55 protein-coding genes and 4 pseudogenes (2 of these 59 running past the window's edge) are annotated in these 56,280 nt (G+C 56.0%); 40 read left to right on the top strand and 19 right to left on the bottom strand.

All coding sequences use genetic code 11. From position 1 onward, the window contains the following. On the bottom strand, nt 1-625 hold the 5' portion of the coding sequence (locus MXM41_RS09600; RefSeq protein WP_325931558.1) for a Cof-type HAD-IIB family hydrolase. The gene continues 188 nt to the left of window position 1, outside the view; the window shows 625 of its 813 coding nt (coding positions 1-625); it begins with the start codon at nt 623-625; its stop codon lies beyond the left edge, outside the window. Beyond that, nucleotides 615-1,832 carry an MFS transporter gene (locus tag MXM41_RS09595; RefSeq protein ID WP_325931557.1) on the bottom strand — a complete coding sequence of 406 codons (1,218 nt, stop codon included), beginning with the start codon at nt 1,830-1,832 and terminating at the stop codon, nt 615-617. Before MXM41_RS09595 ends, MXM41_RS09600 begins: the two co-directional genes overlap by 11 nt. 81 nt (nt 1,833-1,913) lie before the next feature. Here MXM41_RS09595 and MXM41_RS09590 point away from each other — a divergent pair, with 81 nt between their 5' ends. Beyond that, the gene (locus MXM41_RS09590) at nt 1,914-2,462 is read left to right on the top strand and encodes a TetR/AcrR family transcriptional regulator (protein WP_325931555.1); all 549 of its coding nucleotides are present in this window, start codon (nt 1,914-1,916) and stop codon (nt 2,460-2,462) included. A gap of 39 nt (nt 2,463-2,501) precedes the next feature. On the opposite strand, the gene MXM41_RS09585 is transcribed toward MXM41_RS09590, so the two are convergent. The 3 genes from MXM41_RS09585 to MXM41_RS09575 all read right to left on the bottom strand — a co-directional run bounded on the left by MXM41_RS09585 (nt 2,502) and on the right by MXM41_RS09575 (nt 5,378). Further along, on the bottom strand, nt 2,502-2,879 hold the full coding sequence (locus tag MXM41_RS09585; protein ID WP_325931553.1) for a hypothetical protein: 378 nt from the start codon (nt 2,877-2,879) through the stop codon (nt 2,502-2,504). A gap of 85 nt (nt 2,880-2,964) precedes the next feature. Continuing rightward, nucleotides 2,965-4,641: a hypothetical protein gene (locus MXM41_RS09580; RefSeq protein WP_325931552.1), complete on the bottom strand. Its 1,677-nt coding sequence runs from the start codon at nt 4,639-4,641 to the stop codon at nt 2,965-2,967. Then, entirely contained in the window at nt 4,638-5,378 is a 741-nt protein-coding gene (locus tag MXM41_RS09575) for a hypothetical protein (protein ID WP_325931551.1), read from the bottom strand. The genes MXM41_RS09580 and MXM41_RS09575 overlap by 4 nt, the downstream gene beginning before the upstream one ends. 775 nt (nt 5,379-6,153) lie before the next feature. On the opposite strand from MXM41_RS09575, the gene MXM41_RS09570 reads away from it, so the two are divergent. The 5 genes from MXM41_RS09570 to crtB are packed head-to-tail and all read left to right on the top strand — an operon-like array spanning nt 6,154 to nt 11,668. After that, on the top strand, nt 6,154-7,074 hold the full coding sequence (locus MXM41_RS09570) for a polyprenyl synthetase family protein (RefSeq protein ID WP_325931549.1): 921 nt from the start codon (nt 6,154-6,156) through the stop codon (nt 7,072-7,074). After that, on the top strand, nt 7,071-8,099 hold the full coding sequence (gene fni, locus MXM41_RS09565) for a type 2 isopentenyl-diphosphate Delta-isomerase (RefSeq protein ID WP_325931547.1): 1,029 nt from the start codon (nt 7,071-7,073) through the stop codon (nt 8,097-8,099). Before MXM41_RS09570 ends, fni begins: the two co-directional genes overlap by 4 nt. Further along, the gene (gene crtY / locus MXM41_RS09560) at nt 8,099-9,274 is read left to right on the top strand and encodes a lycopene beta-cyclase CrtY (RefSeq protein WP_325931545.1); all 1,176 of its coding nucleotides are present in this window, start codon (nt 8,099-8,101) and stop codon (nt 9,272-9,274) included. Before fni ends, crtY begins: the two co-directional genes overlap by 1 nt. Next, complete coding sequence (locus tag MXM41_RS09555) at nt 9,267-10,745, top strand: phytoene desaturase (RefSeq protein ID WP_325931543.1); 1,479 nt, start codon at nt 9,267-9,269, stop codon at nt 10,743-10,745. The genes crtY and MXM41_RS09555 overlap by 8 nt, the downstream gene beginning before the upstream one ends. After that, nucleotides 10,742-11,668, top strand: coding sequence for a 15-cis-phytoene synthase CrtB (crtB, locus tag MXM41_RS09550; RefSeq protein WP_325931541.1), 927 nt, complete (start codon nt 10,742-10,744; stop codon nt 11,666-11,668). Before MXM41_RS09555 ends, crtB begins: the two co-directional genes overlap by 4 nt. Here crtB and MXM41_RS09545 read toward each other — a convergent pair. Together MXM41_RS09545 and MXM41_RS09540 are read right to left on the bottom strand one after the other, a co-directional pair. Next, a complete protein-coding gene (locus MXM41_RS09545) occupies nt 11,607-12,143 on the bottom strand; it encodes a sterol desaturase family protein (RefSeq protein ID WP_325931539.1) in 537 nt (178 codons plus the stop codon). The genes crtB and MXM41_RS09545 overlap by 62 nt on opposite strands. Before the next feature lie 232 nt (nt 12,144-12,375). Then, on the bottom strand, nt 12,376-12,993 hold the full coding sequence (locus tag MXM41_RS09540; protein WP_325931538.1) for a hypothetical protein: 618 nt from the start codon (nt 12,991-12,993) through the stop codon (nt 12,376-12,378). Nucleotides 12,994-13,355: 362 nt separating this feature from the next. Here MXM41_RS09540 and MXM41_RS09535 point away from each other — a divergent pair. The 6 genes and pseudogenes from MXM41_RS09535 to MXM41_RS09510 form a co-directional block, all read left to right on the top strand. Beyond that, nucleotides 13,356-14,459 (top strand): annotated as a pseudogene (locus MXM41_RS09535) (replication endonuclease); the annotation flags it as partial. Nucleotides 14,460-14,614: 155 nt separating this feature from the next. Beyond that, nucleotides 14,615-14,803 carry a hypothetical protein gene (locus tag MXM41_RS09530; protein ID WP_325931537.1) on the top strand — a complete coding sequence of 63 codons (189 nt, stop codon included), beginning with the start codon at nt 14,615-14,617 and terminating at the stop codon, nt 14,801-14,803. Nucleotides 14,804-14,812: 9 nt separating this feature from the next. After that, a pseudogene (locus MXM41_RS09525) lies at nt 14,813-15,012 on the top strand (DinI-like family protein). A gap of 276 nt (nt 15,013-15,288) precedes the next feature. Beyond that, complete coding sequence (locus MXM41_RS09520) at nt 15,289-16,470, top strand: AAA family ATPase (protein ID WP_325931535.1); 1,182 nt, start codon at nt 15,289-15,291, stop codon at nt 16,468-16,470. A 1-nt stretch (nt 16,471) separates the two neighbouring features. Then, nucleotides 16,472-17,218 (top strand): hypothetical protein, encoded by a 747-nt coding sequence (locus tag MXM41_RS09515; RefSeq protein ID WP_325931534.1) that lies wholly within the window; start codon nt 16,472-16,474, stop codon nt 17,216-17,218. A 453-nt stretch (nt 17,219-17,671) separates the two neighbouring features. Further along, on the top strand, nt 17,672-18,370 hold the full coding sequence (locus MXM41_RS09510) for a DUF4145 domain-containing protein (RefSeq protein WP_159339231.1): 699 nt from the start codon (nt 17,672-17,674) through the stop codon (nt 18,368-18,370). An 8-nt stretch (nt 18,371-18,378) separates the two neighbouring features. Here the strand turns inward: MXM41_RS09510 and MXM41_RS09505 are convergent. From MXM41_RS09505 to MXM41_RS09490, 3 genes and pseudogenes are all read right to left on the bottom strand, one after another. Further along, nucleotides 18,379-19,408: pseudogene (locus tag MXM41_RS09505) on the bottom strand (phage portal protein). Further along, nucleotides 19,408-20,468, bottom strand: a pseudogene (locus MXM41_RS09500) (terminase large subunit domain-containing protein); the annotation flags it as partial. The pseudogenes MXM41_RS09505 and MXM41_RS09500, both read right to left, overlap by 1 nt. A gap of 411 nt (nt 20,469-20,879) precedes the next feature. After that, nucleotides 20,880-22,565 carry an aspartate:alanine antiporter gene (locus MXM41_RS09490; protein ID WP_325931529.1) on the bottom strand — a complete coding sequence of 562 codons (1,686 nt, stop codon included), beginning with the start codon at nt 22,563-22,565 and terminating at the stop codon, nt 20,880-20,882. A gap of 271 nt (nt 22,566-22,836) precedes the next feature. Here MXM41_RS09490 and MXM41_RS09485 point away from each other — a divergent pair, with 271 nt between their 5' ends. After that, entirely contained in the window at nt 22,837-23,226 is a 390-nt protein-coding gene (locus MXM41_RS09485) for an inner membrane protein YbjM (RefSeq protein ID WP_325931527.1), read from the top strand. 13 nt (nt 23,227-23,239) lie between these two features. Here MXM41_RS09485 and MXM41_RS09480 read toward each other — a convergent pair whose 3' ends face one another. After that, the gene (locus MXM41_RS09480; protein WP_138369484.1) at nt 23,240-23,509 is read right to left on the bottom strand and encodes a GrxA family glutaredoxin; all 270 of its coding nucleotides are present in this window, start codon (nt 23,507-23,509) and stop codon (nt 23,240-23,242) included. 181 nt (nt 23,510-23,690) lie between these two features. Between MXM41_RS09480 and nfsA the strand changes: the two genes are divergently transcribed. The 11 genes from nfsA to MXM41_RS09425 all read left to right on the top strand — a co-directional run bounded on the left by nfsA (nt 23,691) and on the right by MXM41_RS09425 (nt 34,699). Then, a complete protein-coding gene (gene nfsA / locus MXM41_RS09475; RefSeq protein ID WP_325931525.1) occupies nt 23,691-24,413 on the top strand; it encodes an oxygen-insensitive NADPH nitroreductase in 723 nt (240 codons plus the stop codon). A gap of 72 nt (nt 24,414-24,485) precedes the next feature. After that, on the top strand, nt 24,486-25,388 hold the full coding sequence (rimK, locus tag MXM41_RS09470) for a 30S ribosomal protein S6--L-glutamate ligase (RefSeq protein ID WP_325931523.1): 903 nt from the start codon (nt 24,486-24,488) through the stop codon (nt 25,386-25,388). A 61-nt stretch (nt 25,389-25,449) separates the two neighbouring features. After that, on the top strand, nt 25,450-25,926 hold the full coding sequence (locus tag MXM41_RS09465) for a YbjN domain-containing protein (RefSeq protein ID WP_325931522.1): 477 nt from the start codon (nt 25,450-25,452) through the stop codon (nt 25,924-25,926). Nucleotides 25,927-26,275: 349 nt separating this feature from the next. Beyond that, the gene (potF, locus tag MXM41_RS09460) at nt 26,276-27,388 is read left to right on the top strand and encodes a spermidine/putrescine ABC transporter substrate-binding protein PotF (RefSeq protein WP_325931521.1); all 1,113 of its coding nucleotides are present in this window, start codon (nt 26,276-26,278) and stop codon (nt 27,386-27,388) included. 96 nt (nt 27,389-27,484) lie between these two features. Further along, a complete protein-coding gene (gene potG, locus MXM41_RS09455) occupies nt 27,485-28,618 on the top strand; it encodes a putrescine ABC transporter ATP-binding subunit PotG (protein ID WP_325931519.1) in 1,134 nt (377 codons plus the stop codon). Between the two features lie 9 nt (nt 28,619-28,627). Then, nucleotides 28,628-29,578, top strand: coding sequence for a putrescine ABC transporter permease PotH (gene potH / locus MXM41_RS09450; RefSeq protein ID WP_325931518.1), 951 nt, complete (start codon nt 28,628-28,630; stop codon nt 29,576-29,578). Next, a complete protein-coding gene (gene potI / locus MXM41_RS09445) occupies nt 29,575-30,420 on the top strand; it encodes a putrescine ABC transporter permease PotI (RefSeq protein ID WP_312346554.1) in 846 nt (281 codons plus the stop codon). The genes potH and potI overlap by 4 nt, the downstream gene beginning before the upstream one ends. Before the next feature lie 57 nt (nt 30,421-30,477). After that, nucleotides 30,478-30,966, top strand: coding sequence for a YbjO family protein (locus MXM41_RS09440; protein WP_325931516.1), 489 nt, complete (start codon nt 30,478-30,480; stop codon nt 30,964-30,966). Nucleotides 30,967-31,006: 40 nt separating this feature from the next. Continuing rightward, the gene (gene rlmC / locus MXM41_RS09435; protein ID WP_325931513.1) at nt 31,007-32,134 is read left to right on the top strand and encodes a 23S rRNA (uracil(747)-C(5))-methyltransferase RlmC; all 1,128 of its coding nucleotides are present in this window, start codon (nt 31,007-31,009) and stop codon (nt 32,132-32,134) included. Nucleotides 32,135-32,555: 421 nt separating this feature from the next. Next, nucleotides 32,556-33,248 carry a response regulator transcription factor gene (locus MXM41_RS09430; protein ID WP_325931510.1) on the top strand — a complete coding sequence of 231 codons (693 nt, stop codon included), beginning with the start codon at nt 32,556-32,558 and terminating at the stop codon, nt 33,246-33,248. Continuing rightward, nucleotides 33,245-34,699 carry a sensor histidine kinase gene (locus MXM41_RS09425; protein WP_325931508.1) on the top strand — a complete coding sequence of 485 codons (1,455 nt, stop codon included), beginning with the start codon at nt 33,245-33,247 and terminating at the stop codon, nt 34,697-34,699. Before MXM41_RS09430 ends, MXM41_RS09425 begins: the two co-directional genes overlap by 4 nt. A 98-nt stretch (nt 34,700-34,797) precedes the next feature. Here MXM41_RS09425 and artJ read toward each other — a convergent pair whose 3' ends face one another. From artJ to MXM41_RS09395, 6 genes are all read right to left on the bottom strand, one after another. Beyond that, complete coding sequence (gene artJ, locus MXM41_RS09420; protein WP_325931504.1) at nt 34,798-35,529, bottom strand: arginine ABC transporter substrate-binding protein ArtJ; 732 nt, start codon at nt 35,527-35,529, stop codon at nt 34,798-34,800. A gap of 173 nt (nt 35,530-35,702) precedes the next feature. Continuing rightward, nucleotides 35,703-36,371: an arginine ABC transporter permease ArtM gene (gene artM, locus MXM41_RS09415; RefSeq protein ID WP_325931502.1), complete on the bottom strand. Its 669-nt coding sequence runs from the start codon at nt 36,369-36,371 to the stop codon at nt 35,703-35,705. After that, nucleotides 36,371-37,087: an arginine ABC transporter permease ArtQ gene (gene artQ / locus MXM41_RS09410; RefSeq protein WP_325931500.1), complete on the bottom strand. Its 717-nt coding sequence runs from the start codon at nt 37,085-37,087 to the stop codon at nt 36,371-36,373. Before artQ ends, artM begins: the two co-directional genes overlap by 1 nt. 6 nt (nt 37,088-37,093) lie before the next feature. Then, complete coding sequence (artI, locus tag MXM41_RS09405) at nt 37,094-37,825, bottom strand: arginine ABC transporter substrate-binding protein ArtI (RefSeq protein ID WP_325931498.1); 732 nt, start codon at nt 37,823-37,825, stop codon at nt 37,094-37,096. A gap of 19 nt (nt 37,826-37,844) precedes the next feature. Then, complete coding sequence (artP, locus tag MXM41_RS09400) at nt 37,845-38,573, bottom strand: arginine ABC transporter ATP-binding protein ArtP (protein ID WP_039029538.1); 729 nt, start codon at nt 38,571-38,573, stop codon at nt 37,845-37,847. 236 nt (nt 38,574-38,809) lie between these two features. Continuing rightward, nucleotides 38,810-39,328 (bottom strand): lipoprotein, encoded by a 519-nt coding sequence (locus MXM41_RS09395; RefSeq protein ID WP_325931496.1) that lies wholly within the window; start codon nt 39,326-39,328, stop codon nt 38,810-38,812. Between the two features lie 116 nt (nt 39,329-39,444). Between MXM41_RS09395 and MXM41_RS09390 the strand changes: the two genes are divergently transcribed. The 3 genes from MXM41_RS09390 to MXM41_RS09380 all read left to right on the top strand — a co-directional run bounded on the left by MXM41_RS09390 (nt 39,445) and on the right by MXM41_RS09380 (nt 41,488). After that, on the top strand, nt 39,445-39,768 hold the full coding sequence (locus MXM41_RS09390) for a heavy metal-binding domain-containing protein (protein ID WP_325931493.1): 324 nt from the start codon (nt 39,445-39,447) through the stop codon (nt 39,766-39,768). Next, the gene (locus MXM41_RS09385; protein ID WP_325931491.1) at nt 39,765-40,595 is read left to right on the top strand and encodes an N-acetylmuramoyl-L-alanine amidase; all 831 of its coding nucleotides are present in this window, start codon (nt 39,765-39,767) and stop codon (nt 40,593-40,595) included. The genes MXM41_RS09390 and MXM41_RS09385 overlap by 4 nt, the downstream gene beginning before the upstream one ends. Nucleotides 40,596-40,864: 269 nt before the next feature. Further along, the gene (locus MXM41_RS09380; RefSeq protein WP_325931488.1) at nt 40,865-41,488 is read left to right on the top strand and encodes a helix-turn-helix domain-containing protein; all 624 of its coding nucleotides are present in this window, start codon (nt 40,865-40,867) and stop codon (nt 41,486-41,488) included. Here MXM41_RS09380 and MXM41_RS09375 read toward each other — a convergent pair. Both MXM41_RS09375 and MXM41_RS09370 read right to left on the bottom strand, forming a co-directional pair. Then, nucleotides 41,482-42,063 (bottom strand): hypothetical protein, encoded by a 582-nt coding sequence (locus MXM41_RS09375; RefSeq protein WP_325931486.1) that lies wholly within the window; start codon nt 42,061-42,063, stop codon nt 41,482-41,484. The two genes, MXM41_RS09380 and MXM41_RS09375, sit on opposite strands and share 7 nt — an antisense overlap. Next, nucleotides 42,063-43,613 carry a peptidoglycan-binding protein gene (locus tag MXM41_RS09370; RefSeq protein ID WP_325931484.1) on the bottom strand — a complete coding sequence of 517 codons (1,551 nt, stop codon included), beginning with the start codon at nt 43,611-43,613 and terminating at the stop codon, nt 42,063-42,065. The genes MXM41_RS09375 and MXM41_RS09370 overlap by 1 nt, the downstream gene beginning before the upstream one ends. 297 nt (nt 43,614-43,910) lie before the next feature. Here MXM41_RS09370 and gspC point away from each other — a divergent pair, with 297 nt between their 5' ends. From gspC to MXM41_RS09305, 13 genes are all read left to right on the top strand, one after another. Next, complete coding sequence (gene gspC / locus MXM41_RS09365; protein WP_325931912.1) at nt 43,911-44,642, top strand: type II secretion system protein GspC; 732 nt, start codon at nt 43,911-43,913, stop codon at nt 44,640-44,642. A 13-nt stretch (nt 44,643-44,655) separates the two neighbouring features. Then, entirely contained in the window at nt 44,656-46,566 is a 1,911-nt protein-coding gene (gene gspD, locus MXM41_RS09360) for a type II secretion system secretin GspD (RefSeq protein ID WP_325931482.1), read from the top strand. Nucleotides 46,567-46,589: 23 nt separating this feature from the next. Next, the gene (gene gspE, locus MXM41_RS09355; RefSeq protein WP_418936779.1) at nt 46,590-48,065 is read left to right on the top strand and encodes a type II secretion system ATPase GspE; all 1,476 of its coding nucleotides are present in this window, start codon (nt 46,590-46,592) and stop codon (nt 48,063-48,065) included. Next, on the top strand, nt 48,065-49,273 hold the full coding sequence (gene gspF, locus MXM41_RS09350; RefSeq protein ID WP_325931476.1) for a type II secretion system inner membrane protein GspF: 1,209 nt from the start codon (nt 48,065-48,067) through the stop codon (nt 49,271-49,273). The genes gspE and gspF overlap by 1 nt, the downstream gene beginning before the upstream one ends. Before the next feature lie 2 nt (nt 49,274-49,275). Next, entirely contained in the window at nt 49,276-49,719 is a 444-nt protein-coding gene (gene gspG, locus MXM41_RS09345) for a type II secretion system major pseudopilin GspG (protein ID WP_325931474.1), read from the top strand. Next, nucleotides 49,719-50,204 (top strand): type II secretion system minor pseudopilin GspH, encoded by a 486-nt coding sequence (gene gspH / locus MXM41_RS09340; RefSeq protein WP_325931472.1) that lies wholly within the window; start codon nt 49,719-49,721, stop codon nt 50,202-50,204. Before gspG ends, gspH begins: the two co-directional genes overlap by 1 nt. Then, nucleotides 50,197-50,571: a type II secretion system minor pseudopilin GspI gene (gene gspI / locus MXM41_RS09335; RefSeq protein WP_325931470.1), complete on the top strand. Its 375-nt coding sequence runs from the start codon at nt 50,197-50,199 to the stop codon at nt 50,569-50,571. Before gspH ends, gspI begins: the two co-directional genes overlap by 8 nt. After that, nucleotides 50,568-51,260, top strand: a complete 693-nt coding sequence (gspJ, locus tag MXM41_RS09330; RefSeq protein ID WP_325931468.1) for a type II secretion system minor pseudopilin GspJ — start codon at nt 50,568-50,570, stop codon at nt 51,258-51,260. Before gspI ends, gspJ begins: the two co-directional genes overlap by 4 nt. Then, the gene (gspK, locus tag MXM41_RS09325; protein WP_325931466.1) at nt 51,257-52,276 is read left to right on the top strand and encodes a type II secretion system minor pseudopilin GspK; all 1,020 of its coding nucleotides are present in this window, start codon (nt 51,257-51,259) and stop codon (nt 52,274-52,276) included. The genes gspJ and gspK overlap by 4 nt, the downstream gene beginning before the upstream one ends. A gap of 15 nt (nt 52,277-52,291) precedes the next feature. Then, on the top strand, nt 52,292-53,422 hold the full coding sequence (gene gspL / locus MXM41_RS09320; protein WP_325931463.1) for a type II secretion system protein GspL: 1,131 nt from the start codon (nt 52,292-52,294) through the stop codon (nt 53,420-53,422). Next, the gene (locus MXM41_RS09315) at nt 53,419-53,904 is read left to right on the top strand and encodes a type II secretion system protein M (RefSeq protein ID WP_325931461.1); all 486 of its coding nucleotides are present in this window, start codon (nt 53,419-53,421) and stop codon (nt 53,902-53,904) included. Before gspL ends, MXM41_RS09315 begins: the two co-directional genes overlap by 4 nt. Continuing rightward, nucleotides 53,901-54,695: an A24 family peptidase gene (locus tag MXM41_RS09310; RefSeq protein ID WP_325931458.1), complete on the top strand. Its 795-nt coding sequence runs from the start codon at nt 53,901-53,903 to the stop codon at nt 54,693-54,695. The genes MXM41_RS09315 and MXM41_RS09310 overlap by 4 nt, the downstream gene beginning before the upstream one ends. Nucleotides 54,696-54,852: 157 nt before the next feature. Continuing rightward, nucleotides 54,853-56,280: the 5' portion of a glycosyl hydrolase family 18 protein gene (locus tag MXM41_RS09305; protein ID WP_325931456.1), read on the top strand. 1,212 nt of this gene lie beyond the right edge of the window; only the first 1,428 of its 2,640 coding nucleotides appear in the window; its start codon is at nt 54,853-54,855; its stop codon lies beyond the right edge, outside the window.

Raw genomic sequence — 56,280 nt, 5'->3', positions numbered from 1 at the left:
CGCTGTCCTCAATGCTCCACAGCTTCTGAAGCAGCCGCAGGCCGTTGGCCTTGTGGATCCCCGGCAGGATAAGATCGATATTGCCGTACCCGGTGGTGACCGGCACCATAATATCGCTCAGTTTCTCGTGGATCATCGCCTGAATCCGCGGGATCTCCGCATCCGGCAGATTCAGTCCAAACTTGAAGAAGATGTCGTTAAAGTTGTCGAAGTTATCCACCTTTTCCAGCCGGTGATAATACTTCGCCGCAATATCATGGAACGCCTCGCCATAGTGTTTGAGGGTATAGGCGCTGCCTTTGCCACAGGCGATCACTTCCACTTCAGGAATGGAGCAGAGAAACTCTGCCACGGTGGCAAACTGCGCCTTGGTCAGCTCGCCGTTATAGACGTCTTCCCCGGCATTCACCACCCAGCCGCCGTTTTCGGCGACAAAGGCGATCTCGTCGGCTATCTCCGGGAAAAAGGAGATCAGCTGGTAATACTGGTTGCCGCTGGCGACCACAAACCGGATGCCCTGTTCCTTCATCTGCGCATACTGGCGCAGGAAGCGCGCGCGATTGTACGCCTTCGCATCGTTCAGGAAGGTGCCATCCATATCAACCGCAATCATTTTAACGCTCATATCCATTCTCCATGACAGATTCAGCCTGCGACGCCGGTTTGGCCACCGCCCGGGCGACCAGGGCGGCAATTATCACTAATCCTAATACCACCATCATGGCGCTGCGTAAGCCATAGTGCTCGCCGAGGAAGCCCAGCAGCGGCGGGCCCACCAGGAAGGCGAGATAGCCCGTGGTAGCCACCACGCTGACACGGGTTGCCGCATCCGGGCCGGTATCGCTGGCCGCCGAGATGGTGAGCGGGAAGCCGAGGGAGGCGCCAAGCCCCCAGAGGATCACCGACACGCCGGCAATCCAGTCGATATCCACAAAAATAATCAACGCAATGCCCAGCCCACCCAGCAGGGCGCTGGCGCGAACCACCGTCACGCGGCTGTAGCGGTCGATAAACCAGCCGCCGGTAAAGCGGCCCAGGGTCATGCCAAGCGTAAATCCGGCATAAATCAGCGAGCCGGAGGTGGGGCTGAACCCGTGACCGTCCACCATCAGCAGCGGCAGCCAGTCGTTGGCGGACCCTTCGGCAAACGCCATCGCCAGCACCACTACGCCAATCAGCATGAGCTGCATATCGCGATAAAACGGCAGCCCTTTCTCACCCGTTTTGCTCTCGCCTTTCGGGTTTTTGCCGTTGCCGTCCGGGATGGCGGTGATCCCCAGCAGGACCGGGGCGATACAGACCAGCGCCGCCAGCAAAATATGCAGATTCGCGGCGATGCCGGAGGCGGTAAGCGCCATGCCGACGCCTGCGCCAGCCAGGGTTCCGAGGCTGTAAAAACCGTGCATCATCGGCAGCACGGTTTTGTTCATTTCGCGCTCGATAGTGGCGCCTTCGACGTTAATCGCCACTTCCGCTGCGCCAAAGCTGGCGCCAAAGACCGTCAGCCCGAGGGCAAAGGCCAGCGGGGAGGCGAACCACAGCGCAACGCTGAGCATCATCATACCTGTAATCGCGCAGCACATGGTGGTGCGGATCACAGTCCGCGTGCCGAAGCGCTTAACCAGCCAGGCGGAGCAGAGAATACCGCTCATCGAGCCTATCGACAGGCCAAATAACACGATGCCCATTTCCGCCGTAGAGACGGACAGAATATCGCGGATCGCGGGGGTACGAGTGGCCCAGGAGGCCATAAGCAGGCCAGGAATAAAGAAGAACATAAACAGCGCCCACAGGCGGCGTTGCAAAAGTTTGCGCGATGAGATGACGGTCATGGTTTCTGTACCAGAGGGACAACACAGGAGACAACACTAGCAAGTTTGTGTACATTTGTACATAAATTCGCTGAGGTAAAAATGAACAGACGACCCAACGATCCGCAACGGCGGGAAAGGATCCTCCAGGCCACGCTGGATACCATTGCCGGACACGGCCTGAACGCCGTCACCCATCGTAAAATCGCCAGCTGCGCCGGGGTGCCGCTGGGGTCGATGACCTACTATTTTGCCGGGATGGACGCGCTGCTTGAGGAGGCCTTCACCTGGTTTACGCAGCAGATGTCGGTGCAGTATCGCGCGTTTTTTGCTGGCGTGACGGGGCCGGAAATGGCCTGTGACGCCATCACCGCCCTGATCTACAGCTCTGAAGTGACCACGCCGCATAACATGGAGCTGATGTACCAACTCTACGCCTTTATGAACCGCAGCCCGCCGTTAAAAACCGTGATGCAGGACTGGATGAAAACCAGCCAGACCACGCTGGAGCAGTGGTTCGATCCGGTGACCGCCCGGGCGCTGGACGCCTTTATTGAAGGGATGACGCTACACTTTGTCACCGACAGACAGCCGCTCTCAAGGGAAGAACTAAGGGCGATGGTGGGGAGGATTGCGGGGGAGAAACCGTGATAATCAATAAGGCCCGTGAAAACGGGCCTTGTTGTTATGTTAGTCCAGCAGGCCGTTAGACACGGAGCTGGAGGTCTGAACGAAGTTATAGCCCTCGACCACGTTGCCTTTAAACCAGATATCCATGGATTTAATGCTGGCCGTCGCGCCATTCGTAAACATAGAAACTACCGGAATATAAGTGGTAATCGAGCTTTTTCCGGAGGTCACCGAGTATCCCCAGGTCTCTTTACCATCATTCATCGCCCGGGTTTGCGGCTCGCCATACATTTTAAGGATCTCTTGTTGCGTGGTTTTGCCTTTAATAATTTTAGACGCCACGGTTTGCTGGCTCTCTTCTTTGATGGATTTGTTGCCATATACCGTACAGCTTGCGAGAGGAAGAATAGCAAGTGCAACAAAAATGAATTTTTTCATGTTTTACCTTATATATGCTGATTATTTATTGCCGTGTAGTGATGCGAAATCCGTTAAAACGCGCGTCCTGTTTCTGCCCAGGGCATTACTCTTCGCGCGTGGTATAGCCAAAATCAAAACCCTGCAGCACGTTTTCTCGCAGGTATTGATTGAGCGGATAGCTGTAGCTTTGCCCTATGCTGACGGCATGGACAATACGCAATACCGTCTCGCCGCTGAGCGGGAAGGGGTCATCGGTAATCGAAATCTTTACGCCTGCTAAACCGTCTTTTAAGTCCTGATAGGCCTGCGATTCAGTGATGTTGTTATTGATGAGGCTGAACGTCACCAGCAGGGCGGAAATCAACGCCACAGGGAGTACCAGCGGGTGGTGATTCAGAAAATGCACGGGACGTGAGGCGCGCCGGGTCAATATCGCCGCGGTGAGGGGCACCAGCAGCAGATAGAGCAGTTTTGCCAGATGGGTAAGGGCACCCGCCAGAGAGAAGATCAGCGCAACCGGCGGCACAATGACGGCACGCGCTGCATCTTCACCCAGCTTTTCATTTGCGCCGCCCGCGCGATAGCTTGATCCCGCCGCGCGCAGTTCCGGTAACTGCTGCTTTACCGCTTCGTCAAGATGGGGTGCGTGCAGCTCAAGAGCGAAGTTTTTTAACTTATCGGTTAGCGGGTACTCCTCACGTACCAGGGTTCCGGCCGGGAGCACCAGCTTCTTGCGTAACGCGTTTTGCACGACGTCCAGGCGGAAAAAGACGCCCCAGTCGAGCCGTTTAGGAATGGTCACGCCTTTATAGACTACGGTCCGCTGGGCGAGATATTTCTGTCTGGCGGCTTTCGCCACGGCGGCGTTAAAACCGGCACGATCCGACGGCGTCCAGTCACGGGTGACGGGCACGCCCTGGCCGCGAACCTGATTGCGCACGCTGGCGTAGTAACGGCGTGGTACGTTCCAGGTTTTCAGCCGCTTCGCCTCTAACGAGCGCTCATAGCGATGCCAGGCCCTGTCCTGCTCCTGGCGCACCGTGTCGCCGATATCCATTTCATCGTTGTAATAGGCCTGAAACTGTTTATAGACCTCTTCGCGCGCCTGCTGCCAGGCTTTGTAGTAGCCAAGCACGCCACCTTCCTGCGCGCTGATGTTGTCACGTAAATTCTGCTCCATGCCGCTTTCCAGTAAATTACGGTAGCGGTCGGAGGTACTTAACAGGATCGGGAGCGTTGCCAGAAATGCTTTCCCCGAGGGGCTGGTCCAGGTCTGCACCTGCCCGCCCGTGCTCTCCAGCGGGATACCCTGCAGCGTCTGCTGCCCTTCAATCAACGCATGCTGGTAGAGCTGCGCCAGCAGCGACATCTGGCGGAACTCTCCGGTGCTCTTTGACACCTGGCGTTCAATCACCCACTCCACGGCATGCCAGGTCAGGGTGCCGGTGAGGAGGCAGATCAGCATGACCGCGCCTGTGCTGGCTCTTGCGCTCAGCCTGACCCCTTTTTTCTTCAGCCGGACAAGACCCATGAGTGAGAACTGCAGCGCCAGCAGCGCCGCGGCGATGGCGGTTAATGTCCGTCCGTAACGTTCCATGTTGTGAACTTCTTCGGCCGTCGACACGCTGCCGACCAGATCCAGCAGGCGCGAGTTAAAGGCCAGCTCACAGATGAGATAGGTGAGGGTAATGCCCGTCACCAGCCAGTTCTGCCAGGCGGGGAGAGGGGAGCGCTTGATCCGGTCCTGCGGCCATGGCTTTTCCTGAATCTGTTCGGTCATGACTTAAGATCCAGGCTGGTCTGGCGCGTTTTTGTCGGGGCATAGATTTCGGTAGGCAGAGAGTTATCCAGCGTCGGCTGAGCGACCTTAGGCGGAAGCGGCTCTGCCGGGGTGGATGGCGAACGTTTTACTGGCTTAGCCACAGGCTGCGTTTTGGCTTTAGGGGAGGTTTGCGTCTTCTCGCGGGTGGCGCTCTGCACCGTTTTTTCTTTCTGAACTGGCAGGCGACGATGGTAAACCTCACCATGCTGCCAGTTGAACTGTTCAACACGACTATCGGTGGTGAAATTCAGCTGCAGCTTGTCCGCGCTGGGGGTGATCTCCGGGCCTGTATCGCAAACGCCAGTGAACGCCCACTCCTGGGAACGGGTGTTTTGCAAATCGACCAGACGATACTGCGCCGGGCAGGATGGCGTCGCCACTTTCATCAGCAGCAGCGTATGTCCCTCGATGTGATACTGACTGATGATCCTCGCCCAGCTGACACCCTCCAGTGGGCGCTCGATCATCAGATTGCTCCATTTCAGGCTATAGCGCCCGTTAAGTTCCCTTAACGCGCCTGTCGAACCATCCGCCAGCGTGAACTGACCCACTTCGTTCCCCAGCACGCTCGCGAAATCGGGATTGAACAGAATTTTGCCGTTTTTATCGTAACGTACAGAGCAGCCACTCAACCCAATAATTACTGTCAGCACCAGCAGGCTACGCAGAGTTAAGTTGTGTCGTGAGATACTCATCAATCAATTCCGTTCTGTTCGTTATTTTATTAATGTGCAAAGTTACCCGTGGCGCAGGGGTAATTTGTTGAGGATGGTTTCGGCGCGTGCTTATACATTTATTTTAAGAAAAGATAAGCCAGCAAAACGCATTCTGATAGAGGAACACAGAGTTATCCACCGCGTTAAAAATCACGCAGCGCTCATCCATGATAAAAATTTCAGAAAATTTAACATGTTAAAATAATGCGTCAATCGCTAATTCTGGTAGTAAGCGACAGGAATACCGGGCGGATTGAAAACGACGATCCGGGGATACATTATTTTCACTTCTGCGGAATATAAAAAAACAACTACCCTTTCTGGTTATTTAAGCGTAAGAAAGCAACCAGAATAGTTCAAATTTTATCTGTTTTTCAAAATGCCGATAGCAGAAGTGCATTTAAGTGAAATCGGTATTCTTATTAGCGCCATTATTTTGAGTATTATTTGGTTTTAATTTTTTCGCCTGACTTCATTCCATGGAGAGTGGTTTATCCAGCCCGGTGGCGCTGCGCCGACTTCACCCTGACGGCAGGGTGCCGAAAATCTCTACAAATGTAAATTTCTGTGCAATTTACATGATGAATTTTCTTTTAACTATTTGATTTTAATATTAGTTTATTTCATGTATGGTTTCTCTTTTTCCGCCGGGCAACAAAACGCAGAAGGATACGCTACGCTTTGTAAACCAACCTGCGGCAAGCGTTTTTACCTCTTCTGCGGACGTCGCCACTATTACACCGGGGAAGCCACTATGACCCTTAGTCATGAAGATGATGTAAAAATGCTGTTGTCTGCGTTTGAACAACGTCTTGAATACCTTCTGCCCGCGGGCGAGCAGGAAGGCCAGGTCTATGCGGCCATGCGTGATGCCACGCTGGTCGCCGGCAAGCGGATGCGTCCTCTGTTGTTGCTGCTGGCGGCGAGGGACATGGGCTATAAAACGGAGCAGACGGGCCTTCTCGACCTGGCCTGCGCCATTGAAATGGTGCACGTCGCCTCCCTGATTCTGGATGACATGCCCTGCATGGACAATGCCACGCTCAGACGCGGGCGACCGACGGTACACTATCAGTATGGTGAACACGTGGCGATCCTGGCGGCGGTAGCGCTGCTGAGCCACGCTTTCTGCGTTATCTCCCGTTCGCCTGCGCTGACGCATGAGGCAAAAGCACGTGCGATGGCGGAGCTGTCGGCATCTGTCGGGCATATGGGGCTGGTGCAGGGGCAGTTTCGCGATCTGAATGAGGCCCGACAGAGCCGGAATACCGACGAGATCCTGCTGACCAATGAGCTTAAAACCAGCAGTCTCTTCAATGCCACCCTCCAGCTGGCGGCCATCGCGGCTGAAGCGCCGCCCCAGGTCAGCGAACGGCTGCGCTTTTTCGCCCGCGATCTTGGCCAGGCCTTCCAGCTGATTGATGACCTGACGGACGGTTCCAGTTCCACCGGCAAAGATCCCCATCAGGATAAAGGTAAATCGACGCTGGTCGCCGTGCTCGGGGCCGAAAGCGTGTTCCTGCGGCTGCGCGAGCACGTGCGCAGCGCCGATCAGCATATCGCTACCGCCTGCCAGCCGGGCAATACCACCCGCTACTATATTCACACCTGGTTTGAAAAACAGCTGACGCTTATCAGCCAGAGCCTGTCGTTATCCCTGTCGGAGTGTCAATGAGCAGCCTGTCGCAACGTAAAAGCGATCATCTCGATATCGTACTGAACAGCACGCCCGGCGCAAAAAAGTGTACCAGCGGCTTTGAAAAATGGCGTTTCGGGCATTGCGCACTGCCCGAACTGCATCTTGATGAGATCGATCTCTCCACCTCGCTGTTTGGCCGGACCCTGAACGCGCCGCTGCTGATAAGCTCCATGACCGGTGGCACCCGCCGGGCGAGCCAGATTAACCAACACCTTGCCCTTGCCGCGCAGACGCTGGGGCTGGCAATGGGGGTGGGCTCCCAGCGCGTGGCGCTGGAGAGCGAGGCCAGATATGGCCTGACGCGCGAACTGCGGGCTTATGCTCCGGACATTGTACTGATGGCCAACCTCGGCGCGGCGCAAATCGCGGGCCGACAGGGCCTTGACTATGCCAGGCGCGCCGTCGATACCCTCGCGGCAGATGCGCTGATTATCCACCTTAACCCGTTGCAGGAGGCGCTGCAGCACGGTGGGGATCGCAACTGGTGCGGGGTTATCGATGCCATCCATCGCACCGTCGAGGCGCTGCATGTGCCGGTGGTGGTAAAAGAGGTGGGCAACGGGATATCGGTGCCGGTTGCCCGCCAGCTGGCGGCGGCGGGGGTGGCGATGCTGGATGTCGCCGGCGCCGGCGGCACCAGCTGGGCGGCGGTTGAGGGTGAACTCGCCGTCACGGCTCACGGCCGGGCGGTGGCGATGGCCTTTGCCGACTGGGGGATCCCGACCGCCACGGCGCTCCAGGATCTGCATCAGGCCCTGCCCGATATGCCGCTGGTGGCCTCGGGCGGGATCGCCAACGGCATTGAGGCGGCAAAAGCGATTCGCTTAGGCGCAAATCTGGTAGGGCAGGCAGCCGGGGTGCTGCAAAGCGCGTTAACCTCCAGCGAGGCGGTCGTTGACCATTTTCAGGTGATTATCGACCAGCTGCGCGTCGCCTGTTTCTGCACCGGCAGTGCAAACCTGGCGCAGCTGCGTCAGGCCACGCTGGTGGCGCAAACGTAATGGCGCCAGAGTGGGACCTCATCTTAGCGGGCGGTGGGCTGGCGAACGGGCTGATCGCCTTACGGTTGCGCCAGCTGCGCCCGGACCTGCGCGTGCGGCTTCTTGAGGCGGACAGCAAGCCTGGCGGGAATCACACCTGGTCCTTTCATCAGGCTGACATCACCCCTGAGCAGCACCGGTGGATTGCCCCGCTGGTGGCCCATCGCTGGCAGGGTTACGACGTCCGTTTTCCCGATCTCAACCGTACCCTGGCCGGAGACTATCTCAGTATCACCTCCACGCGTTTTGCCGAGGTACTGACCGAAGCAATGGGCGAGAGCCTGGATACCTGCGCTGCTGTCACCGCGCTCACCCCGGCGTCGGTGACGCTTGCCGACGGCACTATGCTCCATGCCCGGGCGGTCATTGATGGCCGGGGCCACGCGCCGGACAGGTACCTCAGCACCGGCAGCCAGTCCTTCCTCGGTCAGGAGTGGCAGCTGAGCCGGCCCCATGGCCTGACGCGGCCGATCCTGATGGACGCCACGGTCGATCAGCAGGGCGGGTATCGTTTCGTCTATACCCTGCCGCTTTCCGCCACCGAACTCTTAATCGAAGACACCCATTACGTTGACGCCGCCCGGCTTGATCTCAGCCTCGCGCGGCAAAATATCGCCTGTTACGCCCGCCAGCAGGGCTGGGCGCTGGCCCATCTCATCCGCGAAGAGCAGGGCCATCTGCCCATTATGCTGGCGGGGGATTTTTCGGCCTGTTGGCAGGCGAAGGGCAGGCAGCCGTGCAGCGGCCTGCGCGCCGGGCTGTTTCATGCCACCACCGGCTATTCGCTGCCGCATGCGGTGGCGCTGGCCGAAGCCATTGCCGCAAGCGGGGACAGCAGCGCGACCGCACTCTTTTCCGTTATTCATCGCTATGCCCTGCGCCAGTGGCGCGAGCAGCGTTTTTACCGCTCTCTCAACCGCATGCTGTTCCTGGCGGGAGATGCCGATAAGCGCTGGCGGGTGATGCAGCGGTTTTACTCTCTTAACGAAGGGCTGATTGCCCGCTTTTACGCCGGGCACACCACTCTGGCCGACAAAGCGCGGATCCTGGCAGGTAAGCCCCCGGTTCCCGTCGGCGAAGCGATGCTCGCCATACTGAAACTCACTCCCCGGATGCGAGCGTTTCACCATGAATAAAACAGTGATTATTGGCGCCGGTTTTGGCGGATTAGCCCTGGCCATTCGGCTGCAGGCGCAGGGCATCGACACACTCCTGCTGGAGCAGCGGGATAAGCCCGGCGGGCGCGCTTACGTGTATCACGATGAGGGATTTACCTTTGACGCCGGGCCGACGGTGATTACCGATCCCAGCGCCATTGAAGAGCTCTTTACCCTGGCCGGCAAACGGATGGCGGATTATGTCGAGCTGCTGCCGGTAACGCCGTTTTATCGCCTGCGCTGGGAGACGGGGGAGGTGTTTGACTACGACAACGCGCAGACGCGGCTGGAAGAGCAGATAAGCCGTTTTAACCCCCGCGACGTGGAAGGTTATCGCAAATTCCATGCCTACTCACGCGCGGTGTTTAACGAGGGATATCTCAAGCTCGGTACGGTACCCTTCCTCTCTTTTCGCGACATGCTGCGCGCCGGACCGCAGCTCACCCGGCTCCAGGCCTGGCGCAGCGTTTACGGTATGGTCTCCCGCTTTATCGAAAACGAACAGCTGCGCCAGGCGTTCTCCTTTCATTCGCTATTGGTGGGAGGCAATCCCTTTGCCACGTCGTCCATTTACACCCTGATCCACGCCCTTGAGCGTGAGTGGGGCGTCTGGTTTGCCCGGGGCGGTACCGGGGCGCTGGTGCAGGGGCTGGTGAAGCTCTATCAGGATCTGGGCGGCGAGCTGCAGCTGAATGCGGAGGTGACCCGGCTGCAGGCCGCGGGGGATCGCATCAGCGCCGTGGAGCTGAAAGATGGCCGGACGATCCCGGTTGCGGCGGTCGCTTCCAATGCTGACGTGGTGCACACCTATGAGAAGCTGCTGGGGCATCATCCGGTGGGGGCGGCGCGTTCGGCCTCGCTCCGGCGCAAACGCATGAGTAATTCCCTGTTTGTGCTCTATTTTGGCCTCAACAAGCAGCACGATCTGGCCCACCATACGGTCTGTTTCGGGCCGCGCTATAAAGAGCTGATCGACGAGATATTTAATAAAAACGCCCTGGCGGAGGATTTTTCCCTCTATCTGCATGCCCCCTGCGTCACCGATCCCTCCCTGGCGCCGCCGGGCTGCGGCAGCTATTACGTGTTAGCGCCGGTGCCCCACTTAGGCACCGCGGATCTCGACTGGGCCGTGGAGGGGCCGCGCCTGCGTGACAGGATTTTTGACTATCTCGAAGCCCACTACATGCCGGGGCTGCGCAGCCAGCTGGTGACCCACCGTATGTTCACCCCCTTTGATTTTCGCGACCAGCTTGGGGCGCATCTGGGTTCGGCCTTTTCTGTCGAACCGATCCTGCGCCAGAGCGCCTGGTTCCGGCCGCATAACCGCGACAGCCGCATCCCCAACCTGTACCTGGTCGGCGCCGGAACCCATCCGGGCGCCGGTATCCCCGGGGTGATTGGTTCGGCAAAAGCGACGGCAGGGCTGATGCTGGAGGCGCTTAACCGATGAACACCACCCTGATGGATCACGCCAACGACACTATCGCCGTGGGATCGAAAAGCTTTGCCACCGCCGCAAAACTCTTCGATCCCGCCACCCGGCGGAGCGTGCTGATGCTCTACGCCTGGTGTCGCTACTGCGACGACGTGATCGACGGGCAGGAGCTGGGCTTCAACGCCGCGCCCGTGGACAACGCCCTGGCAGAGCAGCGCCTGGAGATGCTCAGACACCAGACCCGGCGCGCGTGGGAGGGGGGCGAGATGCATGAGCCCGCCTTTGCCGCCTTTCAGGAGGTGGCCCTGGGCCACAACATCCCGCTGCAGCTGGCTTACGATCACCTTGATGGCTTTGCCATGGACGTGCGCGAGACGCGTTACGAGACCTTCGACGATACCCTGCAGTACTGCTATCGCGTGGCGGGCGTGGTGGGGCTGATGATGGCGCGGATGATGGGCGTGCGCGATGACGCGGTGCTCGATCGCGCCTGCGATTTAGGCCTGGCGTTCCAGCTGACCAATATCGCCAGAGATATCGTGGAGGATGCCCGCGTGGGCCGTTGCTATCTGCCGTCCCGGTGGCTGGCAGAGGCAGGTATCGATCCGGCGGCGATCACCGCACACCAGATGCGCCAGCCCCTCGCGGGCATTGCCCAAAGGCTGGTGGCCGAGGCCGAGCCCTACTACGCTTCTGCCCGGCAAGGCCTGGCGGGGCTGCCGCTGCGATCCGCATGGGCGATCGCCTCGGCACATGGTGTGTATCGTGAGATTGGCGTGAAGGTGAGCGCGGCAGGGCCCCGCGCCTGGGATAAGCGGCAGGGCACCAGCGCGATTGAGAAGTCGGGATTACTGCTGAAAGGCGCTTTGCTGGCGATCACTTCTCGTTTTGCGACGCAGGCACCGCGTTCGCCTCAGCTCTGGCAGCGTCCTCGCTAGCCGCGCGACGCGCCTTGCGCTGGCGTAACGTCGCCTGCAATTTGTCGATCGGCGGGGCATAGAGAAAACCAAAGGAGACGCAGTCTTCTTTGCCCCGCACCGCGTGGTGCAGGCGGTGCGCCAGGTACAGGCGTTTGAGATAGCCTTTGCGCGGAATATAGCGAAACGGCCAGCGCTGATGCACCAGCCCGTCGTGCACCATAAAGTAGAGCGCGCCGTAAGCCGTCATCCCGGCGCCAATCCACTGTAGCGGCCACAGACCCCAGGTTCCCAGCGCAATCAGCACAATCGCCAGCACGGCGAAGACCACCGCGTAAAGGTCGTTAATCTCAAACCAGCTGGTGCGCGGCGCGTGGTGCGATTCATGCCATCCCCACCCCCAGCCGTGCATGATGTATTTGTGTGCGAGAGCGGCGACTAACTCCATGGCGGCAACGGTTAAAAGCACGATCGCTGTGTTGTACAACGCGAGCATTGGAACTCCTTGGGCTCGGGGGATTGTGGTCTCAGGTATTAAGCGTAACAGGTAATTGGAGGAAGGGGGGGCGAAGTATGCGAACCGGATTTTATGATAATAAAATCGATGACCGCTTGTAACATCCCATAGCAAAAGGATGTGATAAGACATTTAAGCTAAATAAATAACCTGGAGTCAGCGTTATGCAGTCCTGATGATCCAGGTTGTTGCCATTATTTATAGGCTGTCGCTAAAGAATATTATGATAATTAAGATAACCGTACCATACTGCAATTGCAGCACCATAAATAACAGTGACAATCCATCCTTTGTTTAATTTTGGTGACGTAAAGTGAAAAGACTTTTCTTTTCTTATCGCAACATAAGTCGTTAAACAATAACCCAGGACGGCTAAAAGTATGAACAGTGAAAGAAATAGTTTGACGATATTATCCATTGTCAAATCTTGAGGGTTATCATAAAACAATATGCCAAAGTTGATAAAGGTCAAAAGCGTTAAACCGGTCAGTGCACCTGCTATCCAGATAAGGACATCGGAAGTGAAGCGTCTGAACGTGTGATAGAATATTTTAACATTCTGACATTTTGGGGAAGAGATGCTCTCACGGTGTTTTGTATATAAAGCAAACAGTACCATAATCGTGCTTACCGGAAAAACAAAATTCAGAGCAGGCATAGTTGATGCATAAGCTTTCATTAAATAATCTGCTGCAGAATAATTATTGCTTCTCCAGTTAATAATTAGCGTTATTAAAGGAAATAGCGTCCAGATAGAAGCCCGATACAAGAGATCGCGGTATATTGTTACTTTAAGAAGCTCGTCGAACCAATTGCTTTCAACTTTCATTCGTATTCCTCAGTTTGCGCTTATAGTGAAAGGTGAAATGAGATTATCGACAAAAATCAGTAAAATATGAGGTTTATTTTACCGCGTAAATTGATGGCTATTAATTGAAACAAAAATGTGCTTAAGAAATTTGCCATTATTTATGTAGAGCATTGCTCGACCGTCGGGGTGACCAGGTTTGAGAATGTACATTTTCATTCCTGCACCATATGCAGAACTTACTTAAGTGCGTAAAGCCTGGTGTCATTGGTCAATGAATAAAGATGACTCAAAACAGCTTTAAAATCTTCGTCTTCTTCTGCTGTGGTATCCAGCCCTAAAGTGCACGGACCACTTCCCAAAAACCTTGTAATTGATATGACTATGGCGTCCGCGTTGCTGAACCACACCATGACGGCACCGTGCACTGGCATCTGCTGTGCTTCATGCGCAAAAAAGACCGCCGCACGCTCACTGCGTTGCTGCGAAAATTTGCCATTCGTGAGGACCGCGCCGAGCTGGGCAACAATACCGGCCCGCGCTTCAAGTCTGAACTAATCAACCCGCGCATAGGCACACCGACCAGCTATATCGCCAAATACATCAGCAAGAATATCGACGGGCGCGGCTTGGCGAAAGAGATTAGCAAAGAAACCGGCAAATCACTGCGCGACAGCGCCGAGCACGTCAGTGCCTGGGCATCCCTGCACCGCGTCCAGCAGTTCCGTTTCTTCGGCATTCCTGGGCGTCAGGCATACCGCGAGCTGCGTCTGCTGGCCGGGCAGGCTGCGAGATCGCAGGGCGATAAAAAAGCAGGTACGCCGGTGCTGGAAAATGCGCGGCTTGATGCCGTGTTAGCTGCCGCTGATGCGGGCTGCTTTGCGACCTACATCATGAAGCAGGGCGGCGTTCTGGTTCCCCGCAAACATCACCTTATTCGTACCGCATACGAGCTTAACGACGAGCGGGGCACCTACGGTGATCACGGAATCCGCATTTATGGCATCAGGTCCCCAATAGTTGAGGGCCGGATCTGCACACACGATGAAGTGGAAAATGGTTCGTAAGGCCATTGACGTTCAGGAGGCGACAGCCGACCAGGGCGCTCGCGCCCCTTGGACTCGTGGCAATAACTGTCCCTCTGTTGAAAATTTGAACCAAACAGGGGGGATCTACCCGAGATTAAATCTATGAATGACAAGGAGCTGCATGAGTACCTGCACAGCATGGGCCGGAAAGAACGCCGTGAGCTGACCGCAAGGCTGAGGCTCGTTAAACCGAAGCGGAAAAAGGAATACAAACAGAACATTTCGGATCATCAGCGCCTTCAGCTTGAGTATGAACTGCAGTCCAGAGGGTTCGATGGCAGTGAATACGAGGTTAATTTACTTTTACGCGGCGGCAGCCTTCCGTCAGGGGGCGGGTTGCGCATCTTTTACCAGAACGGGTGGCTGCGTGATGATGACAAGTGGCGGCAGTATTATTGACCAACCAATAATATTTCCTGTTATTGAGTCATATCAGGGCTTTCTTATTGAAGGCCAAAAAAGCGTTTCACATTTAGAAATCGGTACTATACTGTATGTGTAAACAGTTGATATATATACAGTTATATTGTGTAAGTGGCCGTAATAGGTGGGAAATGCAGGATTATCTTTTGGAGTCATTGAAACTTCAGCGCATTGATTTTTTCTTAAAGCTGGTAGCAGCAAGCGATTGTAGCGAAGAAGAAAAGCAGCTGGCTATTCAGTGGGTTTCTGAGCTGACTGATGAGCTGATGGCAAAAATACGTAACCATGAGTACTGCCGCACAATGGACTCTACCAGTTAGGGGGAATCTATGCGCATTGAAATAATTATCGATAAAGAGCAGAAGATAAGCCAGGCAACACTGGGAGCCCTTGAATCCGAGCTTTGCTGAAATTTGCGCCCTTTCTATCCAAAACGTCAATCCACATACGTAAGGGAAGCGCTAACGACTTGGAGCTGAGCGGCTTAAAACTGAACGAAAGTAAAAAGCGAGTACTGGAAATTTTGTAGCAGGTCAGGGAGGACTACAGATGGCTACATTAAAACGTTGATCCCGATAAGAGCCTATCAGAGGGAGCAAGGTTGAACAACGAGTGAAGCGAGGCGTTAGGTATGGCGGTCATTACCTTCAATGGTCGTCAGCTTTGTACTGTTTGCTCAACCAGCGGGCGCAACACACTTTTCTAGCTCGAATATAAAATAAGATTTTGTATTTACAATACTTGGCTTGTTACTTAGTATCGAGCTAATCCTGAGTGTGGGTTAGTAGAAATTACAAGGAAATATATGAAACTGACTGAGCTAACTATCAATGGTGTCGGGGGGATAAAATCCCTGTACGTAAAATTTAGACCTGACATGAATATTATATGTGGGCCTAACGGAATTGGAAAATCTACCCTCTTGCTTGCTGCTTCCTTTCCTTTTCTTTATGGATACACTAATAAAATAAAACGCAATGTCACTTCTGAAACAGGAAGTGTCAGTCTAAAAATAGAAGATAATTCTACCATCTTCAATCCAGTGTTAGATGTTAACGTCCATTTGCCTACAGAAACAATCCACCATTTTAGTAATAACGGATTCGATAAAAGAAAACTAATAAAATTTGAAACATTACGTAACTTTGATTATAAACATCTTGAAGCGTTGAATGCAGATAAATCACTATCCGATGATGCTGTTTCGCAACAAATTAATTTAGGTGTCAATTTACATGATATCAAGGATTGGTTTGCTAAGAGGGATTTGTTTGAAAAAGTAGATAATGGTTACGGTCCTAATACAATAAAAAATATACATCTCGCAAGGGAGTGTATATCAATTTTAAATCCACAGTTTTCTTACAATCGCGTCGATCCTAAATCTTACGATATTTTTGTAAATACTCCAACCGGGGTAATATGGTATGAATATCTGTCCTCGGGGTTCAAATCATGTATGAGTCTCCTTCTCGGGATTATTAAAGAGATCGAGCTTCGTTATCCGGAGCAAGATCTTTACGCCCAAGAATTCGATGGAGTGATTCTTATTGATGAAATTGAGCTCCATTTGCATCCTGAGTGGCAGGCAAGAATCACTGAAGCCCTAACGACAACATTTCCATCAGCACAATTTATCGTCACAACTCACAGCCCACATGTAGTACAGAATGCAAAATCACATCAGATCATTGCGTTAGTACCAGATAATGATGGCGCAGTGAGAGTAAAAGAACTTCCTGAAAATGGCTTGGGTTATTCGGCTTGGACAGTTGAAGAGGTTTTGTTAGATGTAATGGGGATGGAAAGCACTCTCAGTAGAAAACTTCAGGAACTGCTTGATAATTTCGAACGTTTTGTTGATGAAGAAGATTTCGATAAAGCTAAAGAAATTTATGATTATTTGGATATGGCGTTGCATCAAAATAGTGTTCTTCGTAAATCTCTTAAAATAAGCCTGATGTCAATTCGAGAGAGAGAAGAGTAAAATGATTAAGCTTGATCGGAGTTTTATTCCTGATTTTTTTACTCGTATGGATCTTCTATCTTTAACTCAGGAGTTTAAAGATAATGGAACATCTGTCTGGCATCATCCGGAAGTAAAATCGGCATGTCTAAAATTAGGTAATGGTAAATGTGCATTTTGTGAGGTCAAGCTCGAAGAGGCTAGCACCTATAATGAAATTGAGCATTTTAAGGATAAAAAAACTTTTCCTGATGATGTCATTAAATGGGAGAATCTCCTTCCTTCATGCCGTCACTGTAATGGTTCTAAACAACGCCATAATGTTGTACTCAATCCTATAATAAATCCATGCAACGATTTACCGCCAGAACACCTTTATATGAGAGGTTATCGTATTAAAGGTAAAACTGATTTAGGTGAAACAACAGTGGATGTTTTAAATTTTAATCACAGGGAGCACAAGTTTATACCGCGTTGTAAAGCAGGGGAGCTCATAGATAGCAGTATTGATGACGCAATAGAAAAGCTTAATTGGTTTAATGAAAGTCCAAGTACTAGACGTAAAAACATTCTTATGAATCTAGTCGAGGCAATATTAGGTGAGTGTCAGAAAACATCCCCCTTTTCTGCTGTGTCAGCAACAATGCTTCATCGTTCAGTCGAATATTCTTATCTGAAAGAGACCATGCAGACGCAAGGGTTATGGTCAGATTATATGCAGGAACTTCATGATGAATCTTTGTGCCTGACGTTACCGTCAATTCGCTAGTCAATACATTTTTTTCCATAAAAGCTAAACGTTCAGATATTCTTGGCTGAACGTTTGATTTTAAGAATGCGATAAGCAGATTGGGGCTAGTGAGTATCTCGGGAAAATAAACCTTTTACAGACTATGTTTATCGCTCAAAGCACACTTCAAGATTTCTTAGTTCTTCTGCTTCGATATACAAATGGTCATTACTTCTCCCCTAAGTGCATGCCTATGCTGCATGAGAGCGCATGATCGTTTGAGGAGTGTTGTAGCTCAGGCCCGCCAGGTGTGACGGACTTTTCGTATGTTACGCACCTGCATGAAAACCATTCTCTAAAGTGGGCAGGCGTGGCGGGGATACGAGCGCGCGCTGATGGTTGAAATGATGAAGTTTGTGGTATCAAATATGCTCATTTTTCAAATCATCAATATTCAATGGTTAGGCTTGTTTTACTAGGGGAGATACAGATATGGTCACGTTAGTGGATGACTGCCCAAGATGCGGTTCACAGAAAATTGCATTCGACGTCAACGGCTGGAATCTCTTGAAGGTGTATAACGGCTTGGGTTTGACTAAGACTCACGAGTATGAATTTTATTGTGTATGCCGAGAATGTCATAAAACGACGATCTTTCTATGCTGGCCGTTAGAAAAAGGTCAAACCTTTGATGGGTTTAATTGGGCCGGCGGGGGATTTGGTTTAAGGGATGTGGCTGAAGTTGGTAACCCTATTTCCCCTGCTGATTTAGCAGTGGGGGAGCCACCTGAATATTTACCTGAGCATATTAATAGCGCATATGAGGAAGGGGCTAAATGCTTGGCTATCGGCTGCTATAATGCGGCAGCCACTATGTTTAGACTTTGTCTCGACTATGCAACAAAAGATCTTATTCCTGATGGCGATGAAGGGCCTGCGCAAAAGATAAAGAGAAGCCTGGGTTTAAGAATGGAATGGCTATTTGCTAATAACTTCTTGCCAAGGGACTTAAGGGATTTAGCAGAATGTGTAAAGGATGATGGTAATGATGGCGCGCATGAGGGGATACTGGATAAGGCAGCGGCGGAAGATTTAGAGGATTTTACATACATTTTTCTGGACCGTCTTTATACCGAACCTCAGCGCCTTGTCGAAGCTAGGACAAGACGCGAGTTAAGAAGAAAGAAATAAGGTGAAAATTAATCATCAACTAAGATATAGGGCGTAAATCTAATTACCTCCTCTTCAAGCCAGTCGTTTAATTCCTGCAGCCTTTTCTGCAAAGGCTGCAACTCATTTCGAACAAACACGCGACTGGCTTTTTCTACATCACCGAAACCGCCTGTATTGTTAGGAATGATGCCCATCATCTGCGGTGGTACACGGTGCACAGCCATCATGTCATCACGGCTAACATTTTTGATGTTCAGGAATTCATCTTTTGCGGCAACCTCTGACAGGGGAATGATCTGAATCCCGTCCTTTTTACCGTTTGGCGAGTACATAAACAGGTTGCGGAAATTACCGGGGCCCTTTGCGCTTTTCATGGCCTGGCGGATGTTGTTCACATCTTCCTGGTTCTGCGCGGCGTCGGTCATGTACATGATAAAGCCCGCATGGCTGCCGTTGATGTAATACTTGCGGCGGAAAAGCGTGACGGACTCGTTGAGCAGGGCGGACGGAATAGCTGAGAGGTAGCCGGGTAGCCCATAAATTTCCTGGTTAATATCAGGTTCAAGAAGATGGAAAATGCTTCCCGGCGTGAACTCATAGGGCTGCGTGGTGAATCCGTACTGCACAAACCAGTAAGTGTCCAGGTCAACGCCGCGGCGGGTATATTTCGCCAGGGCTGGCTCCAGCGAGAGAACGCCGCCGAGCCTGTTGGTGCGTTTCTCAAGGTAGGCGTTGCCGAATACTAGGTAATCCTGCACGAACCGGCTGAATGACTGCTGACTGAGTAAAGGATGCGGAATAAACGTGCTGGTAAGAATGTTGCGCTTAACGGCAATCGGTGAACTGTGATGCACGGCGGCGCGATAGGTGCGCGCCAAGCCCGTCAAAACTCACCGGCGGTTCATACCAGCGATCCATCTGTACGCACTCTACATAATCCAGCAGTTCCCGGCGGTCTAGTACCGGGATCGGATCACCAAAGCTAAAAGCCTCTGCCGAGGTGGTTTTAGTTTCTTCTGTGGTTAGGGTATCGACAGGGGCGTTAAGATCACTCATTAAAAAATCTCCACAATGTTGCTGGTATTGGCGGCTTCGCCCTGCAGCGGTTCGTTAAACAGTGCGTGCATCGTTGCCCAGGCCAGATCTGCATGGCTGGCTTCTTCGCTGCGGCTGGCTTCGTAGGTGGGGCGATTGCCGCTGGCGGTGGTGGCGCGGCGGATTGCCATAAAGGACTGCGCAATGTCAGTGTGCCCGGCGTCAAACTCCAGGCGTCGGTGGCTGATAATGTCGTATGCCTTGAGCACTAGGGCGTTTTTGACGTTGGGGTTGTAGACAAACTCCCGGACCGCCGGGAAGAACGCCTTAACGTTCTCATAGTCGCCGTGGCCGACGCCGGTCGAGTCGATGCCGATATAGGTCACGTTGTACTGCTGGGTCAGCTTCTTAATGGCGTCAGCCTGGGCGCGGAAGTCCATCCCGCGCCACTGGTGCCGCTCCAGAATGCGGAACTTGCCGCCCGGCACCGTGGGTGGTGCCACCACCACGCATCCGGCGCTGTCGCCGTTCTGCGTACCTTTTGCCGGGTCATAGCCAATCCAGACTTCGCGCTAGCCAAACGGGCGCAGCGCCAGCGCCTGAAAATCGGACCATACTTCCCAGCTGTCCACCATGCAGGCCTGCAGCTCGCTCAGCGGGAACACTGACGCCAGATCGTCAATAAACTCGCACATCAGCAGGTTCTGGTATTCGTCCGGGCTGTACTCCATGCGCAGCTGGTCGAGGTCGAAAAGGTTACAGCCGCCGCGTACCGCATCTTCCACGGTGACGATCTGGCGGTACTGACCGTCCGGGCAGAGCAGGCCCCGGGCCAGATTGCTGTGGGTCAGGTCAATATCCACCTTGTACGCTTTGTTGCGGCCCCGGTTGAACAGTGTACCGGACCAAAACGGTTAGGCGCTGTGGGTCAGGCTGGAAGGTGTGGAAAAGTAGGTCTGCCGCCATTTTTTGTGAAAGGCCATACCGGAGGCCACCTTGCGCAGTTCCTGGAATTTCGGTATCCAAAAATATTATCTAGTTACAGATTGCAGTGGTAGTTCTGCGCTGTGCGAACGTTGGTGGTGGATTGGTTGGCGGCGTTGCTACGAATCTCGCTCCTGCTTCACACGGCCGTATGATGGAGCAATTGGCGCAAGAGATATGCCGCACTCAGCAACACAATATCAGGCTGTAGCTTGATTCCGATGGTAGCGGTTAGGAGTTGCGTCGGGCCACGACCGGCAACAAGAAAGGCCGTATTTAGCGCCAGATGTTTGCGAAGGAGCAGCAATTCAATAGCTTAAGTGATTTATTTGTAAAATTATAAATTCAAGACAACAAAAAACCCATCAACCTTGAACCAAAACGGCGGGGTTGATGGGCTCCACAAATTGGGGACATCAAAGAAAAGCAGTGGCAATAGTTATGACTGACGTCTGGCAGAAAAGTTCTGCGCATAACGAAAATTTTTTCGCCATTGCGCAAATATTTTTTATCCCAGACCCGGCCAGATGATGATGATCAATGTCCCCGCGAGGGTTAACAAGACGTTAGCGATGGCGTAGGTGCCCGCATAGCCCAGCGCCGGAATGTTGCTGCGGGCGGTATCGCTGATGATTTCCATGGCCGGTGCACAGGTACGGGCTCCCATCATCGCGCCAAACAGCATGGCGCGGTTCATGCGCAGCACGTAGGCGCCGAACAGGAAACAGATCACCACCGGCACCAGGCTCACGATCAACCCCGCCACCAGCATCTGCCAGCCTACCGCGCCCAGGCTGTGGCTGATGCCGCTGCCCGCGCTTAAGCCGACGCCTGCCATAAACACCATCAGGCCAAACTCTTTCACCATATTCAGCGCGCCCTGCGGGATATAGCCGAAGGTGGGGTGGTTGGCGCGCAGGAAGCCGAGCATAATGCCGGCGAACAGCAGACCGGCGGCGTTGCCGATGCCGAAGCTGAAGTTGCTGAACTGGAAGGTGATCATCCCGATCATCAGGCCGACAATAAAGAAGGCGCAGAAGGCCAGCAGGTCGGTCACCTGGCTGTGAATGGAGATAAAGCCGATGCGATCGGCAACGGTTTTCACACGGCGGGTGTCGCCGCTCACCTGCAGCACGTCGCCCTTGTTTAAAACGATGTTGTCATCGATAGGCATCTCAATCTGGCTGCGGATCACGCGGTTCAGGAAGCAGCCGTGGTCGGTCAACTTGAGCTGTGCCAGACGGCGGCCCACGGCGTTGTGGTTTTTCACCACGATCTCTTCGGTGACGATGCGCATGTCAAGCAGGTCGCGGTCGAACACCTCTTTACCGTTGCGGAAGCTCGGATCGAGACGGGCATGGGCATCCGGATAACCGACGAGGGCGATATCGTCCCCCATCTGCAGTACCGCGTCGCCGTCCGGGCTCGCCAGAATGCCGTTACGCCGGATGCGCTCAATGTAGCAGCCCGTCTGACGATAGATACCCAGCTCGCGCAGGTTTTTACCGTCCGTCCAGGCCACCAGTTCCGGGCCGACCCGGTAGGCGCGGATCACCGGCAGGTAGACTTTGCGCTTGCTGTCGGTGTCCAGGCCACGCTCGCGGGCGATTTGCTGGGCGCTGGTCTGCAGATCCTGATGCTGCAGTTTCGGCAGATAGCGGGCGCCCACGATCAGGCTCACCAGGCCAATCAGATAGGTCAGGGCATAGCCGAGGCTGAGGTGATCCAGCGCCAGCGAGAGCTGAGCGTTATCCAGGCCGAGATGGCGCAACGTATCTCCCGCGCCAACCAGCACCGGAGTGGAGGTCATCGAACCGGCCAGCATCCCCGCCGTCAACCCGATATCCCAGCCAAACAGTTTGCCTAAACCTAACGCAATCAACAGGGCACTGCCGACCATCACCAGCGCCAGCATCAGGTAATTTTTGCCGTCGCGAAAGAAAATAGAAAAAAAGTTGGGTCCGGCTTCAACACCGACGCAAAAAATAAACAGCATAAAGCCTAAATTAAGCGCATCGGTGTTAATACTGAAATGCTGCTGGCCTAATAATAATGAGACGACTAAAACGCCAATAGAATTACCAAGTTGGATTGATCCCAGACGTAATTTACCCAGACAGAGACCGAGAGCCAGCACCACAAATAACAGCAGGATGTAATTCCCGTTTAACAATTCTGCGACGTTTATGTTCACGAAGGATAACTTCTTGTTTACCAGTAAGTGGTTGAAGAGACAGGTGATTTAGGCTACTGTTTGCCCAGCGTTGAGGCGCGCAGTGACGCCTGACCGCACACTATAATATATATCGCAAAATAATACCAAACTATTACTTTATTTATAACAATCAGCAACATCTGATAGCGATTGCGTAACGACGCGCCGTTCAGGCATGGAATGCCATATAAACCATCTGATTGTGCGTCCAGTGGACGAAATGAATTTGCCCGCGATGTAGGGGGACGATTTGAATATTAAACGTAATTGGTTTGGGGTGGCTTGCTGTTTTTTACTTTTTACCGGTGTATGCATCTGCCTGACGTTCAACATCACTGGGGCATTTATTGCCGCCGGGCGGCCTGAACTGGGATTATTGTTCTTTACCTTGCCCGGTGCCGCTGCCAGTTTTGTCTCCCGCGGGGGAGAAGTCATCAGGCCGCTGGTTGGCGCGATGCTCGCCGCGCCACTCTGTCTGGTGGTGATGCGCCTGGTGTTTATCCCGTCACGCACGATGGTGCAGGAGATGGCCTGGCTGTTGAGTGGGATCTTCTGGTGTGCGTTAGGGTCGCTGTTCTTTCTGTTTGTGCGCCGGGCGCTGGAGAACCGCCGCGTGAAAACAAAAACGCCCTCAGAGTGAGGGCGTAAAAGGCTTACTGGGCAGCGAACAGCCCGAGGTGCTCTTTGGCATAGGCTTCAAAATCGGTAAAGCCGCCGATGTGGTTCTGATCGAGGAAGATCTGCGGTACGGTTTCAACCGGCTTGCCGACGGTTTTTTCCAGATCGGCTTTGGTGATGCCTTCCGCATGAATATCCACATAGCGGTAGTTAAAGTCTTCACGCTCAGCGGTCAGCTTTTCTGCCAGATCTTTTGCGCGCACACAGTAAGGGCAGCCTGGACGTCCAAAAATTACTGCAAACATTTTCTCTCTCCTGAAACTAAGCTTGACGGCGAATGACGCTATATTGCCGATAACTATCGGTAATGAAAAGCAGGTTCTGCCTGTTACATTGATATCTTCAGGCTATGTTTGGCCAATTACAGCCTCCTTTTCTTTGCCTATACTGGCGATATTGTCAGTAATGTCCGTACAGAGAGAGAGCATGACGCCAGTAATTGATCTACTTCGTTCGCACCGTTCCATTCGCCATTTTACCGACCAGCCCATCAGCGATGCCCAGCGTGAGGCCATTATCGCCGGGGCGCAGGGCACCTCCAGCTCCAGCTTTCTGCAGTGCAGCTCTATCATTCGCGTTACCGACCCGGCAATGCGTGAACAACTGGTGATCCTCACCGGCGGGCAGAAGCACGTGGCCCAGGCGGCGGAGTTCTGGGTGTTTTGCGCCGACTTCAACCGCCATCTGCAAATCTGCCCGGAGGCCCAGCTGGGGCTCGCCGAACAGCTGCTGCTGGGCGTGGTGGATACCGCGATGCTGGCGCAGAATGCGATGACGGCGGCGGAGTCGCTGGGGCTGGGTGGCGTTTACATTGGCGGCATCCGCAACAGCATCGAGGCGGTGACCGGGCTGCTGCAGCTGCCGAAGCACGTGCTGCCGCTGTTTGGCCTGTGCCTCGGCTGGCCTGCGGATAACCCGGACGTCAAGCCGCGCCTGCCTGCAGCGCTGGTGGTGCATGAAAACCACTATCAGCCGGTCGATAAAGACGTCCTGGCGCAGTACGACGAGGAGCTGGCGCAATACTACCTCAGCCGCGCGACCAATAACCGTCGCGATACCTGGAGCGACCATATCCGGCGCACCATCATCAAAGAAAATCGTCCGTTTATTCTCGACTATTTGCACAAACAGGGCTGGGCTACGCGATAAGTCCATTCATCCTGCGCCTCCCTGCGTGTATGATACGCAGGCTTTTACCAGATCATGTCTGAGAGGTGCAGGGTGAAAATTGCCATATTGTCCCGGGATGGAACGCTCTGGTCGTGTAAACGCCTGCGTGAAGCGGCGCAGCAGCGCGGCCATCTGGTGGAAATCCTCGATCCGCTGTCCTGTTATATGAATATCAGTCCGGCGGCTTCCTCCATTCACTATAAAGGGCGCCAGCTGCCGCATTTCGACGCGGTTATCCCGCGCATTGGCTCGGCGATCACCTTTTACGGCACCGCCGCGTTGCGCCAGTTTGAGCTGCTCGGCAGTTATCCGCTGAATGAATCCGTTGCCATCACCCGGGCGCGTGACAAACTGCGCTCCCTGCAACTGCTGGCCCGTCAGGGGATCGACCTGCCGATCACCGGCATTGCCCACTCTCCCGACGACACCCACGATCTGATCGAGATGGTCGGCGGGGCGCCGCTGGTAGTCAAACTGGTTGAAGGCACCCAGGGGATTGGCGTGGTGCTGGCCGAAACCCGCCAGGCGGCAGAGAGCGTGGTAGATGCCTTTCGCGGTCTCAACGCGCACATTCTGGTGCAGGAGTACATCAAAGAGGCGAAAGGGCGCGACATTCGCTGCCTGGTGGTAGGCGACGAAGTGGTCGCGGCCATCGAACGGCAGGCGAAAGAGGGGGATTTTCGCTCTAACCTGCATCGGGGCGGCGTTGCCCGGGTGGCGGTGATCACCCCGCGCGAACGGGAGATAGCGCTGCTGGCCGCCAGAACGCTGGGGCTCGACGTGGCCGGGGTCGATATCTTACGCGCCGACCGCGGGCCGCTGGTAATGGAAGTCAATGCCTCGCCAGGGCTTGAAGGCATTGAGAAAACCACCGGGATTGATATCGCCGGGAAGATGATCGGCTGGATTGAACGCCATGCCACGCCGGAGTTTTGCCTGAAAACGGGCGGATAACTGGCCTGTTGTGCATTTTTGCCCGGGCCAGGCACTATATTTTTGAAGGGGTTCCACCGTTATGGATTCACTTGTTGTACCGACACTTGATACGTTACGCCACTGGCTCGACAACATGGGCGTCAGCTTTTTTGAATGCGACACCTGCCAGGCGCTGCATCTGCCGCACATGCAAAACTTTGACGGCGTGTTCGATGCCAAGCTCGATCTGATCAATGATGTCATTCTGTTTTCCGCGCTGGCGGAGGTTAAGCCTTCGGCACTGCTGGCATTAGCATCGGATTTGTCCGCCATCAATGCCAGTTCTTTGACGGTGAAGGCATTTCTCGATATACAGGATGATAATCTGCCAAAACTGGTGGTTTGCCAGTCTTTATCCGTGACCGTAGGGCTGACATTCCCGCAGTTCGCGGCGTTCATCCAGCAGAGCGAAGAGCAGATTTCCATGGTGATGCTTGAAGCCAGCGCCCATCATCTGCTCTACAACACCGACGAAGCCGTTGAGCAACCTGATTCTGCGGGCAATTTTCTGCACTAACCCTGTCTGACATTTAGGCAGTCGCTGTTGTGGCGGCTGCATAACACCCTCTTTTCTGCTGGCTTTAACCTTTCTTTAAAGAATTATTCACCGCCATCCTGCCAATTCGGCTTATCACATAGATACTTCTTGCATAAAAAATTGTTAAAAGGCGTTTTTTAGTCTGAGCTATAGCTACGGAGACAAGCTACAGTTTATTCTTGCGATGCCGTTAAACGCGAGCAGATACAGCCACCTGAGTAACATCTTCTGCTGCAGGCGGAGTGATAAATTATGCACGTTTCTTGCATAGGCTAAGAGTGTTCATTTTTAGTGCGTTTGTTAACGTGCTTTCAGAAGGATTAACGCTATGATCGCTTTAAATAAAAAATGGTTATCGGGTCTGGTTGCGGGCGCGCTGATGGCGGTCTCTGCAGGCACGCTGGCGGCAGAGCAAAAAACGCTGCATATCTACAACTGGTCTGATTATATTGCCCCGGACACGGTGGCGAATTTTGAGAAAGAGACCGGGATTAAAGTCGTCTATGACGTCTTCGATTCCAACGAGGTGCTGGAAGGCAAACTGATGGCGGGCAGCACCGGGTTTGACCTGGTCGTGCCGTCAGCCAGCTTCCTCGAGCGTCAGCTCTCCGCGGGCGTCTTCCAGCCGCTGGATAAAAGTAAACTGCCGGACTGGAAAAACCTCGACCCCGAGCTGCTGAAGCTCATCGCCAAACACGATCCGGAAAACAAATACGCCATGCCGTATATGTGGGCTACCACCGGTATCGGCTATAACGTTGAGAAAGTGAAGCAGGTGCTGGGCGCCGATGCGCCGGTCAACAGCTGGGATCTGGTGCTGAAGCCGGAGAACCTGGAAAAACTGAAAAGCTGTGGCGTCTCCTTCCTTGATGCGCCTGAAGAGATTTTTGCCACCGTTCTGAACTACCTCGGCAAAGATCCGAACAGCACCAAAGCGGATGACTACACCGGCCCGGCAACTGACCTGCTGCTAAAGCTGCGTCCAAATATCCGCTATTTCCACTCCTCGCAGTACATTAACGACCTGGCGAACGGCGACATCTGCGTAGCTATCGGCTGGGCAGGGGATGTGTGGCAGGCGGCCAACCGCGCTAAAGAAGCGAAAAACGGCGTGAATATTGCCTATTCAATCCCGAAAGAGGGGGCGATGGCGTTCTTTGACGTCTTCGCGATGCCTGCCGATGCGAAAAACAAAGACGAAGCCTATCAGTTCCTGAACTATCTGCTGCGTCCGGAGGTTATCGCCCACATCTCTGACCACGTCTTCTATGCCAACGGCAACAAAGAGGCCACGAAGCTTGTCAGCGCCGAAGTGCGTGATAATCCGGGTATTTATCCGCCTGCTGACGTGCGCGCCAAAATGTTTACCCTGAGCGTGCAGGAGCCGAAAATCGACCGCGTACGTACCCGCGCGTGGACGAAAGTGAAAAGCGGTAAATAACGATGTGATGTAGGCCGGGCAAGCGTAGCGCCCCCGGCAACAGGCGCACCGTTCTGGTGCGCCTGCACCATTTTGATTGATGCCGGAGAGCACCCCGTGAACGACGCGATCCCCCGCCCGCAGGCGAAAACCCGTAAAGCGCTGACCCCGCTGCTGGAAATCCGTAACCTGACCAAATCTTTCGACGGTCAGAATGCCGTGGATGATGTCAGCCTGACTATCTATAAAGGTGAAATTTTTGCCCTGCTTGGCGCCTCTGGCTGCGGGAAATCGACCTTGCTGCGCATGCTCGCCGGGTTTGAACAGCCCAGCGCCGGGCAAATTATGCTGGACGGCGTCGACCTCTCCCGGGTACCCCCGTATCAGCGTCCAATCAATATGATGTTCCAGTCTTACGCCCTGTTCCCGCACATGACCGTGGAGCAGAACATTGCCTTTGGCCTGAAGCAGGACAAACTGCCGAAAGCGGAAATCACCGCCCGGGTGGCCGAAATGCTGAGCCTGGTGCATATGCAGGAGTTTGCGAAGCGCAAACCGCATCAGCTCTCCGGCGGCCAGCGTCAGCGTGTAGCCCTGGCCCGCAGCCTGGCGAAGCGGCCAAAACTGCTGCTGCTTGATGAGCCGATGGGGGCGCTGGATAAAAAACTGCGCGACCGCATGCAGCTGGAGGTGGTGGATATTCTCGAGCGCGTGGGCGTCACCTGCGTCATGGTGACCCATGACCAGGAAGAGGCGATGACCATGGCCGGTCGCATCGCCATCATGAACCGCGGCAAGTTCGTGCAGATCGGCGAGCCGGAAGAGATCTATGAGCACCCGACCACCCGCTACAGCGCCGAATTTATCGGCTCCATGAACGTCTTTGAAGGGCTGCTGAAAACCCGTGATGAAGACGGGCTGGTGATCGACTCCCCGGGGCTGATCCACCCGCTGAAAGTGGCGGTGGATAACTCGGTGGTGGATAACGTGCCGGTCTACGTGGCGCTGCGCCCGGAAAAAATCACCCTCTGCGACGAGTCGCCCGCCGATGGCTATAACTTTGCCGTGGGGGAGGTAGTGCATATCGCGTATCTCGGCGATCTCTCTATCTATCACGTCCGCCTGAAGAGCGGGCAGATGATCAGCGCGCAACTGCAGAACACATACCGCTACCGCAAAGGGCTGCCGACCTGGGGTGACGAAGTGCGCCTGTGCTGGGAAGCCGATAGCTGCGTTGTGCTGACGGTATAAGGAAGGGCTATGAACAAACCTGAACCTGCGACCCGCGTTGCGGCGGATATTAATACCAGCTGGCTGACGCGCATGCAGATGGCCCACGGTCGCAAGCTGGTGATCGCGCTGCCGTATCTGTGGCTGATCCTGCTGTTCCTGCTGCCGTTCCTGATTGTGTTCAAAATCAGCCTGGCGGAGATGGCGCGGGCGATCCCGCCCTACACCGATCTGCTGGAGTGGGCGGACAGCCAGCTGTCGATCACCCTTAATCTCGGTAACTTCCTGCAGCTGACCGACGACCAGCTCTATTTTGACGCCTATCTGCAGTCATTGCAGGTCGCGGCTATTTCGACCCTCTGCTGCCTGCTGCTGGCCTATCCGCTGGCCTGGGCGGTGGCGCACAGTAAACCCTCGACGCGTAACATTCTGCTGTTGCTGGTGATTTTACCCTCGTGGACCTCGTTTCTGATCCGCGTTTACGCGTGGATGGGGATCCTGAAAAATAACGGGGTGCTGAATAACGTCCTGCTGTGGCTCGGGGTTATCGACCAGCCGTTGACCATCCTCCACACCAATCTGGCGGTCTATATCGGGATTGTGTACGCCTATTTGCCGTTTATGGTGCTGCCAATCTACACCGCCCTGACGCGCATCGACTACTCGCTGGTGGAAGCGGCGCTGGATCTGGGTGCCCGTCCGCTGAAAACCTTCTTCAGCGTCATCGTGCCGCTGACCAAAGGCGGGATAATCGCCGGGTCGATGCTGGTGTTCATTCCGGCGGTGGGCGAGTTCGTGATCCCGGAACTGCTTGGCGGCCCGGACAGCATCATGATTGGCCGCGTGCTGTGGCAGGAGTTCTTTAATAACCGCGACTGGCCGGTGGCCTCAGCGGTGGCGATCGTGATGTTGCTGCTGCTGATCGTGCCGATCATGTGGTTCCACAAGTATCAGCAGAAACAGATGGGAGATCACGGATGAACAACTTACCGGTAGTGCGCTCGCCGTGGCGGATCCTGATCCTGGTGCTCGGCTTTACCTTCCTCTATGCGCCGATGCTGATGCTGGTGATCTACTCCTTCAACAGCTCGAAGCTGGTGACGGTGTGGGCGGGCTGGTCGACGCGCTGGTACGGCGAGCTGTTCCGCGACGAGGCGATGATGAGCGCCGTGGGCTTAAGCCTGACCATTGCCGCCTGTGCAGCGACGATGGCGGTCATCCTTGGCACCATTGCCGCGGTAGTGATGGTGCGTTTTGGTCGTTTTCGCGGGGCCAATGGCTTTGCCTTTATGATCACCGCGCCGCTGGTGATGCCTGACGTCATCACCGGTCTGTCGCTGCTGCTGCTGTTTGTCGCCATGGGGCACGCCATCGGCTGGCCGTCCGATCGCGGCATGCTCACCATCTGGCTGGCCCACGTCACCTTCTGTACCGCCTATGTGGCGGTGGTGATCTCCTCACGCCTGCGCGAGCTGGATCACTCCATTGAAGAGGCGGCAATGGATCTCGGGGCGACACCGCTGAAGGTGTTCTTCATCATTACCCTGCCGATGATCATGCCGGCGGTGATCTCCGGCTGGCTGCTGGCGTTTACCCTGTCGCTGGACGATCTGGTGATAGCCAGCTTTGTCTCAGGCCCAGGGGCCACCACGCTGCCAATGCTGGTCTTCTCCAGCGTGCGCATGGGGGTCAACCCGGAGATCAACGCCCTGGCGACGCTGATTCTGGGGGTGGTCGGTATTATTGGGTTAATTGCCTGGTATCTGATGGCGCGGTCTGAAAAACAGCGCCAGCGCGATATCCAGCGTGCAAGACGCGGCTGAAGCACCTAAAATTTGCAACAGCGTAATTGAGATGCCGCGTTATCGCGGCATCGTTTCATGGAAGACATCACGTTGGGATTTTTCACCAAAACAAGCCGGTCACATGCCCGTCTGAACGTTCCTGCTCTGGTGCAGGTGGCGGCGCTCGCCATTATCATGATCCGCTGTCTTGATGTGTTTATGATTTTTAACACCCTGGGCATGCGCGGGCTGGGCGAGTTTATTCACCGCAGCGCGCAGACGTGGAACCTGACGCTGGTTTTTCTCGCCAGCCTGATGCTGGTGTTTATCGAAATTTACTGCGCCTTTTCGCTGGTGAAAGGGCGTAACTGGGCGCGGATAATCTATCTGCTGACCCAGGTTGTCGCTACCGGCTATCTGTGGTCCGCGTCGCTGGGCTACGGTTACCCTGAGCTGTTCAGCATCCCCGGCGAGTCAAAGCGCGAGATATTCCACACCCTGGTAATGCAAAAACTGCCCGACCTGCTGGTGCTTGGCCTGCTGTTTGTTCCCGCGGCCAGCCGACGGTTTTTCCGTCTGCAATAACGTGTATAATCGCTGCCCCCAGACGTATTAAGGTTTCTTTATGCAGTGCGCACTCTATGACGCCGGCCGCTGTCGCTCCTGTCAGTGGATAGCGCAGCCGGTCTCTTCCCAGCTTTCCGCCAAAATGGCCGACCTCCAGATGTTGCTGTCTGGCCTGCCGGTGGCGGAGTGGTGCGCGCCGGTCAGCGGGCCGGAGCAGGCGTTTCGCAATAAAGCTAAAATGGTGGTCAGCGGCAGCGTCGAAAAACCGCTGTTCGGCATGCTGCACCGCGACGGCACTCCTGTCGATCTGACCGACTGCCCGCTCTATCCGGCCTCCTTTGCCCCGATCTTTGCCGCCCTGAAACCCTTTATTGCCCGCGCGGGCCTCACGCCGTATAACGTGGAACGCAGGCGCGGCGAACTGAAGTACCTGCTGCTCACCGAAAGCCAGCTTGATGGCGGAATGATGCTGCGCTTTGTGCTGCGCTCAGAGGCCAAGCTGCCCCAGCTGCGGGCGGCGCTGCCGTGGCTGCAACAGCAGTTACCCCAGCTGAAGGTGATTACCGCCAATATTCAGCCGGTGCATATGGCGATTATGGAAGGCGAGGAGGAGATCTTCCTCACCGACGCCCAGGCGCTGGCGGAGCGTTTTAACGACGTACCGCTGTGGATCCGCCCGAAGAGCTTCTTCCAGACCAACCCGACCGTGGCAGGCCAGCTATACGCTACCGCCCGCGACTGGGTGCGCGCGTTGCCGGTTAATCATATGTGGGATCTGTTTTGCGGCGTCGGCGGCTTTGGCCTGCACTGTGCCACCCCGCAGATGCGGCTGACGGGTATTGAAATCTCCGCCGAGGCGATCGCCTGCGCCACCCAGTCCGCCGCTGAGCTGGGGTTGACGAATCTGCATTTTCAGGCGCTCGACTCTACGCAGTTTGCCACTGGTCAGGGCAGCGTGCCGGAGCTGGTGCTGGTGAATCCGCCGCGTCGCGGGATCGGCAAGACGCTGTGCGACTACCTGAGCCAGATGGCACCGCAGTTTATTATCTACTCCAGCTGCAACGCGCAGACCATGGCGAAAGATCTCCGAGACCTGCCCGGCTACCGGGTTGAACGGGTGCAGCTGTTCGATATGTTCCCCCATACCGCGCACTATGAAGTGCTGACCCTGTTAGTTAAGTCCTGAGACCTTGCCTGGCGGCGCTACGCTTGCACGGGCCTATGCTTTATTCCCTCTCCCCTACGGGGAGAGGGTCAGGGTGAGGGTATCCGCGGTTTATTCCCTCTCCCCTTGGGGAAAGGGTCAGGGTAAGGGGATCCGCGGTTTATTCCCTCTCCCCTATGGAGAGAGGGTCAGGGTAAGGGGATCCGCGGTTTATTCCCTCTCCCCTATGGGGAAAGGGTCAGGGTGAGGGGATCCGCGGTTTATTCCCTCTCCCCTGTGGGGAAAGGGTCAGGGTAAGGGAATCCGCGGCTTATTCCCTCTCCCCTATGGGGAGAGGGTCAGGGTGAGGGGATCTGCGCGCATAATCTTAAACAAAATGTGAACGTTTCCCGCCTCCGAAATCAGGTAAGCTTTAGCTGTTAAGATTCGATAAGGCTGACCGATGAAGCAGATCCTGCTGGTAGAAGATGACGGCGATATCGCCGCGTTACTGCGACTCAATTTAGAAGACGAAGGTTACGTCATTACCCACGAGGCGGACGGGGGCAGGGCGCAGCAGCTGCTCGCGCAATCCCACTGGGATGCGGTGATCCTCGATCTGATGCTGCCCAACGTTGACGGGCTGACCCTCTGCCGGGCGATCCGCGCCCGGGACCACTATCTGCCGGTGATCATCATCAGCGCCCGCAGCAGCGAAACCGAGCGTATTCTGGGCCTTGAAACCGGCGCCGATGACTACCTGGCCAAACCTTTTTCGGTGCAGGAGCTGGTGGCGCGCATTCGGGCGCTGTTCCGCCGTCAGCAGGCGATGGGGCAGCAAGCGCCCGGGCTGATTAATGCCCACGGCCTGACCATCGATCCGCTGGCCCGCAGCGTTCTGCTGCGCGGGGAAGTTGTAGACCTGACGCCGCGCGAGTTCGATCTGCTCTACTTTTTTGCCCGCCATCCCGGGGAAGTCTTCTCCCGGCTGGCCCTGCTCGAACAGGTGTGGGGATACCAGCACGAAGGCTACGAGCACACCGTCAACACCCACATCAATCGTCTGCGGGTAAAAATTGAGAAAGACGCCGCCGAGCCGGAAATCATCCGCACCGTCTGGGGCAAAGGCTACCTCTTTGCGGAACGCCCGCTATGATCCGCCGTCTCACTCTGCTGTTTATCCTGCTGCTGATGGGCTGCGCGGCGGTGGCCTGTGCGGTGCAGCTCTGGACCAGCATGCAGTACGGCAACGCCATGGTGCAGCGGCTGTCCGGTGGGCTGGCGCAGCACATCGCCCAGCGTGAAACCTTACTGGATGCCAACGGGCAGGTCGATCGTACCCGGCTCAAGCCGCTGTTCGATCGCCTGATGACCTGGAACCCCAGCGTGGAGCTCTACATCCTCTCCCCGGACGGGCAGATCCTCGCGGACGCCGCGCCGCCGGGACATATCAAACGGCAAAAACTGGCCGTTGCGCCGGTACAACAGTTTCTGAGCGGCGGGATGATGCCGGTCTACGGTGACGATCCCCGCAGCCTGACGGGAGAGAAGGTCTTCAGCGCCGTGCCGCTGCATCAGGACGGCGTGCTGCGCGGCTATCTCTACATCATTTTGCAGGGAGAAGAGCTGAACGCGCTGGCGGAGCGAGCCTGGCAGAAAACGCTGTGGAGCACGGTGCTCTGGTCGCTACTGCTGGTGGCGCTTTTCGGCGCGCTGGCGGGCGGCCTGGTCTGGTACTGGGTGACCCGCCCCGTGAAGCAGCTGACCGATGAGGTAAGCGGCCTGGATCGCGAAAGTATGCACGTTATTAAGCAGCTGGCCGCCCAGCCTTTACAGACCGCTCCCGCTGATGAAGTGGCGCTGCTGCGCAATACTTTCATCGAACTGGCGCGGCAGCTCGCCAGCCAGTGGGATCAACTGGCCGACAGCGACCGTCAGCGCCGGGAGTTTATCGCCAATATCTCCCACGATCTGCGCACCCCGCTGACGTCGCTGCTGGGATATCTGGAGACCCTGTCGCTGAAATCCGGCACCTTATCCGCCCAGGAGACGCAGCACTATCTCTCCATTGCCCTGCGCCAGGGGCATAAAGTGCGCCATCTGTCCCAGCAGCTGTTTGAGCTGGCGCGCCTGGAGCACGGCAGCATCAAACCCCAGCGCGAGCGCTTCGCCATCGGGGAACTGATCTCCGACGTGGCGCAAAAATTTGACCTGGCGGTGGAGACCCGTCAGATCCGTTTGCATATCGACGTGCCGCGCCAGCTACCGATGATCAACGCCGATCTGTCGATGATCGAGCGGGTGGTCACCAATCTGCTGGATAACGCGATTCGCCACACCCCGCCGGGCGGCGAGATTGGCCTGAAGGTGTGGCTGGAGGGCGAGCAATTGCAGGTGGAGGTTAACGACAGCGGACCGGGGGTGGATGAACATCTGCGCGATCAGCTCTTTATGCGGCCTTCCGCGCTGAGCCAGCAGGCGTCGCGGGATAATCGCGGCGGGCTGGGATTGTTAATTGTCAAAAGGATGCTGGAGCTGCACGGGGGAGGGATCAGGCTGATGGAGGCGGCAAAAGGGGCACGATTTCGCTTCTATGTGCCGTTATAAAAACGCCGGGTGGCGCTCACGCTTACCCGGCCTACAAAACTACAAACCGCACCATTCGTAGGCCGGGTAAGTCGAAGCCGCCACCCGGCACAACAATCTTACTGCGGGAACCACTGGTCGCTGATTTTCTGATACGTGCCGTCCGCTTTAATCGCCTTCAGGGCACCGTTCAGTTTTTCCAGCAGGGCTTTGTTGTCCGGACGAACCGCGATACCGAGGCCAGTGCCGAAGTACTGCGGGTCGGTCACTTTATCCGTGGCGGTGCCCAGCTGCGGGTTGGTTTTCAGCCACTCGTTCACCACCGCGGTGTCGCCAAACACGCCATCGATACGGCCGTTTTTCAGGTCGATAATCGCGTTCTGGTAGCTGTCGTAGGCGACGGTTTTCACTTCCGGATGCTTATCCTGCAGGTATTTCTGGTGCGTGGTGCCGTTTTCCATGCCGATGCGCTTGCCTTTCAGCTGCTCAAAGGAAGTGTACTGGCCTTTTTTAGCGATCACCACGGCGGAGTTGGCATAGTACGGCTCGGTGAACGATACCTGCTTGCTACGCTCCGGGGTGATATCCATGCCGGAGATCACCGCGTCATACTTTTTGAATTTCAGGGACGGGATCAGGCTGTCAAAGGCGTGGTTAGTAAAGGTGCACTCGGCCTGCATCTGGGTACACAGCGCTTTCGCCAGGTCGATATCAAAACCGACGATCTGATTGCTGGCATCCAGCGATTCAAACGGTGGATAAGTGGCAGAAACACCGAAGTTGATTTTATCGGCGGCAGAGGCGCCCGCGGCGAAGGTTGCGAGTAAAGCGGCCAGAACTAACTTTTTCATTGTGAAGCTCCCGTCTGTCAATCTTGTCATTATATGCCGTGTCTGCGGCTGGGAGTTACAATGCCATTGAATGAATTTGTATGCAATAAAAATGATTAACTATTAATTAAAAAATAAAAAAGACGGGCAGTGGTGAGACTTGCCCGTCTTTTTTAAATCAAACTTATGCAGTTCTAGTTACGGCGCTCAAAGGCCAGCGCTCTGCGTTCAACCAGTCGCATCAGCAGGGTCAGCAGACCGTTGACGATGAGGTAGATAATGCCGGCGGCGCCGAACACCATCACATCATAGGTACGTCCGTACAGCAGCTGTCCGTGGCCCATCACCTCCATCAGGGTGATGGTATAGGCCAGCGAGGTACTTTTGAACACCAGCACCACTTCGTTGGAATAGGACGAGAGGGCGCGTTTGAAGGCGTACGGCAGCAGGATCGCCAGCGTGTCTTTCTTGCTCATCCCCAGCGCACCACAGGACTGCCACTGGCCGTCCGGAATGGCGCGGATCGCGCCGTAGAACAGCTGCGTGGTATAGGCGGCGCTGTTCAGCGACAGGGCGAGCAGGGCGCACAGCCACGGCTCAGAGAGCAGATGCCACAGCACCGGATATTCCTGCAGCGTCGGGAACTGGCCCGGGCCGTAGTAAATCAGGAAGATCTGCACCAGCAGCGGCGTGCCGGTAAACAGGGTGATGTAGCCGCGCACGATCCACACCAGCACCGGCGTTTTCAGCGTCAGGATGATGGTAAAAATCAGCGCCAGGATCAGCGCCACGATAATCGAGGCCACCGTCAGCGTCAGGCTGGTGTGCAGCCCTTTCATCAGTTCGGGTAAATAGTCAAGCATCAGCCTGGTCTCCGTTCAAAACGCGTCGCACGCAGGTCAATACGCTTGAGAATGTACTGACTGAGCAACGTGATCACCAGGTAGATGGCCGCCGCCACGATGTACCAGGTAAAAGGTTCCTGGGTACGGGTGGCAATGCTTTTGGTCTGCAGCATCAGGTCGTTGACGCTGATTAAGCTCACCAGCGCGGTATCTTTCAGCAGCACCAGCCACTGGTTGCCGAGCCCCGGCAGGGCATGACGCCACATCTGCGGCATCACCAGACGGAAGAAAATCGCGGTTTTCGACAGCCCCAGCGCCTGGCCGGACTCCCACTGTCCCACCGGCACCGCTTTCAGCGCACCGCGCAGGGTTTGCGAGGCGTAGGCGGAATAGAGCAGGGAGAGGGCGATCACGCCGCACAGGAACGGGCTGACGTCGAAGTTTTCGATCTGCATCTGAATCGGGATCTGCACCACGCCCAGATTGAGCGTAAAGCCGTCCGACAGCATCAGCAGCAGCTGCGAGGAACCGAAGTAGATAAACAGCACCACCAGAATTTCCGGCAGGCCGCGCAGCAGGGTCACCAGTGCCGAGCCGAGCCAGGCGACAGGCCGCCACTTAGCCGACTCCCACACGGCAAAGATCATCGCCAGCACCAGGCCGATAATCAGCGCACAAACGGCAAGGCCGACGGTCATCCCGGCGGCGCTTGCTAATGGAAAAATTTCGTTCATCAGATCTTACTTCTGGAACCATTTGTTGTAGATGGAATCGTAAGTGCCATCTTTCTTCACTTTTTCCAGCGCAGTGTTGAATTTCTGCTGCAGCTCGGTGTTACCCTGGCGGACAGCAATACCCAGGCCAGTGCCGAAGTAATCTTTATCCGTCACTTTATCGCCCACCGCGGCCAGCTTGTCGTTGGCCTTCAGCCATTCGGTCACGACCGCGTTATCGCCAAAGACGGCATCAATACGGCCATTCTGCAGATCCAGACGGGCGTTCTGATAGCTGTCGTAAGGCACGGTGGTGATTTCCGGGTGCTTATCCATGATGAATTTCTGGTGAGTAGTGCCGTTCTGCACGCCCACTTTCTTGCCTTTCAGCGCGTCGATAGAGGCGTACTTGCCCTTCTGACCGATGAACAGGGCAGAGTTCTCATAGTACGGCGTACTGAACAGGACCTGCTTTTCACGTTCCGGAGTGATGTCCATCCCGGCCATGACCGCGTCGATACGGCGGAATTTCAGGCTTGGGATCAGGCTGTCGAAGGACTGGTTAGCAAAGGTACAGGTCGCGTCGATCTCTTTACACAGGGCGTTAGCCAGATCCACGTCAAAGCCCACAATCTTGTTATTCGCATCGATAGACTCAAACGGAGGGTAGGAGGCTTCCGTGGCAAAACGAATGGTCTGAGCTGCGGTGGCAGAGAGGCTAACGCTTGCAAGCAGCGCGGCAATCACTATTTTTTTCATTGTCGTTCTCTCGGTTCGATTAGTGAGACAGATAATTTCTGAATGCGTCGGTCTGCGGCTCGGCAAAGCAGCGCGCATCCCCTTGCTCCACGATATGACCGTTTTCCATATAGACCACACGGCTGGCGGTTTTACGCGCCACTTCCACTTCGTGGGTCACGATCACCTGGGTAATGTTGGTCTCCGCCAGTTCGCGGATAATGCTGACGATCTGGGCGGTGATTTCCGGGTCCAGCGCGGCGGTCGGTTCATCAAACAGCAGTACCTGCGGCTCCATCATCAGGGCGCGGGCAATGGCCACACGCTGTTGCTGACCACCGGAAAGGTGCAGCGGATAACGGTCGCTGTAGGGCTTAAGGCGCAGACGCTCCAGCAGCTTCTCGGCTCGCGCCAGCGCCTGCTCTTTGGACAGGCCCAGCACGCGGCACGGCGCTTCAATCAGGTTCTGCTGCACGGTGAGGTGCGGCCAGAGATTGTATTGCTGAAAGACCATGCCAACATTCTGGCGCAGATCGCGGATCGCTTTCTCAGAAGGCGCTTTCGCAAAATTGAAGTGATTACCCGCAATATCCAGCGTACCGGAGCGAGGCATTTCAAGCAGATTGAGGACGCGAAGCAGCGAGCTTTTACCCGCGCCGCTGGGACCTAACAGAACCAGCGTTTCGCCCTCAGGGCAATTCAGTGTGATGTCGAACAGCGCCTGGTGTGCGCCGTAAAAGCAGTTAATGCCGTTTAGTTGAATACTCATCGGGGCAGTCTTTACTCATCCAGGCAATCTATAGCAATTGAGGCCGCAAATAGTACCGTTGACAGAATAGTTATGCAATATAACTGCGTTAAAAGTTAAATATAAACCGTATCTATACCTAAACATAGCACAAAATAGCGGAAGGCAATGTCGGCGAGAATAAATGTCGGCATTCCTCACGAAATGCCAGACATTTTACGGGGTTTTCACGGCTAAACGGTCTTAAGCACGTCCGTTTAGCGGTTTTCAATGGACTGGCGCAGCGTGCCGGCCGGGGCATGAACGCTGCCGCCAAGGTAGCGGACGTCGTCGATTGCCCAGCACTGGCCCTCGCGGATCATCAGCACTTCATCCTGCCAGGTCTGGCTTCCCTGCGTCAGCCTGACGCGCAGCGGAATATTTCGCGCATCGGTATTAGGGATGGTCGATGCGCTGGAAACTTCCGCCTTTTCAGGCGCGGTGGTACGGCTGGAGAACGGATCGTCTTTCAGCAGGTTACTGTGCTGCGGATCGCGGCTGGCATCGCTCAGTAGCTGGGCCAGATTATCGCTCAGGTAAGGGCGCAGGGCGGTGAAGTCATTGCTGCGGTGCGAAATGCGGTAGTCATAGAACTGTTGAGCCACGGCATCCGGCCCGCCGGTAATACAGCTGCCGCTGCGGGTACCGATGTCCTTAAAGGCCGGGGTGACTGGCGTCGTGCAGGCGCTGAGCAGCAGCGCGCACGGCACTAAAAGCGTCAAAGCAGAATAGCGCATGATGATTTCCTTATTAGGCTGCAATAATTAACTAACCTTTAAATCATAGCGTAACGAGCAGATAATGATTTTGTTCTTAATCGCTTAGCGCCTTAACACGCTCAAAGGAGACAAAGATGCAATTTTCAACGACCCCAACGCTTGAAGGGCAGCCTATCAGTGAATACTGTGGCGTGGTGACCGGGGAGGCTATTCTCGGCGCTAATGTCTTCCGTGACTTTTTTGCCGGGATCCGCGATATCGTCGGCGGCCGTTCCGGTGCCTATGAAAAAGAGCTGCGCAAAGCCCGTGAAATTGCCTTTAAGGAGCTGGGTGAGCAGGCGAAGGCGCTGGGCGCCGACGCGGTGGTGGGCATCGACATCGATTACGAAACCGTCGGCAAAGACGCCAGCATGCTGATGGTCAGCGTCAGTGGTACGGCGGTGAAAACGCGCCGATGAAGCAGGCATTTGCGCCCGTCCTGCTGGCACTGCTGCTGGCAGGCTGTGCGGCAGAAAAAGGCATTGTCGAGAAAACGGCCTATGAGCTGGATACCCGGCGTCAGGCCCAGGCGGCTTACCCGCGCATCAAGGTGCTGGTTATCCATTATACCGCCGGCGATTTTGACACGTCGCTGACCACCCTCACCGATAAAAATGTCAGCTCCCACTATTTGATCCCGGCGATCCCGCCTCTGCATAAAGGTAAACCGCGCATCTGGCAGCTGGTGCCGGAGCGCGAACTGGCCTGGCACGCCGGGGTCAGTTTCTGGCGTGGCGCCACGCGCATCAATGACACCTCTGTTGGTATTGAGCTGGAAAACCGCGGCTGGCAGAAAATTGACGGCCAGAAACGCTTTGTTCCCTTCGAACCGGCGCAAATCGACGCCCTGATCCCGCTGGCGAAGGACATTATCCAGCGCTATAACATCAAACCGCAGAATGTGGTCGCCCACGCGGACATCGCCCCGCAGCGCAAGGACGATCCCGGGCCGCTGTTTCCCTGGCAAGCGCTGGCGCAGCAGGGGATAGGTGCCTGGCCAGACCCGGAAAGGGTGGCATTTTATCTCAACGGGCAATCGCCCTGGCAGCCGGTAGAGCCCCGGGCATTGCTGGATCTGTTAGCCCGTTACGGGTATGAGGTTCCTGAGAATATCTCTCCGGCACAACAGAAACGCGTCATTATGGCGTTCCAGATGCATTTTCGTCCGCAAATATGGAATGGTGTTGCTGATAAAGAAACAATGGCCATCGCCGAAGCTTTATTAGAGAAGTATGGCCAGCATTAAGCCTGAAATTTTAGCGATGACGGCCTCTCTTCTTAATCGGACTTAAGATTAATCTTAAGTACATACGCAATTCATTTTTAGTTAATTGACTTAATTTTACTCAGATTTACTATGTACCCATAACCCGCAAAGCAATTTAGCAAATAAGAGTGAGAGTCACTCTCTTTTAATATATCTCTGGCATTCACCTTAACGTGGTCACTAAATTCTGTTGCGACAGGAAGGTCGCACCGGTCTCTTTTAAATAAGAAACATTTACAGGCATACTTATGTTAAGCATATACAGTAAAAATAACCGCCCGCAACAGGCGATGGATGCGATTGTTGCTGCAACTGCAGAATGTCCGGAAAAAACGTTAAAGAAATGGCAGAAAATTATTACCGCTGACCCTGATTATATTCACATTGTGATAAGCGGTGAGGTGGAGATCCGCCGTAAATCAGACGAATTAAGCATGTTTATTATGCGCCATTCGGGTTTTTTGGGCGTCTCCGCTATCTACAGTAGTGCGAGCCGCATGTACGGTCTGGCCCGCACCAACACGGTGATCCGAACCATCAAAAAAACGGATTTTGAACGTCTGATTGGCGAGCATAATCTCTGGGCGGAATTCACTCAGGTGCTGGTCTGGTATATCAATATTCTCAGCAAACGTGATGATGTTCTGGTGGCCCGTAGTGCCTATTCCGTGGTGCGCGAATTCCTGTTAGAAATAAACGACCTGATCGTTCAACATAAACGTGATGTTAATGTTTATGACTATATTCAGGAATACACTAACCTGGCGCGCAGTACCATTATTAAAATTCTCTCGGATCTGAAGAAAGGGCAATATATCGTCGTTGAAAAGGGCAAGCTGGTTTCAATTAATTCCCTCCCCGAGCGCTACTGAAATTCCCGTCTGTCATCTCCTTCGGTCATCCCCGGAGGAGAATTTTTATCCTCCTGGCCGATATCTGAGGTTTCTTCTTCCGGTGCGGCTGGGATCTTCCCTTGAGAATAGTCTAATTGCTGTTCTTTCACCGCCTGCAGCAAGCGTTCCTGCAACGTTGGGGTGTGAAAATTGTCATGCGCGGCGGGCAGGGTTCGATCCTGAATCTGGCCGTCCGGAGGTTGTTGCCAGTCGGCGTTGTTATCCATCACCGGGCTCTCGTCGGGGGCAGGCAGCGGCAGGGCCGGTAATGGCGTTGGTTCTGGCGTCGGGAAGGGTTTTGACACATACACGTAGTGCATATCCGACAGCTGCACGTCGGGTTTGACGACCTTAACCGGTTTGTTGGCGGGTGCCGGATGGCGTAAGTCCCGCAGCAGGTGAGCGTAAACGCCTGCCGCAAGCATGGCGCACAGACAAATCACGCTGACCAGCAGGCCGGTCAGCACTTTTCGCATGGCGGGCAGGCGGTACGAGAACCATACCGCCTCACCGAGGGTATAGCTGCGCTGGGCAGCCAGACAGATAGTGGACATCAGTGTGTCTCTCCCTGCGTCAAGGGTGTCACAAGAGCCGGGGCGATGTGGTTAACGCGCATCAGCTGCATCAGGGTCTCTTCCCCCGCCAGACCATCGACGCGTAAGTGTGTATTTTGCTGGAATGCGCGGGTGCGGTTTGCCAGCGTCCGGGTCCAGCGATGGGCGTGGGTTTCCGGTTCATTCAGCGCCTGGCTCAGCTGGGTGTCGAGCCAGTCCAGATCCTGATTGTCGCTGGCGGCGCCGATTGCCTCTTTACCGGACGGCGTCAGGCGGTGCAGCAGGGTATATTGACCGGTGGCATGTCGGGTAAACCAGCTTCGGCTCACCTGCCAGGTGCGGTTATTCATCAACAGATCGAGGGTGTCTTTTCCGACCCGCGCCACCACCGCGTAGTTAAGGTGATCCCCGGTTTTCAGCTCGCCGATCCACGGATAGCCCTCCTGCTCCAGCGTCGCCAACGGAGCATTACCCTGCTTACACTGCAGATTCACCCGCCCGGCATTCTGACACAGCGCCTCCCCGGCGGAGGCGTCGTAACCCCACATGATGTATAGCTGATGCATGGCATCCGCCTGATTCACCACCTCGCGATCGATGGCCGGCTGCACCGGCACCTGCGGACGTTTCACCGGCGGGCTCCAGCGGGCAGGCACCGGCGGTGTGAACGGCAGCGCCGCCGTGATGGCCGCAGAAAACTGCCAGCCGCAGGCTGCAAACATCACGCAGGCGAGCAGCCCCATCGCCGCCAGACGTTTGTTGCTTCGCGCGACCGGCAGAACTTCGCCCGCCGCCAGACGCAGATGACGAGCCCCCACCACCCCGGCGCGTTCAGTCCATGCGGCCAGCAGGGCCAGATGCGCCAGCGCGTTCAGCTGGCTGACGCACCCTTTCGTCAGCGCCTGCATCCGACGGATGTGAGCCGGGGTGAAGGGTGAAATATCTGCACCCTGATGGGTGATTTGCGCCTGAACATAATGCAGGCACTCGCGGCCGGTAAGGGCGCGCAGGCTATGGCGTGTATGTACCCGGGCGCCGAGGCCGGAATGGGTCAGCAAACGCGCTTCCTGATCCGCAGCACCGGTCAGCAGCAGGGTGAGTGGCAGACCGCATTCCTGCGCGCGGGACAACAGCATGCCCAGAACCTCCCAGCCGTTATCCCGCATCGCCTGAATAGCCGAGAGACTCAGCACCAGGCCCTGGTTACGGCAGGAGGGAAACGCCTCATGCCACTGGCGCAGCACGGCATCAATGGCATGAAGTCGGTTTTTGGCATCGGTGTTGTCCGGGTTGAGTTTATACAGCAGGTCGCTGGCGCTCAGCCTGGGGAACGCATTAACCGCCACCCCGGGGGTCTGCGCCAGCAGCTCGCTGCTGAACTGACCGAGCAGGGTTTCGTCGTCGGAAAACAGCCCGATAATCCCCGGTATGCGTGATTTTTCCCGCAGCATGCCGAACACATCCTGGTGATAAGGCACGAAGAACTCACCCGCTGAACGGGTCACCTTACAAAAAGGCTGGCCTGCAAATTTAAAATGGCTCAGATACATAACGACACACCCCGGGGATGACTAAAACAGATATTCCCCGCCGAAAATAAGGGATGTCACCGGCATGTTCAATTTGCAGACAGGAGAAAAATAACCTGAATAACGACCTATCATCTGGATTATGGCGGGTCAATATTTTTCTGCACTAAAGTTGCTGGCAATCCCGGTGGAGCACGCCCTGTCAGGTAATTAGTATTAAGGTCATTCTTAAGCAGCGCCTGCTGTCAGTTTCTGCGTGTAAAAGGTCCGTTAATAATGAAGATGCAGCGTCTTTATGGCCTGATAACGCCCTGTGTAATGTTTATTCTTCTGATATTCAGCGGTCAACAGGGATACGTTGTCTTAAAAGAGTATAAAAAGGTCGGCGATAAATTATCGGAAGCCGATCCTGTGTCAAAGATGAATCCGGAACAAGGGCAGGATTTTGCCCTTTTCCAGCCCGCGGTGAGCCAGCCGGCTCCACAGCGGACGGTGCAGGCGCCAGTTAATGCCGAGGTAGAAGGCATTATCCGCAGTGACGAGGCCTGGATGTCGTTTGCGGTGATCAAGACCCCTTCCGGGCAGCAGAGCTATCGCGAAGGTGAGAGCCTGACGGGCTTTCCCGATACCTGGGTTGAAGAGATCAACCGCGACAACGTCGTCATTAACTATCAGGGCAGCCACCAGACGCTGGCGATTAAACGCCCCGACTATTTTAAAGGTGATGTGAACAGTGCCCCCACGCCTGCGCCGCAGGCCGATCCAGGCTCAGAGAATTTACACCTCAACGATTATTTAGTGCTGAAACCCCGGTTCGACAACGGTCATCTCGAGGGATATCAAATAAAGCCAAGGAATGCGTCCTCCTTTTTTAGCCAGAGCGGGCTGAAAAAAGGGGATGTGGTTGTGAAAGTGAATACCGTCGACATGACGAAAGAAGAACAGGCGAAAAATATTATCGCCAGCTGGTCGAAAATGAGAGAGGCGGAGTTTGTCGTTAAACGTCACGCTCATCTTGAACATATTCGGGTTAATGTTCTAAACAATTAACAAGTGTAAAGCCATGAAGAAAATTCCCTGGGCGTGTCTGGCGTTGACTGCCGCCTCGCTGTTTTCCAGTTCGCTACTGGCGGCTAATTTCAGCGCCAGTTTTAAGAATACCGATATCCGCGAATTTATCGATACGGTAAGTCGCAACCTGAATAAAACGATTCTGGTTGATCCATCCGTTCAGGGCACCGTTTCTGTCAGAACCTACAACGTGCTCACCGAGGAGGAATATTATCAGTTCTTCCTCAGCGTCCTGGATGTTTATGGCCTGACGGTGATCCCGATGGATAACGGCATGGTGAAGGTGGTGCGCTCCAGCGTGGCGCGGACCGCCGGCGTGCCGGTGGCCGACAGTAAAAACCCCGGCAAGGGCGATGAGATTATCACTCGCGTGGTGCGCATGGAGAACGTGCCGGTACGCGAGCTGGCCCCGCTGCTTCGCCAGCTGAACGACGCCTCCGGTATCGGCAACGTCGTGCATTTTGAACCCTCCAACGTGCTGCTGCTGACCGGGCGCGCCTCGGTGGTGAACCGGCTGGTGGATCTGGTGGAGCGGGTGGATCGCTCCGGCGTTCAGCGCCGCGAAATCGTGCCGCTGCGCTACGCGTCGGCGAAATCCCTCGGCGACATGTTGAACAATCTCAACAATGAAGAGCAGAAGGGGCAGAATGCGCCGCAGCTGGCGACCAAGGTGGTGGCCGACGATGAAACCAACAGCCTGGTGATCAGCGGCCCGGAAGCGGCCCGGGCACGCACCCGGTTGCTGATTAATCAGCTCGATCATGAGCAAAACAACGAAGGCAATACCCGCGTCTTCTACCTGAAATATGCCAGCGCCAGCAAAGTGGTGCCGGTACTGACGGGAATTGGCGAGCAGCTGAAAGACAAGTCGGGGTCGGCGAAAAGCAAGTCCGCCTCCGCCAGCGGCGATCTGAACATTACCGCTGATGAGGCCACCAACTCGCTGGTGATCACCGCCCAGCCTAACGTCATGAACTCGCTGGAAAAGGTGATCGACAAGCTCGATATCCGCCGTCCACAGGTGCTGGTGGAGGCGATCATTGCCGAAGTGCAGGATGGCAACGGCCTCGACCTCGGCGTGCAGTGGACCGGCAAACACGGCGGCGTGCAGTTTGGTTCGACCGGGCTGCCGATAAGCCAGGTGAAAGCGGGCACCCTGAAAGGCACCAGCTTCACCGGCATGGCGACCGGCTTCTTTAACGGTGACTTTGGCGCGCTGATGACCGCCCTCGCCACCGACGGGAAAAACGACATTCTTTCGACCCCGAGCGTCGTCACCCTGGATAACAAAGAGGCGTCGTTCAACGTCGGGCAGGATGTGCCGGTGCTGTCCGGTTCCCAGACCACCAGCGGCGATAACGTTTTTAACTCGGTGGAGCGTAAAACGGTCGGCACCAAGCTGAAGATTGTTCCGCAGATCAACGATGGCGACATCATCCACCTGAAGATTGAGCAGGAAGTGTCAAGCGTGGATGCCAGCGCGACGGAAGATGCCAGCCTCGGCCCCACCTTCAACACCCGTACCATCAATAACGAAGTCATGGTGCACAGCGGGCAGACGGTGGTCCTCGGCGGCTTAATGGAGAACGTCACCAAACAGAACGTCTCGAAGGTGCCGCTGCTGGGGGATATCCCGCTGATCGGCCAGCTGTTCCGCTACACCTCCCAGGACACCTCGAAGCGCAACCTGATGGTCTTTATCCATACCACGGTTCTGCGTGACGAAGATGCCTACAGCGCCTCGTCGAAAGAGAAATACGATCAGATCCGCGCCCGTCAGCAGCAGCGCCTGGAGGAGAGCAAGTTTGGCATCGTCGCGCCGGAGAGCAACGCTGTACTCCCCGCGTACCCGACGACGGCAGGCTCTGCATCGGCGAAAAGCCGCAATCCCTTCAAAGAGTAACGGCGAGGCGCAACATGGACGAAATGCAACTGAGTCACGATCTCTGCAGCAGCAACTACGCCCGGACGCACGGTATCCTCTTTTACCAGGGGCAGGTCTGGCTGCGCGATGACGCTCCGGCGTTTGCCCTGCTGGAGATGCGGCGGGTGCTGGGGCGCCCCTTTACCCCGACCATTCTGTCGGCTGAAGCCTTCGATGAGATGCTGACCCGGGCCTGGCAGCAGAACAGCGGCGTCTCCCAGCAGCTGGTGGATGACATGGACGCCGACATCGATCTGCTGGCGTTAACCGAGGAGATCCCCGACAACGAGGATCTGCTGGATAACGACGAGAACTCGCCGGTGATCCGCCTGATCAACGCCATCCTTGGCGAAGCGGTCAAAGATGGCGCCTCGGATATCCATATTGAAACCTTCGAGCGCACCCTGAGCATTCGCTTTCGCGTTGACGGCGTGCTGCGTCCGGTGCTGCAACCGGCGCGCAAGCTGGCGCCGCTGCTGGTGTCGCGTATTAAGGTGATGTCAAAGCTCGATATCGCCGAAAAACGGCTGCCCCAGGATGGCCGTATCTCGCTGCGCATCGGCCGCAAGGCTATTGACGTGCGTGTCTCCACGATCCCCTCGCAGTATGGCGAGCGGGTGGTGATGCGTCTGCTGGATAAAAGCAGCCTGCAGCCGGACATTAACAAGCTGGGGCTGATCGATCGCGAGCTGGCGCAGCTGAAAGCGCTGATAGCCCGTCCGCATGGCATCATCCTCGTTACCGGACCGACCGGCTCCGGGAAAAGTACCACCCTGTACGCCATTCTGTCGGCGCTGAACGGCCATGAGCGCAACGTCCTGACCGTCGAAGATCCCATAGAATACGAGCTGGAAGGGGTGGGACAGACCCAGGTTAACCCGCGCGTGGACATGACTTTCGCCCGCGGGCTGCGCGCTATCCTGCGCCAGGATCCGGACGTGGTGATGATCGGCGAAATCCGTGACGGCGAAACCGCGCAGATCGCGGTACAGGCCTCCCTCACCGGGCACCTGGTGATGTCCACCCTGCATACCAACAGCGCCGCCGGGGCCATTACCCGCCTGCGCGATATGGGGCTGGAGTCCTTTTTGATCGGCTCGTCCCTGCTTGGGGTCATTGCCCAGCGTCTGGTGCGTCGGCTCTGTACCCACTGCCGCACCACCACGCCGCTGGACGAGAACGAAAAAGCGCTGTTCAGCTTTATGGCCGTCACCCCGAAGGCAATCTATCGGGCGGTGGGCTGCGAACACTGCCGTCAGAGTGGCTATCAGGGGCGGGCGGGGATCCACGAGTTTCTGGTGGTCGACAGCGCGATGCGCCGCGCGATCCACGAAGACAAAGACGAAATGACGATCGAAACCCAGCTGTTCAGCCAGGCGCACAGCCTGCGCGAAAACGGTCTGCTGAAGGTGATCTCCGGCGTGACGTCGCTGGAAGAGGTGATGCGCGTCACTGCCGAACGCGGGGGTGACGAGTAATGGCATGGTACGCATGGACCGCGACCAACGCGGCGGGTAAAACCCAGCGCGGCACCCTGCAGGCGGAAGGGCTGAAGCAGGTGCGCCAGGCGCTGCGCGAGCAAAAGCTGATGCCGCTGACTATTACCCAGACCCGGGAACAGGCCGCAGCCGGTAGCGCGCACAAAGGGATCAAGCTCGCAACGCCGATGCTGTCGATGTTTACCCGTCAGCTCTCCACCCTGGTCAATGCCGCGCTGCCGCTGGAAAGCGCCCTGAAGGCCATCGCCAGGCAGTCGGAAGATAAAAAGCTGGCGGCAATGGTGAACGACATCCGCGACAAGGTGGTGGAAGGGCACACGCTGTTTGACGCCTTCAGCCAGTTCCCGCGCACCTTCGATAAACTCTACTGTACGCTGGTGATGGCCGGGGAAAAAACCGGCCATCTCGGCGAGGTGCTGGAAAAACTGGCGGAGTACAACGAGCAGCGCCAGAAGATGAAAAGCAAGCTCAGCCAGGCGATGGTCTACCCCATCACCCTGACGGTGGTGGCGGTAGCGGTGATCTGCATCCTGCTGGTGGCGGTGGTGCCACAGGTGATCGAGCAGTTCACCCACATGAAACAGCAGCTGCCAATCACCACCCGCACGCTGATTGCGGTGAGCGATTTCCTGCAGGCGTACGGGATGTTTATTGCCGGCGGGCTGGCGGCGGGCTTTATCGGCTTTAAAAGCTGGCTGAAGAAGCACCGCAACCGCTTTATCTGGCACCGCTGGCTGGTGTGCGGCTCGCCGGTGAAAAAGCTGGTGCGCGCGATTAACAGCGCGCGTTACATCCGCACCCTGAGCATCCTGCAGGCCAGCAGCGTACCGCTGCTGGAGGGGATGTATATCGCGATGGACGGGATTGAAAACCTTTATGCCCGGCAGGTGCTGGAGCAGGCGGCGGACACCGTCCGCCAGGGGGCATCACTCTATGCCGCGCTGGAGCAGGCGCAGCTTTTCCCGCCAACCATGCTGTACATGATCGCCTCCGGCGAAGAGAGCGGCGAACTGGGTAACCTGATGGATCGCGCGGCAGAAAACCAGGAATGCGCATTACAGCATCGAATTACCTTAACGCTGTCGGTATTTGAGCCGGCACTGGTGGTCACCATGGCGACCATTGTTCTCTTTATTGTGATGTCAATATTACAACCGCTTCTGCAACTTAATAACATGGTAGGTTAATTATGGCGATGAAACGAAAATACCTGGCGTCCCAGGCGGGCTTTACTTTGCTCGAATTAATGGTGGTGATTGTTATTCTCGGCGTGCTGGCGAGTATGGTGGTGCCGAATTTAATGGGTAATAAAGAGAAAGCCGATATTCAGAAAGCCACCAGCGATATTGTCGCGCTGGAAGGATCGCTGGATATGTACAAACTCGATAACCATCGCTACCCCACTACCGAGCAGGGCCTGCAGGCGCTGGTGACTAAACCCGAAATCGCCCCAATCCCGAACGGCTATCGCGCTGACGGCTATATTCGCCGCCTGCCGCAGGATCCCTGGAGCAACGATTATATTCTGGTCAGCCCGGGCGAACACGGCGCGGTGGATATTTTCTCTCCCGGTCCGGATGGCGAAGCCAATACCGCTGACGATATTACTAACTGGTCACTCGATAAAAAATAATGAACACACAACGCGGTTTTACGTTGCTGGAAATTATTCTTGCCCTGGTGATATTTGCCAGCTGCGCCATGATGGTGGTTTCCACTATTCCGTCGCGCAGCGGCGCGGATATATTTGGTCAGCAATTAAAAGCCCTTGTTGAATATGGTTCCGATCGCGCGGTGATGGACGGCAATATTATCGGCCTGACCATCACCGCCGATCGTTATCAGCTGGTGACCTTCAAAGAGAAAAACGGCAGGCGGGGCTGGGTGCCCTTAACCGCTGGCCGCATCGCGACCGAAGGGCGTTTTCCTGAGGGGATGCACGTGTCGCTCTCGCCCCAGCGGCTGGCGGCCACCCGGGATGCCGACCCGCAGATTCTTTTTTTGCCGGATGGCGAAATCAGCCGCTTCACCCTGTCGCTGCAAAGTGACGATAAACAGCACGCGTTTCGCGTGATCTCCCAGGGTGCGGCGCCGGTAACGGTAGAAAACAATGGCTAAGGTAAAGCAACAGGGGATGACGCTGCTGGAGGTGATGGTCGCGCTGGTGATCTTCTCCACCGCGGCGCTGGCGCTGATGAACTCGGTGTCGCTCAACGTCCGCTTTACCTGGGGGCTGGCGGATACCCTGCAGGCCAGCTGGGTGGCGGAAAACCAGCTCGCAGAAGCGCACCTGATGCAGAGCGACTTTCCCGATGCCGAAGAGGAGGGGAGCGAAACCCAGGGCGGGCGCAGCTGGACGTGGCGTAAAGCCCGGGTCAAAACCGCCGAACACGGGCTGGTGGATCGGATCAGCGTCTGGGCCGAAGGGAACGACAGCCAGCCGGTGATCGCCCTGGATATCGTCCCGCCAGGAGAGCAAAAGTGAAAACGACACGCCGCCAGCAGGGGTTCACCCTGCTGGAGATCATGATTGCGCTGACCATTTTTGCAGTGATCAGCACTCTGGCCTGGCAAATTCTCGATGGCGCGATGCGCACCAGCGCTGCCACCGATGCCAGTGCGGCAAAGCTCAATCAGCTGCAACGTGCCTGGAACCTGCTGGAGCGGGACTTTTTTCAGTTACAGGGCGTCGCGCCGCGTAACGGTAGCGGCACGTTTTTCGTGAAAGATAACGCCCTGGAGATGACGACCCTGAACGGCGTCAGCGGCCAGGTGCAGCTGGAGCGGGTGCGCTGGCGGCTGGCAGGCAATCGCCTGTGGCGCGACGTCTGGCCGTTCTTTGACGGCCCGGCCAGCACGAAACCGGACGAAGTGCCGATCGTCAACGAGGTGAAATCTCTTCAGTGGCGTTTCTGGCAGTCTGGCTGGCAAAAAGCCTGGCACGACAGCGACCACCAGCCGGACGGCGTGGAGCTGACGTTAACGATGCTAAGCGGCGAGCGCTGGCGCTGGGTTTTTACCACGCCGGGCGATCTGCCGCAGGAGGTGGAAAAGCCGAAGGACGCGTCAGCGGATAAACCGACGGAGGTCCCGGCAGACGCGGCAACGTCAGAATCTGCACAAACCGCGCCGCCGGCCCCTGAAACCCCGTCCGCCGCGGAGACACAGCCATGAAGCGAGCAGGCAAACAGCAGGGAGTCGCCCTGCTGGTAGTGCTGATCCTGCTGGTAATGATGTCGGCGCTGGCCGCCCGCATCAGCCAGCAGTTCTGCCGTAATCTGCAGAAAACCCACTATCAGGTGAGTCAGCAGCAGCTGCGCTGGGCGATGCTGCGTCAGGAGCAAGTAATCAACGCACGCCTGTTGAGCGCCACCGGCGGCGAGAAAAACGTGCTGACCCTGAAAGGCGAGTGGCATGCGCCGCTGGAAACCCGGGGCGAGCACTACACCCTGGTCAGCCAGGTGGAGGACGCCCAGAACTGTTTTAACGTCAATAACCTGCTAGCGGTGCCTGACTCAGGGGCCCAGGAAAAAACGCCGCCCGCGGCGGCAGATACCGAAAAACCGCGCCAGCAGCAGATCGTTGAACGGCTGCTGGTGGACAGCGGGGTCAGCACGATGATGGCACAGGAGATTTACCTGCAGCTGGTGGATTACCTCGACGAGGACACCACTACCGCCAGCGAGGGGAGGGAGGATGACGCCTGGGCGGGCCTCAAGCCCGCGCGTCTGCCGGCGAACCGGATGATGCGCAACCTCAATGAACTCAAACTGTTGCCCGCGTTTCCTGCCGTAGCCTGGGCGAAGGCGCGCAACCTGTTCTGCGCCCTGCCGACCACCAGCAGCAGGGTGGATGTCAACACCCTGCCGCCGCAACAGGCGGGTCTGCTGGCGGCGCTGTTCCCCGGCAAGCTAACCGAAGCAGAGGCGAAACGGGTGATTGAGGCGCGACCGGAGGCGGGCTGGGAGAGCGTCAACGCGTTCAGCGAGACGCTGGCGCAGAACGCCCCGCAGCTGAAGGACGACCTCAAACAGGCCGCCGACTGGTTTGACGTCACCAGCCGCTATTTCCAGGTGAATTACACCGGCAATACCGATGAATTAACCCTGCGCGTGGTCAGCCAGCTGCGGGCAGAGCAAGACGCAGGCGAGGTCAGAACCTGGCAGCGTCGTTACCGAATGATTGAATAACACAAGTCTGAGACTATGAAACAGGTAATGTTTGTGCGTCCCGATAGCCGCGAGGACGCGAAAGTATGGTGGTGTGAATCGGACAGTCAGCAGGTGATGGCCCTGGGCGGTCACCAGGCCCTGAACGAGCTGGCGACGCATCCACTGGCATCGCGCATCTGTCTGCTCCTTCCCGCGAGCGAGACTGTCTTCCGCCATTTTACGCTGGCGAAAAAGAGCCAGCCGGCGGCATTCTCCTGGATGGCGGAGGAGACGTTGATTGGCGACGTCGACAACCTTCACTGGACGGTACTAAAGCAAAAAGGGTGTGAAGTGGATGCCGTCGCCATCGACACTGACCGGCTGGAACAGTGGCTGGCGCGCTTTGACGAGGCGGGTCTGAAGGTTATTCAGGTACTGCCCGACGGCTGGCTGCTGCCCACGGAGCCTGGCTACAGCACCCTGGTGCCGCTGGAGGAGAGCTACTGGCTGCGCACGGCCAGCGCGGGGGCCTGCGAGGTGGACGCCACCATGCTGCCGCTGCTGCTAGCGAAAACCGCCGATCCGGTGCGCTGCTACGGCGATGCCCCGGAGGGGGTCATCTGTAGTGAGACCCTGGCCTGGCAGCACCCGCTGGTGTTGATCCAGTCCGGCTGGAAAAACAGCCGCGTCAACCTGCTGCACGGCGAATTCGGCCTGCGGGCCGACGCCGGTGCGGTGAAAAAAATCCGCCTGGCGAGTGCGGCGATGGCGCTGCTCTGCGTGGGGCTGCTTACTGGCCCGCGCGTGGCGACGGCGTGGCTGCTGGTGCAGGAGGAGAACCTGCTTCAACAGGAGATCGTGCAGCTCTATCAGCACCATTTCCCCAGCGTGCGCCAGCAGACCAACATCAAATACCATTTTGGACAGAATTTAAAAAAGCAGAAGAAAGGGCTGTTTCAGCAGCTTGAGGTGCTGGAGCAGATTAAACGCGACGTGCCGGGGATGGAAATTGAACGCGTCGAATATGACAACACGCAAAATAGCCTGACGCTGAGCGTAAAAGCGCAGGATCCGCAGCAGCTACAAAACTTTGTCCAGCAGGCGAGCGGTAATTTTGCCTTTACCTTGCAGCCTATTTCCACGTCAGCGCCCTATACCGCGATGGTGACAGGAAAATATAAATGAAAACCAAAGCCGCACAATTAAAAGCGCGCTACCAACAGTACAGCGCGCGGGAACGCAATCTGATCAAAACGGGCGCGGCGGCACTCTGCTGCGCGGCGGTGTATTACGGCGGTATGGTGCCGCTGGATAATACGATCGCCCGCAGTCAAGCCACCCTGAACCGACAGCAGGAGACCCTGCGCTGGATGCGCGACGAAATTCAGAAAAACCATCTGCAGGTGCAGCAGTTGAAAACCACCAACCCCCGCACTGCGCTGGAGAACAGCGCCCATGAGATCAACCTGACGCTGAACGATGTCCGTCAGGACGGCCAGTCATTATCATTTGTTATTAATCGGGTGAACGTCTACGTGCTTAAAAACTGGCTGCGCGAAATGAATCTCACCACCGGGGTGCGGCTGGAAAAGATCACGATGGACCCGGTGGATCGCCGCAGTGACGTTAAGGCGGAGATCCAGCTGACCTGGAAAAAAAGCGCATGAGCACCCAGGCTCTGCTGCACGGGCAGGCTCTGCCGGGATTTTGCGCGGCCAGCGCCGGGCTGGGGGCCATTTTCGGCAGCTTTCTCGGGGTGGTGGCGGAGCGGCTGCCCGCATGGATCCGGCAAGAGGCCGGGGCAGGAAATCTGCTCTATCCGCCGTCCCATTGCCCGGCCTGCCAGCACAGGCTGAGCGCGTGGGAAAACATCCCGCTGATCGGCTGGCTTCTGCTGCGCGGGCGCTGTCGTCAGTGTAAGACGCCGATCCCCGCGCGTCTGCTGCTGATGGAGCTGCTCAGCGCGCTCTTCTTTGCTATAAGTGCCTGGCTGAGCCCGTCGCTACCGGTGATGCTTGCCCTGTGGCTGTTGTGGTGCGGCCTGCTGCCGCTGGCGGTTATCGACCTGCGCGAGCGGCTGTTGCCCGACGCCCTGACCCAGCCCCTGCTGTGGGCCGGGCTGTTGTTAAACCTTCATCTGCATTTAGTGCCACTCGCCGATGCGCTGTACGGCGCGGTGGCGGGCTACCTGACGCTGTGGCTGGTCTACTGGGGACACCGTCTGGCGACCGGGCGGGAAGGGCTGGGCTACGGTGATTTTAAACTGCTGGCGGCGCTGGGCGCCTGGTGCGGCTGGCAGGCGTTACCCTCACTCCTGCTGATTGCGGCGGGCGGGGGTATTGTTGGCTGGGCGATCTGCTTTAAGCGCCGGAACGACCACTTTATCCCGTTCGGCCCATTTCTGGCGTTCGCCGGGCTGCTCATATTTATTTTGCAGCACGTCTTTCCCATTTTTTAATTCATTGGTCAAGTTATTCCTGAGTTTTTTTCGTGAAAGCGAAAACGCGAAAAATAATTCGCCGGGCGATATTGTTATTCCGGGTTAATTACCTCTTTTACCAGGCGTATGGAACGCATGGTCTGTTTAAGTTCACGTTTATTAAAAGGAATGAATAATGAAAATTATGCAGCCTAAATATCTGGCTTTATTTGTCGCGGCGGCAGTGAGTCCGGTATTTGCGGCAGTGCCAGGTAAAGCGATGCTGACGAACGGCAATGATAAATATGCCATCGTTGAGATTGACCAGGCCGCTCAGGACTATAACAGCCTCGTGAAAGTGAACGACGGGGCAGACGTTAAGGTTGAGTGGAATGTCTGGACCGGCGATGCGCCAACCTCGGCCAAAGTGCTGCTCGACGGCCAGGTGGTCTGGAGCGGTGCGGCGGGCGCGGCCGGCTCCGCCACCTTTAAGGTAAAAAAGGGCGGACGCTACCAGGAGCAGGTACAGCTCTGTAATGACAGCGGCTGCAGCACCAGCGACAGCAAGCTGGTGATCGTGGCTGATACCGACGGCAGCCATCTGCTGCCGCTGAACGCTCCGCTGCTGGAAAATAACAAATCCTTCGCTAAACACTCCGATAAAGTGGTGGCAGCATACTACCCGGAGTGGGGCGTATACGATCGTAAGTTCAGCATTGATAAAATTCCGGCCGCTAACCTCAACCATATTATCTATGGCTTTATTCCCGTCTGCGGCGACAATATTAACGCCAGCGCCGGTAACGCGCTGGAGGCGCTGAAAAAAGCCTGTAAAGGCCGTGAAGATTATACCGTCGCGATCCACGACCCGTGGGCGGCGCTGCAGATGCCGCAGGCGGGCGTCTCTAATTACGACGACGCTTACAAAGGCACCTACGGCCAGATGATGGCGCTGAAAAAAGCCCATCCGGGGCTGAAAATCCTGCCTTCTGTTGGCGGCTGGACGCTTTCCGATCCCTTCTTCCGCATGCACGACAACGCCATCCGCGCCCGCTTTGTCTCCTCGGTGAAAGAGTTCCTTCAGACCTGGAAATTTTATGACGGCGTCGATATCGACTGGGAATTCCCGGGCGGCGGCGGTGAAAACCCTTCCCTGGGTAACCCACAGCAGGATAAAGAGACCTATACCCTGCTGATGCGCGATCTGCGCGCCATGCTCAACGACCTGTCGGCGCAGACCGGCCGCACCTATGAGCTGACCTCCGCCATCGGCGCGGGCGAAGCCAAAATCGCCAACGTGGACTACAACGCGGCGCAGAAGTACATGGATTACATCTTCCTGATGAGCTATGACTTCTACGGCTCCTGGAGCATGACCGACCTCGGCCACCAGACCGGTGTCTATGCCCCAACCTGGAAACCGAACAGCGTCACGACCGAAGGCAGCGTGAACGCGATGCTGGCCCAGGGCGTCCAGCCGGGTAAAATCGTGGTCGGCGCGGCGATGTACGGTCGCGGCTGGACCGGCGTTCACGGCTATACCGGCGACAATCCATTTACCGGCACCGCCACCGGCGCGATCCCAGGCTCCTGGGAACCAGGCATCGTCGATTACCGTGATATC

Source organism: Leclercia adecarboxylata, assembly GCF_035787115.1.
GTDB lineage: Bacteria > Pseudomonadota > Gammaproteobacteria > Enterobacterales > Enterobacteriaceae > Enterobacter > Enterobacter adecarboxylatus_E.
Note: the sequence above shows the minus strand (reverse complement) of the source record. Positions and strands in the feature narration are given on the sequence as shown.

Excerpts from the sequence above, each read along its gene's own strand:
- crtY (WP_325931545.1), top strand. The coding sequence starts at position 8,099 with ATGGCGCCAGAGTGGGACCTCATCTTAGCGGGCGGTGGGCTGGCGAAC.
- MXM41_RS09590 (WP_325931555.1), top strand. The coding sequence starts at position 1,914 with ATGAACAGACGACCCAACGATCCGCAACGGCGGGAAAGGATCCTCCAG.
- MXM41_RS09520 (WP_325931535.1), top strand. The coding sequence starts at position 15,289 with ATGAAACTGACTGAGCTAACTATCAATGGTGTCGGGGGGATAAAATCC.
- MXM41_RS09430 (WP_325931510.1), top strand. The coding sequence starts at position 32,556 with ATGAAGCAGATCCTGCTGGTAGAAGATGACGGCGATATCGCCGCGTTA.
- MXM41_RS09570 (WP_325931549.1), top strand. The coding sequence starts at position 6,154 with ATGACCCTTAGTCATGAAGATGATGTAAAAATGCTGTTGTCTGCGTTT.
- crtB (WP_325931541.1), top strand. The coding sequence starts at position 10,742 with ATGAACACCACCCTGATGGATCACGCCAACGACACTATCGCCGTGGGA.
- MXM41_RS09395 (WP_325931496.1), bottom strand. The coding sequence starts at position 39,328 with ATGCGCTATTCTGCTTTGACGCTTTTAGTGCCGTGCGCGCTGCTGCTC.
- MXM41_RS09390 (WP_325931493.1), top strand. The coding sequence starts at position 39,445 with ATGCAATTTTCAACGACCCCAACGCTTGAAGGGCAGCCTATCAGTGAA.
- gspF (WP_325931476.1), top strand. The coding sequence starts at position 48,065 with ATGGCATGGTACGCATGGACCGCGACCAACGCGGCGGGTAAAACCCAG.
- MXM41_RS09370 (WP_325931484.1), bottom strand. The coding sequence starts at position 43,613 with ATGTATCTGAGCCATTTTAAATTTGCAGGCCAGCCTTTTTGTAAGGTG.
- artM (WP_325931502.1), bottom strand. The coding sequence starts at position 36,371 with ATGCTTGACTATTTACCCGAACTGATGAAAGGGCTGCACACCAGCCTG.
- MXM41_RS09510 (WP_159339231.1), top strand. The coding sequence starts at position 17,672 with ATGGTCACGTTAGTGGATGACTGCCCAAGATGCGGTTCACAGAAAATT.
- potI (WP_312346554.1), top strand. The coding sequence starts at position 29,575 with ATGAACAACTTACCGGTAGTGCGCTCGCCGTGGCGGATCCTGATCCTG.
- MXM41_RS09575 (WP_325931551.1), bottom strand. The coding sequence starts at position 5,378 with ATGAGTATCTCACGACACAACTTAACTCTGCGTAGCCTGCTGGTGCTG.
- artP (WP_039029538.1), bottom strand. The coding sequence starts at position 38,573 with ATGAGTATTCAACTAAACGGCATTAACTGCTTTTACGGCGCACACCAG.
- MXM41_RS09315 (WP_325931461.1), top strand. The coding sequence starts at position 53,419 with ATGAAAACCAAAGCCGCACAATTAAAAGCGCGCTACCAACAGTACAGC.
- gspG (WP_325931474.1), top strand. The coding sequence starts at position 49,276 with ATGGCGATGAAACGAAAATACCTGGCGTCCCAGGCGGGCTTTACTTTG.
- gspD (WP_325931482.1), top strand. The coding sequence starts at position 44,656 with ATGAAGAAAATTCCCTGGGCGTGTCTGGCGTTGACTGCCGCCTCGCTG.
- MXM41_RS09425 (WP_325931508.1), top strand. The coding sequence starts at position 33,245 with ATGATCCGCCGTCTCACTCTGCTGTTTATCCTGCTGCTGATGGGCTGC.
- artQ (WP_325931500.1), bottom strand. The coding sequence starts at position 37,087 with ATGAACGAAATTTTTCCATTAGCAAGCGCCGCCGGGATGACCGTCGGC.
- gspH (WP_325931472.1), top strand. The coding sequence starts at position 49,719 with ATGAACACACAACGCGGTTTTACGTTGCTGGAAATTATTCTTGCCCTG.
- potH (WP_325931518.1), top strand. The coding sequence starts at position 28,628 with ATGAACAAACCTGAACCTGCGACCCGCGTTGCGGCGGATATTAATACC.
- MXM41_RS09595 (WP_325931557.1), bottom strand. The coding sequence starts at position 1,832 with ATGACCGTCATCTCATCGCGCAAACTTTTGCAACGCCGCCTGTGGGCG.
- gspC (WP_325931912.1), top strand. The coding sequence starts at position 43,911 with ATGTTTATTCTTCTGATATTCAGCGGTCAACAGGGATACGTTGTCTTA.
- MXM41_RS09480 (WP_138369484.1), bottom strand. The coding sequence starts at position 23,509 with ATGTTTGCAGTAATTTTTGGACGTCCAGGCTGCCCTTACTGTGTGCGC.
- gspL (WP_325931463.1), top strand. The coding sequence starts at position 52,292 with ATGAAACAGGTAATGTTTGTGCGTCCCGATAGCCGCGAGGACGCGAAA.
- nfsA (WP_325931525.1), top strand. The coding sequence starts at position 23,691 with ATGACGCCAGTAATTGATCTACTTCGTTCGCACCGTTCCATTCGCCAT.
- MXM41_RS09515 (WP_325931534.1), top strand. The coding sequence starts at position 16,472 with ATGATTAAGCTTGATCGGAGTTTTATTCCTGATTTTTTTACTCGTATG.
- artJ (WP_325931504.1), bottom strand. The coding sequence starts at position 35,529 with ATGAAAAAGTTAGTTCTGGCCGCTTTACTCGCAACCTTCGCCGCGGGC.
- artI (WP_325931498.1), bottom strand. The coding sequence starts at position 37,825 with ATGAAAAAAATAGTGATTGCCGCGCTGCTTGCAAGCGTTAGCCTCTCT.
- MXM41_RS09540 (WP_325931538.1), bottom strand. The coding sequence starts at position 12,993 with ATGAAAGTTGAAAGCAATTGGTTCGACGAGCTTCTTAAAGTAACAATA.
- MXM41_RS09555 (WP_325931543.1), top strand. The coding sequence starts at position 9,267 with ATGAATAAAACAGTGATTATTGGCGCCGGTTTTGGCGGATTAGCCCTG.
- MXM41_RS09580 (WP_325931552.1), bottom strand. The coding sequence starts at position 4,641 with ATGACCGAACAGATTCAGGAAAAGCCATGGCCGCAGGACCGGATCAAG.
- gspE (WP_418936779.1), top strand. The coding sequence starts at position 46,590 with ATGCAACTGAGTCACGATCTCTGCAGCAGCAACTACGCCCGGACGCAC.
- rlmC (WP_325931513.1), top strand. The coding sequence starts at position 31,007 with ATGCAGTGCGCACTCTATGACGCCGGCCGCTGTCGCTCCTGTCAGTGG.
- MXM41_RS09545 (WP_325931539.1), bottom strand. The coding sequence starts at position 12,143 with ATGCTCGCGTTGTACAACACAGCGATCGTGCTTTTAACCGTTGCCGCC.
- MXM41_RS09530 (WP_325931537.1), top strand. The coding sequence starts at position 14,615 with ATGCAGGATTATCTTTTGGAGTCATTGAAACTTCAGCGCATTGATTTT.
- MXM41_RS09585 (WP_325931553.1), bottom strand. The coding sequence starts at position 2,879 with ATGAAAAAATTCATTTTTGTTGCACTTGCTATTCTTCCTCTCGCAAGC.
- MXM41_RS09375 (WP_325931486.1), bottom strand. The coding sequence starts at position 42,063 with ATGTCCACTATCTGTCTGGCTGCCCAGCGCAGCTATACCCTCGGTGAG.
- fni (WP_325931547.1), top strand. The coding sequence starts at position 7,071 with ATGAGCAGCCTGTCGCAACGTAAAAGCGATCATCTCGATATCGTACTG.
- MXM41_RS09385 (WP_325931491.1), top strand. The coding sequence starts at position 39,765 with ATGAAGCAGGCATTTGCGCCCGTCCTGCTGGCACTGCTGCTGGCAGGC.
- gspI (WP_325931470.1), top strand. The coding sequence starts at position 50,197 with ATGGCTAAGGTAAAGCAACAGGGGATGACGCTGCTGGAGGTGATGGTC.
- MXM41_RS09465 (WP_325931522.1), top strand. The coding sequence starts at position 25,450 with ATGGATTCACTTGTTGTACCGACACTTGATACGTTACGCCACTGGCTC.
- MXM41_RS09310 (WP_325931458.1), top strand. The coding sequence starts at position 53,901 with ATGAGCACCCAGGCTCTGCTGCACGGGCAGGCTCTGCCGGGATTTTGC.
- potF (WP_325931521.1), top strand. The coding sequence starts at position 26,276 with ATGATCGCTTTAAATAAAAAATGGTTATCGGGTCTGGTTGCGGGCGCG.
- gspK (WP_325931466.1), top strand. The coding sequence starts at position 51,257 with ATGAAGCGAGCAGGCAAACAGCAGGGAGTCGCCCTGCTGGTAGTGCTG.
- MXM41_RS09380 (WP_325931488.1), top strand. The coding sequence starts at position 40,865 with ATGTTAAGCATATACAGTAAAAATAACCGCCCGCAACAGGCGATGGAT.
- MXM41_RS09440 (WP_325931516.1), top strand. The coding sequence starts at position 30,478 with ATGGAAGACATCACGTTGGGATTTTTCACCAAAACAAGCCGGTCACAT.